This window comes from Microbacterium hatanonis (assembly GCF_008017415.1).
Taxonomy (GTDB): Bacteria; Actinomycetota; Actinomycetes; order Actinomycetales; family Microbacteriaceae; genus Microbacterium; species Microbacterium hatanonis.
On record NZ_VRSV01000002.1, the window covers coordinates 849,491 to 907,161 of the forward strand.

At 70.8% G+C, this 57,671-nt stretch carries 45 protein-coding genes (2 of these 45 running past the window's edge); 23 read left to right on the forward strand and 22 right to left on the reverse strand.

Annotation, left to right across the window (positions count from 1 at the left end; translation table 11 throughout):
• A protein-coding gene (locus tag FVP77_RS14105; protein WP_147895199.1) for a PQQ-dependent sugar dehydrogenase crosses the window boundary here: on the reverse strand, positions 1 to 2,992 show its 5' portion. It extends 521 nt beyond the left edge of the window; only the first 2,992 of its 3,513 coding nucleotides appear in the window; it begins with the start codon at positions 2,990 to 2,992; its stop codon lies off the left edge, out of view.
• Positions 2,993 to 3,423: 431 nt separating this feature from the next.
• On the opposite strand from FVP77_RS14105, the gene tatA reads away from it, so the two are divergent.
• From tatA to FVP77_RS14120, 3 genes are all read left to right on the forward strand, one after another.
• Positions 3,424 to 3,663 carry a twin-arginine translocase TatA/TatE family subunit gene (tatA, locus tag FVP77_RS14110; protein WP_147895200.1) on the forward strand — a complete coding sequence of 80 codons (240 nt, stop codon included), beginning with the start codon at positions 3,424 to 3,426 and terminating at the stop codon, positions 3,661 to 3,663.
• 67 nt (positions 3,664 to 3,730) lie between these two features.
• Positions 3,731 to 4,492, forward strand: coding sequence for a twin-arginine translocase subunit TatC (gene tatC / locus FVP77_RS14115; RefSeq protein ID WP_246134154.1), 762 nt, complete (start codon positions 3,731 to 3,733; stop codon positions 4,490 to 4,492).
• The gene (locus FVP77_RS14120; protein WP_147895202.1) at positions 4,489 to 4,851 is read left to right on the forward strand and encodes a twin-arginine translocase TatA/TatE family subunit; all 363 of its coding nucleotides are present in this window, start codon (positions 4,489 to 4,491) and stop codon (positions 4,849 to 4,851) included. Before tatC ends, FVP77_RS14120 begins: the two co-directional genes overlap by 4 nt.
• Before the next feature lie 103 nt (positions 4,852 to 4,954).
• Here FVP77_RS14120 and FVP77_RS14125 read toward each other — a convergent pair whose 3' ends face one another.
• On the reverse strand, positions 4,955 to 5,575 hold the full coding sequence (locus FVP77_RS14125) for a hypothetical protein (protein WP_147895203.1): 621 nt from the start codon (positions 5,573 to 5,575) through the stop codon (positions 4,955 to 4,957).
• Between the two features lie 537 nt (positions 5,576 to 6,112).
• On the opposite strand from FVP77_RS14125, the gene FVP77_RS14130 reads away from it, so the two are divergent.
• A complete protein-coding gene (locus FVP77_RS14130; RefSeq protein WP_246134125.1) occupies positions 6,113 to 9,382 on the forward strand; it encodes a 3-keto-alpha-glucoside-1,2-lyase-like domain-containing protein in 3,270 nt (1,089 codons plus the stop codon).
• Between the two features lie 88 nt (positions 9,383 to 9,470).
• On the forward strand, positions 9,471 to 11,675 hold the full coding sequence (locus FVP77_RS14135) for an MMPL family transporter (protein ID WP_147895205.1): 2,205 nt from the start codon (positions 9,471 to 9,473) through the stop codon (positions 11,673 to 11,675).
• Here FVP77_RS14135 and FVP77_RS14140 read toward each other — a convergent pair.
• The 3 genes from FVP77_RS14140 to FVP77_RS14150 are packed head-to-tail and all read right to left on the reverse strand — an operon-like array spanning position 11,665 to position 14,277.
• The gene (locus FVP77_RS14140; RefSeq protein ID WP_147895206.1) at positions 11,665 to 12,849 is read right to left on the reverse strand and encodes an acetyl-CoA C-acetyltransferase; all 1,185 of its coding nucleotides are present in this window, start codon (positions 12,847 to 12,849) and stop codon (positions 11,665 to 11,667) included. The two genes, FVP77_RS14135 and FVP77_RS14140, sit on opposite strands and share 11 nt — an antisense overlap.
• Complete coding sequence (locus tag FVP77_RS14145) at positions 12,846 to 13,499, reverse strand: CoA transferase subunit B (RefSeq protein WP_187266947.1); 654 nt, start codon at positions 13,497 to 13,499, stop codon at positions 12,846 to 12,848. The genes FVP77_RS14140 and FVP77_RS14145 overlap by 4 nt, the downstream gene beginning before the upstream one ends.
• A gap of 1 nt (position 13,500) precedes the next feature.
• A complete protein-coding gene (locus FVP77_RS14150; protein ID WP_147895207.1) occupies positions 13,501 to 14,277 on the reverse strand; it encodes a CoA transferase subunit A in 777 nt (258 codons plus the stop codon).
• Positions 14,278 to 14,380: 103 nt separating this feature from the next.
• On the opposite strand from FVP77_RS14150, the gene FVP77_RS14155 reads away from it, so the two are divergent.
• The 4 genes from FVP77_RS14155 to FVP77_RS14170 are packed head-to-tail and all read left to right on the forward strand — an operon-like array spanning position 14,381 to position 18,261.
• Positions 14,381 to 15,172 (forward strand): IclR family transcriptional regulator, encoded by a 792-nt coding sequence (locus FVP77_RS14155; RefSeq protein ID WP_147895208.1) that lies wholly within the window; start codon positions 14,381 to 14,383, stop codon positions 15,170 to 15,172.
• A 32-nt stretch (positions 15,173 to 15,204) separates the two neighbouring features.
• Entirely contained in the window at positions 15,205 to 16,254 is a 1,050-nt protein-coding gene (gene lplAB, locus FVP77_RS14160; RefSeq protein ID WP_147895209.1) for a lipoate-protein ligase LplAB, read from the forward strand.
• Positions 16,251 to 17,270 carry a DNA-methyltransferase gene (locus FVP77_RS14165; RefSeq protein WP_425463144.1) on the forward strand — a complete coding sequence of 340 codons (1,020 nt, stop codon included), beginning with the start codon at positions 16,251 to 16,253 and terminating at the stop codon, positions 17,268 to 17,270. The genes lplAB and FVP77_RS14165 overlap by 4 nt, the downstream gene beginning before the upstream one ends.
• A gap of 4 nt (positions 17,271 to 17,274) precedes the next feature.
• A complete protein-coding gene (locus FVP77_RS14170) occupies positions 17,275 to 18,261 on the forward strand; it encodes an LLM class F420-dependent oxidoreductase (RefSeq protein ID WP_147895210.1) in 987 nt (328 codons plus the stop codon).
• A gap of 40 nt (positions 18,262 to 18,301) precedes the next feature.
• Here FVP77_RS14170 and FVP77_RS14175 read toward each other — a convergent pair whose 3' ends face one another.
• The 5 genes from FVP77_RS14175 to galT form a co-directional block, all read right to left on the reverse strand.
• A complete protein-coding gene (locus FVP77_RS14175; RefSeq protein ID WP_147895211.1) occupies positions 18,302 to 19,147 on the reverse strand; it encodes an NAD-dependent epimerase/dehydratase family protein in 846 nt (281 codons plus the stop codon).
• Between the two features lie 131 nt (positions 19,148 to 19,278).
• The gene (locus tag FVP77_RS14180; RefSeq protein ID WP_147895212.1) at positions 19,279 to 20,784 is read right to left on the reverse strand and encodes a carboxylesterase/lipase family protein; all 1,506 of its coding nucleotides are present in this window, start codon (positions 20,782 to 20,784) and stop codon (positions 19,279 to 19,281) included.
• Complete coding sequence (locus tag FVP77_RS14185; RefSeq protein WP_147895213.1) at positions 20,781 to 21,428, reverse strand: TetR/AcrR family transcriptional regulator; 648 nt, start codon at positions 21,426 to 21,428, stop codon at positions 20,781 to 20,783. The genes FVP77_RS14180 and FVP77_RS14185 overlap by 4 nt, the downstream gene beginning before the upstream one ends.
• A 150-nt stretch (positions 21,429 to 21,578) precedes the next feature.
• Complete coding sequence (gene galK / locus FVP77_RS14190) at positions 21,579 to 22,745, reverse strand: galactokinase (protein WP_147895214.1); 1,167 nt, start codon at positions 22,743 to 22,745, stop codon at positions 21,579 to 21,581.
• The gene (gene galT, locus FVP77_RS14195) at positions 22,742 to 23,917 is read right to left on the reverse strand and encodes a galactose-1-phosphate uridylyltransferase (protein ID WP_147895215.1); all 1,176 of its coding nucleotides are present in this window, start codon (positions 23,915 to 23,917) and stop codon (positions 22,742 to 22,744) included. Before galT ends, galK begins: the two co-directional genes overlap by 4 nt.
• Before the next feature lie 54 nt (positions 23,918 to 23,971).
• On the opposite strand from galT, the gene FVP77_RS14200 reads away from it, so the two are divergent.
• Positions 23,972 to 24,943: a LacI family DNA-binding transcriptional regulator gene (locus tag FVP77_RS14200; protein ID WP_246134126.1), complete on the forward strand. Its 972-nt coding sequence runs from the start codon at positions 23,972 to 23,974 to the stop codon at positions 24,941 to 24,943.
• A gap of 94 nt (positions 24,944 to 25,037) precedes the next feature.
• On the forward strand, positions 25,038 to 25,178 hold the full coding sequence (locus tag FVP77_RS16870) for a hypothetical protein (protein ID WP_187266948.1): 141 nt from the start codon (positions 25,038 to 25,040) through the stop codon (positions 25,176 to 25,178).
• Positions 25,179 to 25,289: 111 nt separating this feature from the next.
• Here the strand turns inward: FVP77_RS16870 and FVP77_RS14205 are convergent, their stop codons facing one another.
• The 5 genes from FVP77_RS14205 to FVP77_RS14225 all read right to left on the reverse strand — a co-directional run bounded on the left by FVP77_RS14205 (position 25,290) and on the right by FVP77_RS14225 (position 31,945).
• Entirely contained in the window at positions 25,290 to 27,023 is a 1,734-nt protein-coding gene (locus FVP77_RS14205) for a glycoside hydrolase family 35 protein (protein ID WP_147895216.1), read from the reverse strand.
• The gene (gene arfA, locus FVP77_RS14210; RefSeq protein ID WP_147895217.1) at positions 27,020 to 28,582 is read right to left on the reverse strand and encodes an arabinosylfuranosidase ArfA; all 1,563 of its coding nucleotides are present in this window, start codon (positions 28,580 to 28,582) and stop codon (positions 27,020 to 27,022) included. Before arfA ends, FVP77_RS14205 begins: the two co-directional genes overlap by 4 nt.
• 73 nt (positions 28,583 to 28,655) lie before the next feature.
• Positions 28,656 to 30,005 carry an ABC transporter substrate-binding protein gene (locus FVP77_RS14215; RefSeq protein ID WP_147895218.1) on the reverse strand — a complete coding sequence of 450 codons (1,350 nt, stop codon included), beginning with the start codon at positions 30,003 to 30,005 and terminating at the stop codon, positions 28,656 to 28,658.
• Positions 30,006 to 30,092: 87 nt separating this feature from the next.
• Entirely contained in the window at positions 30,093 to 31,028 is a 936-nt protein-coding gene (locus FVP77_RS14220; RefSeq protein WP_147895219.1) for a carbohydrate ABC transporter permease, read from the reverse strand.
• Positions 31,025 to 31,945, reverse strand: coding sequence for a carbohydrate ABC transporter permease (locus FVP77_RS14225; protein WP_147895220.1), 921 nt, complete (start codon positions 31,943 to 31,945; stop codon positions 31,025 to 31,027). Before FVP77_RS14225 ends, FVP77_RS14220 begins: the two co-directional genes overlap by 4 nt.
• A 111-nt stretch (positions 31,946 to 32,056) precedes the next feature.
• Here FVP77_RS14225 and FVP77_RS14230 point away from each other — a divergent pair, with 111 nt between their 5' ends.
• The 4 genes from FVP77_RS14230 (at position 32,057) to FVP77_RS14245 (ending at position 36,275) form a co-directional block, all read left to right on the forward strand.
• Positions 32,057 to 33,097, forward strand: coding sequence for a LacI family DNA-binding transcriptional regulator (locus FVP77_RS14230; protein WP_187266949.1), 1,041 nt, complete (start codon positions 32,057 to 32,059; stop codon positions 33,095 to 33,097).
• A 62-nt stretch (positions 33,098 to 33,159) separates the two neighbouring features.
• Positions 33,160 to 34,011 carry a cadherin-like beta sandwich domain-containing protein gene (locus tag FVP77_RS14235; RefSeq protein ID WP_187266950.1) on the forward strand — a complete coding sequence of 284 codons (852 nt, stop codon included), beginning with the start codon at positions 33,160 to 33,162 and terminating at the stop codon, positions 34,009 to 34,011.
• Between the two features lie 99 nt (positions 34,012 to 34,110).
• Complete coding sequence (locus FVP77_RS14240) at positions 34,111 to 35,238, forward strand: glycerate kinase (RefSeq protein WP_147895222.1); 1,128 nt, start codon at positions 34,111 to 34,113, stop codon at positions 35,236 to 35,238.
• Entirely contained in the window at positions 35,235 to 36,275 is a 1,041-nt protein-coding gene (locus FVP77_RS14245) for an NAD(P)-dependent alcohol dehydrogenase (protein WP_147895223.1), read from the forward strand. Before FVP77_RS14240 ends, FVP77_RS14245 begins: the two co-directional genes overlap by 4 nt.
• Before the next feature lie 159 nt (positions 36,276 to 36,434).
• Here the strand turns inward: FVP77_RS14245 and pgm are convergent, their stop codons facing one another.
• The gene (pgm, locus tag FVP77_RS14250) at positions 36,435 to 38,081 is read right to left on the reverse strand and encodes a phosphoglucomutase (alpha-D-glucose-1,6-bisphosphate-dependent) (protein ID WP_147895224.1); all 1,647 of its coding nucleotides are present in this window, start codon (positions 38,079 to 38,081) and stop codon (positions 36,435 to 36,437) included.
• A 102-nt stretch (positions 38,082 to 38,183) separates the two neighbouring features.
• Between pgm and FVP77_RS14255 the strand changes: the two genes are divergently transcribed.
• Together FVP77_RS14255 and FVP77_RS16875 are read left to right on the forward strand one after the other, a co-directional pair.
• Positions 38,184 to 38,840 carry a LuxR C-terminal-related transcriptional regulator gene (locus FVP77_RS14255; protein WP_147895225.1) on the forward strand — a complete coding sequence of 219 codons (657 nt, stop codon included), beginning with the start codon at positions 38,184 to 38,186 and terminating at the stop codon, positions 38,838 to 38,840.
• Positions 38,841 to 38,847: 7 nt separating this feature from the next.
• Positions 38,848 to 40,950: a sensor histidine kinase gene (locus tag FVP77_RS16875; protein WP_187266951.1), complete on the forward strand. Its 2,103-nt coding sequence runs from the start codon at positions 38,848 to 38,850 to the stop codon at positions 40,948 to 40,950.
• On the opposite strand, the gene FVP77_RS14265 is transcribed toward FVP77_RS16875, so the two are convergent.
• Together FVP77_RS14265 and FVP77_RS14270 are read right to left on the reverse strand one after the other, a co-directional pair.
• Positions 40,951 to 42,420 (reverse strand): chitinase, encoded by a 1,470-nt coding sequence (locus FVP77_RS14265; RefSeq protein WP_147895226.1) that lies wholly within the window; start codon positions 42,418 to 42,420, stop codon positions 40,951 to 40,953.
• Between the two features lie 62 nt (positions 42,421 to 42,482).
• Entirely contained in the window at positions 42,483 to 44,735 is a 2,253-nt protein-coding gene (locus FVP77_RS14270) for a glycosyltransferase family 2 protein (RefSeq protein WP_187266952.1), read from the reverse strand.
• Positions 44,736 to 45,239: 504 nt separating this feature from the next.
• On the opposite strand from FVP77_RS14270, the gene pheA reads away from it, so the two are divergent.
• Positions 45,240 to 46,193, forward strand: a complete 954-nt coding sequence (gene pheA, locus FVP77_RS14275) for a prephenate dehydratase (RefSeq protein WP_147895698.1) — start codon at positions 45,240 to 45,242, stop codon at positions 46,191 to 46,193.
• 90 nt (positions 46,194 to 46,283) lie between these two features.
• Here pheA and FVP77_RS14280 read toward each other — a convergent pair whose 3' ends face one another.
• Both FVP77_RS14280 and FVP77_RS14285 read right to left on the reverse strand, forming a co-directional pair.
• Positions 46,284 to 47,345, reverse strand: coding sequence for an LLM class flavin-dependent oxidoreductase (locus tag FVP77_RS14280; protein WP_147895228.1), 1,062 nt, complete (start codon positions 47,343 to 47,345; stop codon positions 46,284 to 46,286).
• Between the two features lie 69 nt (positions 47,346 to 47,414).
• A complete protein-coding gene (locus tag FVP77_RS14285) occupies positions 47,415 to 48,425 on the reverse strand; it encodes a LacI family DNA-binding transcriptional regulator (RefSeq protein WP_187266953.1) in 1,011 nt (336 codons plus the stop codon).
• Positions 48,426 to 48,572: 147 nt separating this feature from the next.
• On the opposite strand from FVP77_RS14285, the gene FVP77_RS14290 reads away from it, so the two are divergent.
• From FVP77_RS14290 to FVP77_RS14310, 5 genes are all read left to right on the forward strand, one after another.
• Positions 48,573 to 50,585 carry a beta-galactosidase gene (locus tag FVP77_RS14290; protein ID WP_147895230.1) on the forward strand — a complete coding sequence of 671 codons (2,013 nt, stop codon included), beginning with the start codon at positions 48,573 to 48,575 and terminating at the stop codon, positions 50,583 to 50,585.
• On the forward strand, positions 50,582 to 51,496 hold the full coding sequence (locus tag FVP77_RS14295) for a carbohydrate ABC transporter permease (protein WP_147895231.1): 915 nt from the start codon (positions 50,582 to 50,584) through the stop codon (positions 51,494 to 51,496). Before FVP77_RS14290 ends, FVP77_RS14295 begins: the two co-directional genes overlap by 4 nt.
• Complete coding sequence (locus FVP77_RS14300; protein WP_147895232.1) at positions 51,493 to 52,398, forward strand: carbohydrate ABC transporter permease; 906 nt, start codon at positions 51,493 to 51,495, stop codon at positions 52,396 to 52,398. Before FVP77_RS14295 ends, FVP77_RS14300 begins: the two co-directional genes overlap by 4 nt.
• Before the next feature lie 76 nt (positions 52,399 to 52,474).
• On the forward strand, positions 52,475 to 53,800 hold the full coding sequence (locus FVP77_RS14305; protein ID WP_147895233.1) for an ABC transporter substrate-binding protein: 1,326 nt from the start codon (positions 52,475 to 52,477) through the stop codon (positions 53,798 to 53,800).
• A gap of 11 nt (positions 53,801 to 53,811) precedes the next feature.
• Positions 53,812 to 55,875, forward strand: a complete 2,064-nt coding sequence (locus tag FVP77_RS14310) for an alpha-galactosidase (protein WP_147895234.1) — start codon at positions 53,812 to 53,814, stop codon at positions 55,873 to 55,875.
• A 3-nt stretch (positions 55,876 to 55,878) separates the two neighbouring features.
• Here the strand turns inward: FVP77_RS14310 and FVP77_RS14315 are convergent, their stop codons facing one another.
• Positions 55,879 to 57,249: a cryptochrome/photolyase family protein gene (locus tag FVP77_RS14315; protein ID WP_147895235.1), complete on the reverse strand. Its 1,371-nt coding sequence runs from the start codon at positions 57,247 to 57,249 to the stop codon at positions 55,879 to 55,881.
• A 51-nt stretch (positions 57,250 to 57,300) separates the two neighbouring features.
• Positions 57,301 to 57,671 carry the 3' portion of a diacylglycerol/lipid kinase family protein gene (locus tag FVP77_RS14320; RefSeq protein WP_147895236.1) on the reverse strand. The gene runs 862 nt beyond the window's last position, so the window shows 371 of its 1,233 coding nt (coding positions 863-1,233); its start codon lies off the right edge, out of view — the gene reads right to left on this strand; the stop codon is at positions 57,301 to 57,303.

The following is a 57,671-nucleotide window of genomic DNA, read 5'->3' on the forward strand; positions in this document are numbered from 1 at the left end:
CGACGTCGCCAGGGGCGCCGTAGGTGGCGCGCGGCGAACCGAGCGTGACCAGCGTGCGGCTGTCGACCGTCGGCTCGTTCGGAGCGTCGAGATCGATCGTGAACGACACCGAGCCCACCTGCGACACGTTGCCGCCGGCGTCGGTCGCCCGGTAGCGGAGGTCGTAGACACCGTTCGTCGAGAACGTCGCAGCGTACTGCTGGTTCGCGGTGAGGGTGGTCCACGTCGCCCCGTTGTCGCGCGAGTACTGCACGCTCTGGAGCGCACCGTTGTCGACCGGCTGGAGCGCGAAGCGCACCGGCACGTTGTAGACGCCGCCGACGCCGGCAGGAGCTGCCGGAGCGAGGGTGTGCGTCACCGTGGGAGGTGTCACGTCGCCTACGCCATTGCCGACCATCTTGATGGAGTCGACCGCGAGCTCGTCGGCCGAGGTGACGAACAGTGCGCCCGTCCCCTCAGGAGCGTCGAACGTGATCGAGACGTCCTGCCAGCCGGAGCCGCCGGGGATGGTCGCGGTCGCGAACGGAGCCGCGTCGGCGGCGCCCCAGCGCAGCTGGACCTGTCCGCCGCCGTTGGCGCGGACGACCGCTCCGTCGATGCCCGAGAAGTTCACGGGATCGTACTTGAGGAAGTCGCCGGCACCGAGGCCACGGATGGCGTTGCCGCCCGAGGCCGCCGAATCGGCGTAGTTGACGACACCCTGGCGCTGGATGGCGTGCTCGGCCTCCTGCGTCTTCGGGTTCAGGCGGATCGTGGCTTCACCCGTCGCCGGCGGCAGGCCGTTCGCGCCCTTGTCGGTGTAGGTGATCACGACGGCGCCGTAGAGGAGCGCGCCGGGCCCGTGCTCGGGCGAGTTCGGGTCGGTGCGGAACGAGCCGGTGCAGCCGGTTCCCGAAACCTCGGGGTGGGCGTGCTCGTCGTGGCCGAGACCGTAGGTCCAGGCGACCTTGGTGCAGTCGGTGGCGGTGCCGTCCTCAGCATCCGTCGTCGTGACCTTGAACGGGACCGCCTGGCCCCAGTCGAAGAACGCACCGTTGCCGGGGAACTCGACCTGGATCTCCGGCGCCTGGTTGCCGACGGAGATCGTCTGCGACGTGAGGCTGAACTTGCCCTGCGGGTCGGAGACGCGCAGACGAGCGGTGTAGTTCGCGATGGTGGTGTAGGTGTACGACGTGGTCACGCCGGTGGCGTCGAACGTGCCGTCACCGTCGAAGTCCCACTCGTAGGTGAGCGCTCCGCCCTCGGGATCGGTGGATCCCGAAGCGTCGAACTGCACGGTCAGCGGAGCCGTCGACGAGGAACGCGGGGTCGCCGTGTACCGCGCCTGGGGCGACTTGTTGCCCGCGACGTAGTCGATGCGGTACAGGCCCGCGTCGGGGTTCGCGCGGAAGAATCCGTCGCCGTAGTCGAGCACGTACATCGAGCCGTCGGGCCCGATCTCCATGTCCATGGGGTTGTCGTGACCGGTCTGGCCGTTCGCCGCAGCGGCGGCGTTCGGGAAGAAGTCCTCGATCGCGGTGACGTCGAAGGAGTCCCAGTCGACCGTGAACGCGGCGATGTAGTCCTGCGAGAACTCGCCCATGAAGGCCTTGCCGTCCCAGTGCTGGGGGAGCTTGGTCGTCGAGGGGTTGGACTCGTCGTAGTGGTAGACCGGTCCGCCCATGGGGCCCTGGCCGGAGCCGGTGCCGAAGTTGACCAGCTCGTCCCACGGCTGGTCACCGGGGTTGTCGCCGTAGTAGAGCGTCGCTGCGCGTGCGGCGGGGAGCTCGGTCAGGCCGGTGTTCCAACGCGATTCGTTGACCAGGTTCTCGGGGTCGAAGAAGGCGCCGGGCGTCGCCGTGGCGAAGTCCCAGTCGTTGTACGCGAAGTTGTCGGCGTGCACGTAGGGCCAGCCGGCGTTGTGCGGATCGTCGAGGCTGACGACGTTCCACTCGACGAAGCCCATCGGGCCGCGACCCGCGGTGGCGGCGACGGCCTTGGTGGCGTCGGGGCCGTAGTCGCCCCAGCTGAGGGAGTTCGTCTCGGGGTCGACCTCGATGCGGAAGGGGTTGCGCACACCCATCACGAAGATCTCCGGGCGGGTGAGCTCGGTGCCGGGGGCGAAGAGGTTGCCCTCGGGGATCGTGTACGAGCCGTCCTGCTCGACGTGGATGCGCAGGATCTTGCCGCGCAGGTCGTTGGTGTTACCCGCGCCACGACGGGAGTCGAATCCCGGGTTCATGCCGGGAGCGTCGTTGTTCGGCGCGAATCCGTTGGCACCCGGGGTGCTCGCCGGTGTGTTGTCACCGGTGGAGAGGTAGAGGTTGCCGTCGGCGTCGAAGTCGATGTCCGCTCCGACGTGGCAGCACTGACCGCGCTGAACCTCGACGTCGAGGATGGTCTGCTCGCTCGCGAGGTCGAGGCTCGAGCCGTTCCAGGTGAAACGGGAGAGGCGGTTCACGCCCACCCACTGGTCCCAGTACGACTCGTCGGCGCCCGCGGGCAGGCTGTTCGGGGCGTTGCCGACCGGGGTGTCCACGGCGCCGTCGCCGTCGGCGTCGATGGGCGAGTAGACCAGGTAGACCCAGTTGTTCTCTTCGAAGTCGGGGTCGAGCGCGACCGTCTGCAGGCCGTCCTCCGAGTTCGCGTACACGGGGATCGTGTTGACGACCTTCGTCACGCCCGTGGCGGGGTCGGTCAGGCGGACGTCGCCGTTGCGCGCGGTGTGGAGGACCTTCGAGTCGGGCATCACCGCGAGGTCGATGGGTTCGCCGACGTTCTTTGTCAGCAGCACCTTCTCGTAGTTCGACCAGTCGAGGGCGGCTGCGGTGTCGCCGGGGGTGGTGACGGGGGGAGTGGTGCCCGGCTCTTCCGTGCCCGGGGGGTGGTCTACGCCGTCATGGGCGGACGCGGGCAGAGCGCCCGCGCCCAGGGCCGTCAGCGCGAGGGCGCCGATGGCGAAAGAGGCTACGGCGCGCTGGCGCCGGCCCTGCCGCCGGGAAATAAGATTCATCGTGAAACAGCTCCTGTTTTGCGAGTTCGAGTTGTTTTCACCGGGTCGTCACCAGCCGGTCCAACGGCTTCTCGTGGCGGCCCGGGCCTAAGCCCGCGCGGAGTCCTCCGCGCGCCATGTCCTCCACTCCTCGTCGAGTTGGGGCAGGCCGGATGCCGCGGTACGCAGCGAAGCGAACCGTGAGGCCTGCGGGGGGTCGAGTGCTCGGTCCGTCCATGGAGCGAGCTGCTCAGTCGTCATCATGTCGGATGTTCGGCCAGCGGTCAATCAAAAGGTGACGAATAATCGGTAACAAGACTCTCATGTACTCGTACCTTGTAAATGTCCGTCGTCGCGCATAGCATCGGCCCCGGTGTCGTCCGAGCCTCCCAACTCGCCGCCGCCGACTCGATCTCCCGGGCGATGTCGCCCGCAGCCCAAAGGAGGGCCCCATGCTTCACGGACTGACCGGATGGCACCTGCTCATCGTTCTCGCCGTCATCCTTCTTCTGTTCGGCGCGGCGAAACTGCCGGCGCTCGCGAAGAGCGTCGGGCAGTCCGCCCGCGTCTTCAAGGGTGAGATGAAGGCGATGAAGTCCGAGGAGCAGAGCGACGTCGCATCGCCCTCGCCCGTCGCGGCCGCGTCTCCGCTCGCCGCCTCGGATGTCGGCGACCCCGCGTCGACGCGCTGAGACAGAGGTGTCCGCGCCCCTCCGGGCGTCGGCCATAGAGAAGAAGGTGCATCGCCGCGACCGGCGCATGTCGCTGGGCGGCCATCTGGTCGAGCTGCGCAGGCGGCTGATGATCGCCGCGCTCGCCCTGGTGCTCGGGATGGTCGGCGCCTTCATCTTCACCGACGCCGTCATCCACCTCATCACCGAACCGATCCGCGTCGTCGCGGCGTCGCGGGGCGACGACTTCGCCGTGCTCAACTTCGACACCGTGACGAGCGGGTTCGATCTGAGGATGCGCATCGCCTTCGCGATCGGCATCCTCGCCTCGGCGCCGATCTGGCTGTGGCAGATCTGGGCATTTATCATGCCCGGCCTCAGCCGCTCAGAGGTCCGGTACACCGTCGGCTTCCTCGCCGCGGCGATCCCGCTCTTCTTCGCCGGCTGCGCCTCGGGTCTGGCGATCGTTCCGCACATCGTCGAGCTCATGGCCACTTTCGTGCCCGAGCAGGGCGCGCAGTTCTACACGGCGTCCTTCTACTACGACTTCGTGTTCAAGCTCCTGATCGTCGTCGGTGTCGCGTATGTGCTGCCGGTGTTCCTCGTCGCCCTCAACCTCGCCGGGGTGATGAGCGGACGCGAGATCCTCCGCGGGTGGCGCATCGCTATCCTCGTCGCCACGCTCTTCGCCGCCCTGGCCACGCCCGCCGCCGACGTCATCTCGATGCTGATGCTGGCGGGAGTGCTCAGTGCTCTCTTCTTCGCCGCCGTGGGGGTTTCGCTGATCCTCGATCGCCGCAAGGCCAGGGCGCTGCCCGTCGTACCCGATCGTTCGGAGCTCGACGCATGACCTTCGGCCTCACGTTCGAGAAGCTCATCCTGATTGGCTTCATCGCCGCGATGATCATCGGCCCTGCGCGGTTGCCGGTCTACGCGGCGGGCCTTCGCCGCGTCGTCGACCGTGCGAAGGTGTTCGCGCGATCCGCCGAGGGCCGCATCCGGGACGAGCTCGGACCCGAGTTCACCGATACCGACTGGCGTCAGCTCGACCCCCGTCGTTTCGACCCCCGCCGGATCGTCCGCGAAGCGCTCATCGCCGAACCGGAGACGCCGCCCGCGGCGGATCGCAGCCCCAGCGCCGCCGCACCGGCATCCGTGGAGTCGACGGCGAGTCGGCACGCGCCCGCGGAGGGCGACGCTGCGACGTGAGCCGCCGCATCCGTTCGACCGGAGCGACCAGGTCGACCCCAAACGACGGAGGGCGGAGGCGAGATCGACTCGCCTCCGCCCTGTGCCGCCGTGGCGGCGCGTCTCAGCCCTCGAACAGCGAAAGGGTGATCGTCGCGGCGTAGCTGCCCGGGGCGACGGTGCCGGGGGTGCGCAGCGTCAGCTCGGCGTTGGCGGAGTAGGCGCCGGGCGCGGCTGCGGCGGAGTTGTCGGCCAGTGCGAGCAGCTCCTGGTCATCGCCGAATCCCGACCCGAACGGTGCGCCGGGGAGCACCACATCGCCTTCGCTCACGAGCGAGGGGTCGCCCGCGGTGATTGCCGGGGCCCAGCCGAAGGCGTCGTCCGCGAGGATGTCGGGCTGGTCGGCGTCGCCGGCGAAGTCGGTGATCGAGCCGAGCACGTACCAGTACGCCGCGGGGTCGACGTCTTCGGCGAGCCGGGTGTCGGTGACGGTGACGGTCGGCAGCGTTCCGGTGAAGACCCGGTCGGTTCCGATGGAATCGGTCTCGGTGAGCGCTGCGGACTCGCCGGCGACGGTCAGGGCGAGGGCGCCCGGCTCGGCATTCGGCTCGATCTCGACGCTGACGTCGACGGAGTCCTCGGTCGCGGCGATCGCGGCACCGGAGCCGAGCGCGGTGAGGATGCCGATGCCGAGCGCGGCGACGCCGATGCGGGCGCCCAGCCCGTTGCGGGTGGAGGTCATCATGGGTTCAGCTCCGTTCTGCGGTCGTCGTGACGACGGCCCGCGAGGGCGCGACCGACGGGTCGGCCGCGATGTGTTCGATGGGCGGGGCGCCAATGCGCAGCCCGGTGAACGACGTGGACCCCGACGGTCGCGCAGCGGGCATCGATGACGAAGTCGTTTCGTGGCCGCGCTGTCACGAGGGTCGGGTTCTCGGGGTTCGATGTGACAGTAATCGCGAGACCGACACCCGTCAAGCAAAAGATGACAGCTGCGCATCAAATGTTCATTGGCCCGGAGAAGTCCCGAAAATCAAGCTTCATTCGGTATGTGAGTGAAGTATCTCGGACCACAAGATCCGGCGGAAATTGGGTTGGGCGCGCAAAACAACATTCATCCGACAGGTTTTGTAGACACGACGGCAAAAGCTGCCTACGATGACCACGCTCGCTCTCGGCGCCAGGACCTCCCGGCCGCGCCCTGGGGCGGCGATGACCCAAAGGAGCAAAGATGCCCGAACCCGCTGTCTTGTCCGGCGCTCGCCGGCGCAGCACTCGCCGAGTGGCGAGATCACTGATCGCCGTAGCGATCGGCGGCGCGCTCGTCGCCGCCGGTGCGATCGTGCCCGCCTCGGCGGCGGACCTCCCCCGGCAGGACCAGGGGGTGACGTTGAGGACGTACAACACCCCACCGCTCACCCAGCTCTGCACGCTGAAGTCCGGCCAGACCCCCAACGTCGACAAGCTGATGCAGACCATCAACTTCACCACCGATGAGCAGTTCGGCGGCACCGACAACTTCATCACGCACGTGACGGCGAACCTCACCGTCGCCACCCCCGGCGCCTACACCTTCCGTCTCACCAGCGACGACGGGTCGCGGATGACGCTCGACGGCAAGCTGCTGATCGACAACGACGGGCTGCACGGGAGCGAGTCCGTCGAAGGCACGACCACCCTCGAGGTGGGCGTCCACGACCTCTTCGTGGAGATGTTCGAGGCCACCAACGGCCAGGAGCTGAAGCTCGAGTGGAAGGTGCCCGGAACCTCGTCGTTCGTCGTGGTGCCGAACAGCGCTCTGAGCACCGAAGCGGGAGTGGTGCGGGTCACCGCCCCCGGCACCAAGTACTGCGAGGGCAGCGCCGACTCCGCCGGCGACGGTCTGCGGCTCGACGGCGTGAACCCGAACTACGAGCTGGTCGATCTGCGACCGGAGGGCTTCAACCCCAAGGTGGCCGGCCTCGACTTCACCGATGCCGGAGATCTCGCCGTCCTCACCACGGGCTCGGTCAGCGCGGGCGGATGGGTGACCGACAAGCCCGGTGAGGTGTTCCTCCTCTCCGGAGCGCAGGAAGCCGACGGCCCGGAGGACGTGACGGTGCGCAAGGTCGCCGACGGCCTGCAGAACCCGATGGGCATCGACGTCATCGGCGACAAGATCTACGTCTCGGAGCGCTACCAGCTCACCGAGCTCAGCGATCCCGACCTCGACGGCACGTTCGACGTGAAGCGCAAGGTCGCGACCTACCCCTCGGGGAACAACTTCCACGAGTTCGCCTTCGGTCTCATCCACGACGAGGAGAACTTCTACGTGAACCTCTCCGTCGCGATCGACAACGGCGGGGCGACGACCAACCCCCAGCCTGCCGTCAACCGCGGCACCACGGTGAAGATCAACCGCGCCTCCGGCGAGATCAGCTATGTCGCCGGTGGCCTCCGCACCCCGAACGGGATCGCCTTCGGCCCCGACGACGAGCTGTTCGCGATGGACAACCAGGGCGCGTGGCTGCCGAGCTCGAAGCTGGTCCACGTGAAGCAGGACCGGTTCTTCAACCACTTCACCAACCCCGCGGGTCCGTTCGATTCGAACCCCGTCACCCAGCCGGCGGTCTGGATCCCGCAGAACGAGATCGGCAACTCGCCGAGCACCCCGATCCTGCTGAAGGACGGCCCCTTCGCCGGCCAGATGCTCTTCGGCGACGTCACCTACGGCGGTCTGCAGCGTGCCTTCCTCGAAGAGGTCGAGGGTGAGTACCAGGGTGCGGTCTTCCGTCACTCGGCAGGCTTCGAGGTGGGCGTGAACCGCGTCATCGAGGGTCCTGACAAGTCGCTCTACATCGGCGGCACCGGCGAGGGCGGCAACTGGGGCGAGGCGGGCAAGCTCCCGTACGGCCTCCAGAAGCTGGTCCCGATCAACGACGACACGTTCGACATGACCTCGATGAAGGTCGTCGAGGGCGGATTCCAGATCGAGTACACCGAGCCGCTCTCCGACGAGACCGTCGCGAACATCGCGAAGGCCTACCAGGCCAAGCAGTGGCGCTACCTCCCGACCTCCACCTACGGCGGCCCCAAGCTCGACGAGGAGGTGCTGAGCGTCTCCGGCGCCCAGGTCTCCGAGGACAAGCGCACGGTGACGCTGCAGCTCGACGGTCTGAAGCAGGACCGCGTGGTCTACATCCGTTCGCCGCGACCGTTCGAGGCGGCTTCGGGCAACGACCTGTGGAGCACCGAGGCCTGGTACACGCTCAACTCCCTGCCGGGCTACATCTCGCCGGCCGACCGCGGTTGGTACGAGGCCGAGGAGGCGACGCTCACGGGCGGGGCCAAGGTCGACTGGGAGCACAGCGGCTACTCGGGCGCCGGATTCGCCGGCGGCATGTGGAACGCGGGATCGGCCTTCACGTTCACCGTGGACTCCGAGACGGCGGGCAACTTCCCCGTGAACGTGCGCTACTCGAACGGACCGAACCCGGCACCCGGGGCGAAGGACGTCGGGCTCTACGTCAACGGCGCGAAGGTCGACAACTGGACGTTCCCGTCGACCGGCGACTGGAAGACCTGGAGCACGATCACCCGCAACCTCGACCTCGTCGCGGGGGCGAACACCATCGCCCTCAAGTACGAGACGGGGAACAAGGGCAACATCAACGTCGACGTCCTGTCGATCGGCTCGGCCACCGACATCTGCGCTCCGGCACAGATCGAAGACGGCTACCGCGGCATGTTCGACGGCACGCTCGCGAGCCTCGACGACTGGCGCATGGCCGGACCCGGTGGGTTCGGACGCCAGGACGACTGCAGCATCCGAGGCGAGGGCGGCCTGGGTCTGCTGTGGAACCGCACCGAGCAGCTGACCGACTACAGCCTGAAGCTGGACTGGAAGCTCGTCGCCGACCACAACGGCGGCGTGTTCGTCGGGTTCCCGAACCCGGGCAACGACCCGTGGGTCGCGGTGAACCAGGGGTACGAGATCCAGATCGACGCGACGGATGCGGCGGACCGCACCACGGGCGCGATCTACACCTTCCAGGGGGCGAACGCGGAGGCTGTCGAGGCCTCGCTGAACCCGGTCGGGTCGTGGAACGGCTACGAGATCGTCGTGAAGGGGAAGAACATCAAGATCTACCTCAACGGCACCCTCGTGAACGACTTCACGAGCACGGATCCGAACCGCCTCCTCGCGAACGGCTTCGTCGGCGTGCAGAACCACGGCGGCGGTGAGGCGGTGTCCTACCGCAACATCCGCGTCATGGATCTGACCGCTCCGGCGCCGCTGTCGGTCAGCGCGACCAGCGAGGTCCGCTGCATCGCGGGGAAGGGATCGCTAACGGTTCGTGCCACGAACTCCGATTCGGTTCCGGTGGACGTCACGCTGACGTCCGCGTACGGCGAGAAGGTCGTCAAGGCAGTGAAGCCGGGCGCCACGGTGGCGCACTCCTTCACCACCCGTCAGACCACCGTCCCCGCGGGGTCGGCAACGGTCTCGGCCACCGGCGACAGCAGGACCGGCGAGGCGACGACCGCCTACGCCGCGAAGAGCTGCAGCTAGCGGTAACACCCCCTCGCCCTCCGGTGGCGGACCTCGTGTCCGCCACCGGAGGGTCTCCCTTTGTCCCGATGAGCCCGTGAGGAACCCCATGCTCGCCACACTCGGCCGCGCCACCGTTCGGCGCCGTTTCCTCTTCCTGGGCGCGTGGGCTCTCCTCATCGTCGTGGGGGCGGTCTTCGCCGGTGACGTCTTCGATCGGATGACATCGGTCGACGACGCACCCGCCGGCGCCGAGTCGCTGCTCGCCCAGGAGCGCCTCGACCAGCTGGACCCCGAGGGGGAGCTCGTCACGGCCGTGATCGCCGGGGAGGACTTCTTCTCTCCCGCGCTGCGCGAGAGCGCCACGGCGGTCGTGACCGGCATCCGCGGCATCCCGGGGGTGGTCGACGTCTCCGACGCCTACACCTCCGGCGGCGCGATCGGAGACGACGGCCGATCGTCGCTCGTGGTGGTCGAACTCGACCGCGCGCTCATCGGGGACGACGCCCTCGCCGTCGCCGCGGACGTCGCCGAGCGTCTCCACACGATCGCCGCCCCCGAGGTGCTCGTCGGAGGGCAGCTCCTCGCGGAGCAGGCCTTCGTCGACCGCGCGCTCACCGACGCCGCGATCGGGGAGGGGATCGCGATCGTCGTGCTGCTCGTGGTGCTCGTCGTCGTCCTGGGCGGATTCCGCGTCGGCGTCCTGCCGATCGTCGTCGCCCTGGCATCGATCGTGGTGACGCTCTTGGCGCTTGGGGCGGTGGTCGCCGTGATGCCCGTGAACGAGTTCGCGGTCAACATCGTCACGATCCTGGGGCTGGGCCTCGCCGTGGACTACAGCCTGCTCGTCATCATGCGCTTCCGCGAGGAGCGGCAGAACGACCCCGACGCGGCGCTCGACACCCTGATGAGCCGCACGGTGGCCTCCGCGGGCAGGGCCGTGCTCGTCTCGGGCCTCGCCGTGTTCATCGCCCTGGTCGGCGTGCTCCTCCTCGGCGACCCCCTGCTGTCGGGGATGGCGCTGGGCGGCGCGATCGTCGTGGTGCTGTCCACTGCAGCGGGCCTCACCCTCCTCCCGCCGGCGCTCGCCGTGGTGCACCGCCGCCTGCCGGCGAAGGGGGTCCGCACCTGGGCACGGCCGTGGTCCCGGCGCGATGCCGACGGGTCGCGGGGATGGCTCGCGCGCTCGGCCGGGCTCGCCCAGCGTCGGCCCGTCGGGGTCGCGATCGGCGCCGTTGCCGTCCTCATCGCCCTGGCCGCGCCCCTCTCCTCCCTCGCGCTCGACAGTTCCGACATCCGTTCGCTGCCGCCTGCCGCCGAGGAGCGCCGCGCCTACGAGGCGACGACGACGGGCTTCACCGGGTTCGGCGTCGAGCCGGTCACGGCCGTCGTGGACGGCTCGGTGGACGACCCCGCGGTCGTCGCTCTGCTCGAACGGCTCGCCACGTCGCCCGACGTCGCCGACGCCGACCTCGTCGCGGACCTTCCTCCGGGGATCACGGCGGCCGACCTCACCCCGGTCGGCGACAGCGCGACGAGTGCGGCCGCGCAGCGCCTGGTGCGCGAGGTGCGCGCCGTCGACTCCGACCTGACCGTGCAGGTGACGGGCCCTGCGGCGGCGCTCGTCGACACGCAGGAGCACCTGCTGCAGCGCATCCCGCTCGCCGTCGGCATCGTCGCCGTGGCCAGCTTCGCGCTGCTGTTCGCCCTGACCCGATCGGTCGTCGTGCCGGTGAAGGCTCTGCTCCTCAGCATCCTCACGATGACGGCGACGCTGGGCGTGCTCGTCATGATCTTCCAGTGGGGGTGGGGGAGTGCGCTGCTCGGATTCGAGCCGCTCGGCACGCTCGACGTCACCACACCGCTGTTCATCGGACTCCTCGCGTTCGGGCTCACGATGGACTACGAGGTCTTCCTGCTCGCGCGCATCCGCGAGCGGTGGATCGCCCGAGCCCCCGACGTCGACCCGCGCGAGGCGAACGCCGAGGCGGTGAGGTACGGGATCATGCAGACCGGACCCGTCGTCACCACCGCCGCCCTGGCGATCTGCATCGTGTTCCTGGGGTTCGCGGTCGGCGAGCTCGTCGCGATGAAGGAGATCGGCATCGGGATGCTGGTGGCCGTGCTCCTGGATGTGACGCTCATCCGCGGGCTGCTGCTGCCGGCGGCGATGACGCTCCTCGGTCGCTGGAACTGGTGGCCGTCGCTCCCACCCACGTCGAAAGCCCAGAACACCCGGAGCACGCGAGATGCGCGTCCGGGTGTTCTGGACTCTCAGGGCGAGCGGATGCGGCGGGGCTCCTCTACCGCGTGAGGATGAGGGCGTCGCCCTGCCCGCCCCCGCCGCAGAGGGCGACGGCGGCGATGCCCGAGCCGCGGCGGACGAGCTCGTGCACGGCGTGCACCACGAGGCGGTTGCCCGACGCGCCGATCGGATGACCGATCGCGATGCCGCCGCCGTGGATGTTCACGACGTCGTCGGGGAGGCCGAGCTCCGCCTGGGAGCGCGCGACGACGGCGCCGAAGGCCTCGTTGATCTCCACGACGTCGAGGTCGGCGACGGTGATGCCCTGCTTCGCGATCGCCGCTTCGATGGCACGCGCGGGCTGCTCGTGCAGGGAGTTGTCGGGGCCGGCCACCTGTCCGTGGGCGCCCACGACGGCCAGGACCGGCCAGCCGTTCTCCGCGGCGTGCGAGCGGGTCGTCAGCACGACGGCCGACGCGCCGTCGGAGATGGGGGACGAGTTTCCGGCGGTGAGCGATCCGCCGGCGGCGAACGCGGGGCGCAGGCCCGCGAGCGTCTCGACGGTCGTGCCGGGGCGGATGCCCTCGTCGCGCGACACGACGATCGGAGCGCCCTTGCGCTGCGGCACGTCGACGACGGCGATCTCCGCATCGAAGACCCCGGCCTCCTGCGCCGCCGCCGCACGCTGGTGCGAGCGCGCCGCCACGGCATCCTGAGCCTCCCGGGTGACGGCGAACCGTTCGTTCGCGCGCTCGGTGGAGGCGCCCATGCTCTCCTTGTCGGTCGCGTCGGTGAGGCCGTCGTGCGCCATGTGGTCGAGAGCCTCGACGGATCCGTACGCCCACCCCTCGCGCGATCCCATCAGGAGGTGCGGCGCGCGGCTCATCGACTCCATGCCGGCGGCGACGACGACCTTCGCGTCTCCCGCGTCGATCATGCGCTTCGCGTCGATCACGGCGGTGAGCCCCGAGAGGCACACCTTGTTGATGGTCGCGGCGTGCACGCTCCACGGGATGCCGGCCCCCAGTGCCGCCTGGCGGGCGGGATTCTGGCCGGCGCCGGCCTGGAGCACCTGGCCGGCGAGCACGGCGTCGACCGCGTCGGCGGGGACTCCGCCGCGCTCGAGCGCCGCGCGGATCGCGATCGAGCCGAGCTCGGTCGCGGTGAGCGAAGACAGCTGCCCCTTCAGGCGCCCCTGCGGGGTGCGAGCGGCGGAAACGAGAACGACGTCGTCCGTGGTCATGCGTTCACCCTAAGTGCGTCGGCGACGATGAGGGCGGGCTCCGTCGCCGCCACGACCTCGTCGACGGAGACCCCCGGCGCGGTCTCGACGAGCACGAGCCCGTCGGGGGTGACATCGATCACCGCGAGGTCGGTGATGATGCGGTCGACGACGCCCTTGCCGGTCAACGGCAGCGAGCACGATTCGACGATCTTCGGGCTGCCGTCCCGGGCGACGTGCTCCATGAGCACGATCACTCTCTCGGCGCCGTGGACGAGGTCCATCGCGCCGCCGGGGCCCTTGACCATCTTCCCGGGGATCATCCAGTTCGCCAGATCTCCGGTGCGCGAGACCTGCATCGCGCCGAGGATCGCATCGTCGATCTTGCCGCCCCGGATCATGCCGAAGCTCAGGGCCGAATCGAAGAACGACGCCCCCGGCAGGGTGGTCACCGTCTCCTTGCCCGCGTTGATGAGGTCGGGGTCGACGGCGTCCTCCGCCGGGTAGGGGCCGACGCCGAGGATGCCGTTCTCGGACTGGAGCACCACGCGGACCCCCGCGGGGACGAAGTTCGGAACCAGCGTCGGCAGGCCGATGCCGAGGTTCACGTAGGCGCCGTCGGCGAGCTCGAGCGCCGCGCGCGCCGCCATCTCGTGCCGTGTGCGTGCCATGTCAGTGCCCTCCCGTGGGAGCGACGGTGCGCTTCTCGACGCGCTTGTCGATGTCGGTGCCGACCTCGACGACCCGGTGCACGAACACACCGGGGAGATGGATGCTGTCGGGCTCGAGATCGCCCGGCTCGACGAGCTCTTCGACCTGCGCGATGCACACCCGCCCGGCCATCGCGGCCAGCGGATTGAAGTTGCGCGCGGCCTTGTTGAAGACGAGGTTGCCGTGCCGGTCGCCGCGGAGCGCGTGGACGAGCGAGAAGTCGGTGACGATCGCCTCCTCGAGCACGAACTCGCGCGGGCGACCGTGGACGTCGAAGGTGCGGACGTCCTTCGCGGGCGAGGCGACCGCGACGCCGCCGTGTCCGTCGTAGCGGCGGGGCAGCCCGCCCTCGGCGACCTGCGTGCCGACACCGGTCTGGGTGAAGAACGCCGCGATGCCCGAGCCGCCGGCGCGGAGCTTCTCGGCGAGGGTGCCCTGCGGGGTGAGCTCGAGTTCGAGCTCGCCCGAGAGGAACTGGCGTTCGAACTCCTTGTTCTCACCGACGTACGAGGAGGTCATCTTGCGGATGCGATGAGCGTGCAGCAGCACCCCGAGACCCCAGTCGTCGACGCCGCAGTTGTTCGACACGACGGAGAGGTCGGTGGTGCCCTGCGCGAGGAGCGCCTCGATCAGGGCGATGGGGTTGCCCGAGAGGCCGAAGCCTCCGACGGCGAGAGAGGCCCCGTCGGGGATGTCGCGGACGGCCTCCGCGGCGGAGGGGACGGTCTTGTCGATCACACGCGACTCCTTCGTTCGAGGTGCGTTCTCCATCCTTCGTGCGCGGCCCGTCGGCGGCAGCATCCGTTCTTGCCATGTGGAGATCGTCGGGTCTAGCGTCCATATGGTGGACACGAGGCGAACGGCGGATGCGGTGGCCGGCACTCAGGCGGTCACCAGGGCGGCGAGGCTGCTGCGGCTCGTGACCGCCGCAGGGGCCGACGGCGTCACGGGCGCGGAGCTCGTCGAGCGCTCCTCGCTCACCCGCCCGACGGTGCACCGCCTGCTCGCCGCCCTCCGCCAGGAGGGGCTCGTCGACCGCGACGACGACACCGGGCGATGGATGCCCGGCCCGGAGCTCTACCTCATGGGCACCGTCGCCGCGGCCCGGTTCGACATCACCGCGGCCGCCCGCGACATCGTGCGCTCGCTGGCGGTGCGCACCGAGGAGAGCGCCTTCCTGTCGGTGCGGCGGGGCGACGAGACGGTGTGCCTCGTGCGAGAGGAGGGAAGTTTCCCGATCCGGTCGTTCGTGCTCTCCGAGGGAGTGCGCTTCCCCCTCGGCGTGGCGTCCGCGGGGCTCGCGATCCTCGCGTTCCTGCCGCCCCACGATGTGGACGCATATCTCAGCCGGCACCCCGAGCTCGGCGAGCGGTGGGGCGCCTCCCACGGGGAGCACCGGCTGCGCTCCCGCCTGCGCGAGACGCAGGAGCGCGGATACGCGGTCAACCCCGGGCTCATCGTCGAGGGGAGCTGGGGAATGGGGGCGGCGGTGTTCACGAGACAGGGCGACCCGCAGTGGGCGCTGAGCCTGACCGGCGTCGAGTTCCGCTTCGGTGCGGAGCGACAGGCCGAGCTCGGCCGCACCCTGCTCGCGCACGCCCACCAGCTCACGACGCGGCTCGCCGCCCGCTGACACCCCCGCCTCCGGATGCGTAGGCTCTCCCTATGCACGGCGAATACAAGGTGCCCGGCGGCAAGCTCGTCGTCGTCGACCTCGACAACGTCAACGGCCGCATCTCGGGGTTCCACCTCGCGGGCGACTTCTTCCTCGAGCCCGACTCCGCGCTCGACGACATCGACGCGGCGGTGAACGGTCTCGCCGTCGAGTCCGACGTGCCCACCATCGCCGCCGCGATCCGTGCGGCGCTGCCCGAGGGTGCTCAGCTCCTCGGCTTCACGCCGGAGTCGGTCGCCACCGCCGTGCGCCGTGCGCTCATCACCGCGCCCGGGTGGAAGGACTTCGAGTGGGAGGTGCTGCACGACAAGCCCGTCTCGCCGCGCATGAACCTCGCCCTCGACGAGGTGCTCACCACTCGCGTCGGCGACGGCCGACGTCGGCCCAGCCTGCGCCTGTGGGAGTGGGACGAGAGCGCTGTCGTCATCGGATCGTTCCAGTCGTATCGCAACGAGGTCGACCCGGCGGCCGCGGCCCGCCACGGCTTCGACGTCGTGCGGCGCATCTCGGGCGGCGGGGCGATGCTGATGGCCGCGAACTCGATCGTGACGTACTCGCTCTACGTGCCGGCCTCCCTCGTCGCCGGAATGACCTTCGCCGACTCCTACGCGTTCCTCGACGACTGGGTGCTGCAGGCGCTGCAGTCGCTCGGCATCGATGCGACTTACCAACCGCTCAACGACATCGCCGGGCCCCATGGCAAGATCGGCGGCGCCGCGCAGAAGCGTCTCGCCAACGGCGGCGTGCTTCATCACGCGACCCTCAGCTACGACATGGACGGCCAGACGCTGACCGAGGTGCTGCGGATCGGCCGCGAGAAGCTCAGCGACAAGGGCACCGTCTCGGCCGCGAAGCGGGTCGATCCGCTCCGCAGTCAGACCGGGCTTCCGCGCGAGCAGATCATCGACCGCTTCATCTCGACCTTCTCCACCCTGTACGGAGCCGAACCCGGCCGCATCAGCGACGAGGAGTACGCCGAGGCCGAGGCGCTCGTGGAATCGAAGTTCTCGAGCGACGCCTGGCTGCACCGGGTGCCGTGACCTCCGGCGCCACCCTCCCCGGATCGGTGCAGATCCACTCGGGAGACAACCTCGCCGCCGCGGCGTCGATGCCCGACGGCGCGTTCACGCTGATCTATCTCGACCCGCCCTTCAACACCGGCCGCACCCGCGAACGAGCGGTGGAGACCGCCCGGACGTTGACGCCGGCAACCGCCCCTGACGAGGCTGCGCCCTCGCCTGCAGCCATAACCCAGGATGAACGCGTCGACGCCGCGGCCGGAACCGCGCCATCGCGCGCGAGCGGCGACGAGGTCGCAGCATCCGTCCTGAGTACGGGCGAGGATGCTGCGGAGACCATCGTCTGGCGCGGGTTCCACGGGCGGGAGTACGAGCGGCTGCGCGGGGATCTGCGGGCCTACGACGACCGGTTCGACGACTACTGGGGGTTCCTGGAGCCGCGACTGGCCGAGGCCTGGCGGCTGCTCGCCGACGACGGCACGCTCTACCTCCACCTCGACTACCGCGAGGCCCACTACGCGAAGGTGCTCATGGACGCCCTGTTCGGGCGGGAACGGTTCTTGAACGAGCTCATCTGGGCGTACGACTACGGGGCGAAGAGCCGGCGGCGGTGGCCGACGAAGCACGACACGATCCTCGTCTACGTGAAGAACCCGCAGCGGTACCACTTCGACTCCGAATCGGTCGACCGCGAGCCCTACATGGCGCCGGGTCTCGTCACCGCCGAGAAGGTGGCGCGGGGCAAGCTCCCCACCGACGTGTGGTGGCACACGATCGTGCCGACGACCGGGCGTGAGAAGACCGGCTACCCGACGCAGAAGCCCGAGGGCATCCTCCGCCGTATCGTGCAGGCGTCGAGCCGCGAGGGCGATCACGTGCTCGACCTCTTCGCCGGCAGCGGCACCACCGGGGCGGTCGCCGCGGCGCTCGGTCGGCACGCGGTGCTCGTCGACGACAACCCCGCCGCCGTCGCGGTCATGCGCGAGCGGATGCCGCACGCCACCGTGGTCGACGTCGCCCCCGCCCCCGTAGCCTGAGTCCATGCGATTCGGACTCTTCATTCCCCAGGGCTGGCGCTTCGACCTCGTCGACATCGCCCCTGCCGACCACTGGCGCGTCATGGCCTCTCTCGCGCAGGACGCCGACGAGGGTCCGTGGGAGTCGCTGTGGGTGTACGACCACTTCCACACGACACCCGTGCCGAGCGAGGAGGCCACGCACGAGGCCTGGACCCTCATGTCGGCGTTCGCCGCCTCGACCGACCGCATCCGCCTCGGTCAGATGTGCACGTGCATGGGCTACCGCAACCCGGCGTATCTCGCCAAGGTCGCCGCGACCGTCGACCTGATCTCGGGAGGGCGTGCCGAGATGGGCATCGGCGGCGGTTGGTACGAGCACGAATGGCGGGCGTACGGCTACGGCTTCCCGCCGATCGCAGAGCGCCTCGGGCGCCTCCGCGAGGGGGTCGAGATCATGCACCAGGCGTGGACGACCGGCTCGGCGACTCTCGACGGCACCTACTACCAGGCGGACGGGGCGATCGTCCGCCCGCTCCCGCTGCAGGAGGGCGGCATCCCGCTGTGGATCGCCGGCGGCGGCGAGAAGGTGACGCTCAAGATCGCGGCCCAGTACGCCTCGTACACGAACTTCGGCAGTTCGATCGAGGAGTTCGCCCACAAGTCCGAGGTGCTGCGCGGTCACACCGACGCGCTCGGCCGTGACTTCGACGAGATCACCCGGTCGACGAACTTCAACACGATCATCGCCGCGACCGAGGCGGAGGCCTCCGACCGGCTCGACGCGGTCATCGCCCGCCTGACGCCCCACGTCGGCGCCGAGCGGGCGGCGCAGATGGAACGCGATTACCGTGAGTCGCCCGCGTTCGGCACCCCCGAGCAGATCGTCGAGCGCCTGTCCGAGCGGGCCGCCGCGGGGCTGGGCTACGCGATCCACTACTTCCCCGAAGCGGCCTACGACCGCTCCGGCGTCGACCTCTTCGAGCGCGAGGTCGTGCCCGCGCTCCGCTGACCCCGCCCTGCGGCTGCGCGGGTCCGGGCGCAGCGCGGAGTCAGCGGGGGTCGCGCCAGGAGTGCTGCGGGTCGTAGCCGAGGAGGCGCCGGGCCTTGTCGATCGACAGCAGGGTGTCGTGATCGCCGAATTCGCCGCGCAGCTCCACCCCGGGGAAGACCTCGGCGATGAGCTCCGCGTTCGGGCGGTCCATCACCGTGTCGGCCGCGGCGATGATGAAGCGATCGAATCCGGGAGGGGCGACCTCGAGTGCGCGCTCGACGGCCTGGGCGCCGTCGCGGGCGTCGATGTAGCCCCAGAGGTTCCACTTGCGGGTCGTCGCGTCGGCGTCGAACGACGGGAACTCGTCGTAGTCGTCGGGCGCCATGACGTTCGAGAAGCGCAGCGCGGTGATCGACAACCGGGGGTTCCAGCGCACGAGCTCGATCGCGAGCTGCTCCTCGAGGTGCTTCACGAGGGAGTACACCGATTCCGGGCGCGCCGGGTAGTCCTCGTCGACGGGGATGTACGGCGGCGGCACGTCGAACGGCAGCCCGAGCACCGTCTCGCTCGAGGCGTAGACGATCCGGTCGATGCCGAGCCGGACGGCCGCCCAGAACACGTTGAAGCTCGCGGTGATGTTGTTGTGGAACGTCGCGATGTCGGAGCGGATGCCCGGCGCGGGGATCGCCCCCAGGTGCACGAGCGCGTCGACGCCGTCGTGCTGGTCGCCGACGCCGGCGAGAGCATCGATCACCTGCCCGTAGTCGGTGAGGTCGACCTGGACGAACCCCGGTCCGCGGGTGCCGACCACGTCGAGGCCGATCACCTCGTGACCGTGTGCCCGCAGTTCGCGGGCGACGACCGTGCCCAGTTTTCCCGATGATCCCGTCAGTGCGATGCGCATGGTTCCACAGTGGCACGGCGCCGTGCGGTGAGGGGCCGCTTGCGCCGGGCGCCGTGAACGGTCTATCCGGCGACGAGCGGATGCGGCGGCGCTCGCGCGTCGCGTGGCGTGGGCGGCTGCCCCGCCGCCCGTCAGAGCAGCGGGTGGACCTCGGCGTAGCCGTCGCGGATCACGTGGCCGAGGGGGCCGCCGCGTGCGCCGAACACGCGAGTCGTGCCGGGTGACGCCGACCAGGCGGGCCAGCCGGGGGCGCCGCCGGTGATGAGCGCGACCGCGGCCCCGTGCGTCGCGTCGGCGAGGTCCTGCGGCGGATGGGGGCCGGTGAGCGGTTCGACGCGATCCGCGTCGAGGCAGTCGAACCAGAACGGCACGTCGATGCAGTGCACGGCCGCGTCGTTGACGTGCCCCGGCTGCGTCGAACGGAAGGCGTAACGATAGACCCACGTCGGCGCCGTGCCGCGCGCTCGGGCGGCGCGGACGACGGTCGTGCGGAACAGGCGGTCGCTCACGTGACGGCCGAGCACGGCGGCGTGACCGCGCGAGGCGACGTCGCCGTTCGCCTCGAGATAGGCGGTGCGTCGAGCGCGAGCCAGCCCGGCCCGGCCCAGCAGCACCCCGAGCGGCACCCAGCGGAGGATCTTCGCCGAGCCCGCCACAGCCATGGCGAACTCGTCGTCGGCTGCGCCGAGGACGAGGGGCTTGTCGGCACCGACGCCGGCGGCCAGGGACGCGAGCGTCGGGCGAGCGAGGAGGTCGCCGTCGATCGACGGACCCAGCCTCAGTCCGGTGTCGAGCAGACTCGAGATGCCGCCCGGGCCCGCGATGCGCGTGGCCGCGGTCTGCGCCTCGATGATGCGCGCCTCGGGCACGCGTGCGAGGGCGTCCCGGTTTGGTGCGACCCCGGCGCGGCGGGCGATGTCGCGGCCGAGGGCTTGCGCGTCGGCGGCGGAGGCGTCGGCCGTCGCGCCCGACATCGCCCACGCCGCGTGGAACAGATGCTGGGCGGCCGGCATGCCGAGCAGGGTGAGCACGGCGCCCCCGCCCGCGGACTGCCCCGCGAGGGTGACGCGCGACGGGTCTCCGCCGAAGTTCGCGATGTTGTCCTGCACCCACTGCAGCGCGAGCAGCCAGTCGCGCACCCCTCGGTTCGAGGGGGCGTCCTCGATCCACCCGAATCCGTCGAAGCCGAGGCGGTACGAGATCGTCACGGTGACCACGCCGTCGCGGTTGAACGAGCGCCCGTCGTACCAGGGGCTCGCGGGCGAGCCGGCGAAGTAGCCGCCCCCGTGGATCCACACGAGGACGGGGAGCGCAGCATCCGATCGTCGCGGCGACGGTGTGAAGACGTTCACGTTGAGCGTCGCCTCGCCCGGGACGGACGGCTCGGGGATGAGCGTCACCCCGGGGTCTCCCCGCTGCGCGGTGGGGGCGAACTCGAGCGCATCGCGCACGCCCTCCCACGCCTCGGCGGGCTCGGGGGCGGCGAAGCGCAGCGCGCCCACCGGCGGCTTCGCGAACGGGATACCGAGGAATGCCGCGGAACCACCGGCGCCCGGCTCGCCGCGCCATACCCCCCGCACCCGGCCGGTGACGGTGTCGCCCTCGACGTGACGTGTCGGGGTCGCCGCGTCGCTCACGAGGACGCGCCCCGCGCGTGCACGGGCACGGCGAGCAGCTCGAACAGCGCGTCGACGGTGGCCGCCATATCGATGTCCGGCTCCAGCATCCACTGCACCTGCATGCCGTCGGCGACCGCCTGGATGAGGCGGGCGATGGTGGCGGGATCGACCCGGTCGTCGATCAGGCCGGCAGCCTGCTGTGCGGCGATGGCCGTCGCCGCGTAGGCCCGGAGCCCCTCGCCGCGTTCGACGAAGTAGTCGTGCGCCGGGTGCGCGGGGTCGGCGGCGTCGACCGAGAGCCGGGCGTAGAGGTCCACGAGCCCGGGAACGTCGGCGTTGTGGCGGATGACGTCGAGGAAACCCGCCCGCACGTCGATCGGCTGGTCGTCCTCGTCGCCGATGCCCGCTCGGGCGGGGTCTGCGCCGATGTCGGCGTCGATCTCATCGCGTTTGCGGAGGATCTCGGTGAAGAGCTCCTCCTTGCTGTCGAAGTAGTGGAGCAGGCCGGCTTGGCTGAGGCCGACGGCGTGCGCCAGCTCCTTCACCGAAGCGCCCCGATACCCCTCGCGGGCGATGACATCGAGGGCGCGCCGCAGGATCTCCTCCCGCTTGGCGACCCCCTTCGCGTAGGAGCCCCGTCGCCCCGAACCGGTCTCTTGCATAGAAGCAGTATCGCGCGCGGGGCATCGCCGGGCGGTCGGGGCGCCGCCGGGAACGAGGGGTCCCGGATGCTGCGGCGCCCCGCCCGCCGCGTAGCGCGGAGGGCGGATGCTGCGATGCGCATCCGCCCTCCGGCGCTTCGGGAGGGAGGATCAGGCGTCGCGCCGGGCACCCTCCGACGCGGCGACGGTGAAGATGTGCGGGGCGGTGTACCCCGCGGCGGCGAAGGCACGCTCGACGGCGGCCGCAGCATCCGCGATCTTCTCCTGCGGCAGCAGCGCGATCGCCGATCCGCCGAACCCGCCGCCGGTCATCCGCGCGCCGACGGCTCCGGCCTCGAGCGCCGTGTCGACGGCGAGGTCGAGCTCGGGGACGGAGATCTCGAAGTCGTCGCGCATCGACGCGTGCGATGCCGTCAGCAGCTCGCCGATCGCCGTCGGCCCGTCGGCGCGGAGGGCCGCCACCGTGTCGAGGACGCGCTGGTTCTCGGTCACGATGTGACGCACCCGGCGGAAGGTCTCGTCGTCGAGGGTCGCGCGTGCGCGGTCGAGGTCGGCGACGGAGACGTCGCGCAGCCAGGTGACGCCGAGTGCGGCGGCACCCGCCTCGCACGAGGCTCGGCGCTCCCGGTAACCGCCGGAGGAGTGCGCGTGCTCGACGCGGGTGTCGACGACGAGGATCGCGAGCCCCGCGGCCTCGAACCCGAGGTCTACGGAGTCCGCCTCCAGAGTGCGGCAGTCGAGGAAGGTCGCCGCGTCGGGGCGGCCGAGCATCGATGCCATCTGGTCCATGATCCCGGTGGGTGCGCCCACCGCGTCGTTCTCGGCGATCCGCCCGACGCGCGCGAGGGCGACGCGGTCGAGGCCCGCGCCCCACACGTCGTTGAGGGCCGAGGCGACCGAGCTCTCGATCGCCGCCGACGACGACAGCCCGGCACCGACGGGGACGTCGGACGAGATGGCGATGTCGACACCGCGCGCGATGCCCTCTGTCGAGGCCGCGCGCAGCGCCCACGCGACGCCCAGCGGGTAGGCGGCCCAATCGAGCCCGCCCGCCTCGATCGCGGCGTCGAGCTCGGAGAGAGCGACCTCGACGGGTTCGTCGGAGAACGTGCTGGCGACCCGGATGACGTCGTCGTCGCGCACCGCGAGGGCCGCCGCCGTGCGGTGCTCGATCGCGAACGGCAGCACGAAGCCCTCGTTGTAGTCGGTGTGCTCGCCGATGAGGTTGACGCGGCCCGGAGCCGACCACACCCCCTCGGGGGCGCGGTCGGTGAGCGTGGCCAGCAGGGCGGATGCTGCGGAGAGGGAAGCGGTCATGCGGATACCTCGGGAACGGATGCGATGGCGGCGCGGATGCGCTCGGCCTGGGACTCGGGGGTGACGTCGGCGATCCATGCGCCCATGGCCGATTCGCTGCCGGCGAGGAACTTGAGCTTGTCGGCCGCGCGCCGCGGTGACGTCAGCTGCAGGTGCAGGCGGATGCCGTCGCGGCCGACGCGCACCGGCGCCTGGTGCCAGGCGGCGATGTACGGCGTCGGGGTGTCGTACAGCGCGTCGATGCCGCGCAACAGGCGCAGGTAGAGCGGGGCGAGCTCGTCGCGTTCGGCGTCGCTGGTCGCGGCGAGGTCGGGGACGTGGCGGTGGGGGAGCAGGTGCACCTCGATGGGCCATCGCGCGGCGAACGGCACGAACGCCGTCCAGTGCTCGCCCTGTAGCACGACCCGCTCCGACTCCTGCTCCGACTCGAGGATGCGGGCGAACAGGTCGCCCCCGACCTTCTCGACGGCGTCGAGCTGACGGCGCGTGCGCGGGGTGACATAGGGGTAGGAGTAGATCTGGCCGTGCGGGTGAGCGAGGGTGACGCCGATCTGCTCGCCGCGGTTCTCGAACGGGAAGACCTGCTCGATGCCGGGGAGTGCCGACAGTGCGGCGGTGCGGTCGGCCCAGGCCTCGATCACCGTGCGGGCGCGGACGACGCCGAGCGAGCCGAACGACCCCTCGTGGGCGGGGCTGAAGCAGACGACCTCGCATCGGCCGACCGACGTGCGGCTGCGGCCGAGGCCGAGCTCGACGAGGTCGTCATCACCCGCGGGGGCGTCGTCTCCGGCGGGTGCGTCGCCGGTGGCCCGGGCGAGCGCGGGGCCGAAGGAGGGCGACTTGTTCTCGAAGACGGCGACGTCGTAGAGCGAGGGGATCTCCGACGGGTTGGTCGGTGTCTGCGGTGCCAGCGGGTCGAGGTTCGCGGGGGGAAGGAATGCGCGGTTCTGACGGGCGGAGGCGATCGAGATCCAGTCTCCGGTGAGCACGTCCTGCCGCATCGTCGCCGTCGCCGGTCGGGGGTCGAGGGTGCGCTCGTCGATCGCGCGATCAGGGCCCAGGGCCGTGCCCGGGTCGTCGAAGTAGATGAGTTCGCGACCGTCGGCGAGGCGGGTGGAGCGTTTCACGACTCCCGCGCCGAGGGGGACCGCGTCGATGCGTTGCGTGTTCACGATAACACGCTAGCCTGCGGGCGTGATATCGTCAACATGCACGAGGAGGTCGTGATGCTGCGAGTGTCGATGGCGGATGTCGCCGAGCGCGCGGGGGTGTCGGCGCAGACCGTCTCGCGGGTCGCGAACGACAGTCCGCGCGTCGATCCCGAGACCCGAGCCCGCGTCGAGCGCGCGATGAGCGATCTGGGCTACCGCATGCACCGCGCCGCTCGCGCGCTGCGCACGGGGCAGAGCCGCACGATCGGGCTCATCGTCTCGACGCTCGCGACCGTCGGCAACTCCCGGATGCTGCAGTCCATCGCCGAGGTCGCGGCCGCGGGCGACTACGCTCTCACGGTCGCCACCGCCCGAGGCGAGCGGGGCATGCTCGAGGCGTTCGCCCGCCTCCACGACGAGGGCGTCGACGGCGCCATCGTGTTGAACGAGGCGACCCCCCTCACGCGCGAGGCCGCGGTGCCGGCGGGCATGCGGCTGGTCGCGGTGGACTCGGCCCCCGACGACCGCTTCGCCCTCGTGCAGACGGACCACGCCGCCGGCGCGGCCGCCGCAACCCGGCACCTGCTCGAGCTCGGGCGCGCGACGGTGCACCACCTGGCGGGGCCCGCGGATTCCTTCGCCGCCGTCGAGCGCGAGCGCGGCTGGCGAGAGGCGCTCTCCGCCGCCGGGGCCACCCCGCGCCCGGTGGCCCGCGGTGACTGGACCTCGCGGTCGGGGCATGCCGCAGCATCCGATCTTCTCGATGCCACGGCGGTGTTCGTCGCGAACGACCAGATGGCGCTCGGCGCCCTGCGCGCATTCGCCGACGCCGGCCGACGAGTGCCCGACGACGTCGCCGTCGTGGGCTTCGACGACATCGTGGATGCGGCGGAGTTCCGTCCGCCCCTCACAACCGTCCGCCAGGACTTCGACGAGCTCGGCGCGCGTGCCGTCGCGACCCTCATCGCGCTGATAGAGGGCCGCGAGGTCGCCCCCCTGGTGTCGCTCCCGCCCACGCTCGTGGTGCGGTCGAGCTCATCGCTCTGATCGCGCTCCCGCCCGTGAGGTGCCGCAACCCGGGGTCACGCCCGGCCCTGAAACCCCGGATTGCGGCGTGTCAGCCGGTCCGTAGGCTGGCGGGATGAGCGCGCAGGCCCCCGACCCGCGGTCGTGCCCGACCTGCGGCGATCCGCTGACGTTCGAGATCCTCGACGACGAGCGGTTCCTGGTGGCATGGTCGTGCGTGAACTGCGGTCTGATCCGCACGACCGAGCCGGTCTGACCTCAGACCCGCGTGCGCACGGGAGGCGATGTGCGGTGGGGAGGACGCTGCGAGCCGCAGCGCCCTCCGGTGCGCACATCACCTCCGCAGTGCACCCAGGATGAGACGGGGCTACTCCTCGAGGTGGCCGAGCGACGCGGCCTCGACGAAGTCGGCGCGCGGGGCGGCCTGCTCGAGCTCGACGACCACGATCTCGTTCTCCCCGGCGCGGGTGGCGCCGGCGGGAACGAAGAGCGTGCGCTGCGGGCCGTTGCGCCAGTAGCGGCCGAGCAGGAAGCCGTTGACGAACGCGAAGCCCTTGCCCCACGCATCCGTGTCGAGGAAGAGATCGCACGGCGCTGCGAGGTCGAACGTGCCGCGCAAGCCGGTGCGCCCGGTGGGGACCGTTGCGCCACCCGCTGCGATCGAGGTGGCGACATCGGCCAGGTCGATCGGCACCGAGCGCCAGCCGGTCAGCTCACGGTCGCCGAGCCTCACCGGCCCGAACAGGCCCTTCGCCTCGCCCAGACGCGGGCCGTAGTCGGTGCGTCCCTGCTCCTCGACGAGCACCGTGAGGCGCTCGCCGGCGGGGATCGTCAGCGCCCGCTCGTGCAGCGAGCGCGAGAGGCGCCCGACGAACACCCCGTCGACCATCACCCAGGCCATGTCGCGCACGTCGTCGAAGGTGAGCAGCGCGTGCGAGCCGGCGACGGTATCGAGGTCGACGTCGTATCGCATCAGCGCCCCGAGGTGGGCCTCGTCTTCGAACGTGCGGAGGGTCGGATGCGGCGCACCCGCCCCGTCGGGAAGCCAGTCGCCGGTGGCGACGAGGTCGACCGAGAACGCCGGCGCAGGGCTCGCGGGTGCCGGTACTTCGTCGGGGACGTCGGCGTACTTCGCGATCACGTCGCGGAACGCGAAGAACTTCTCGGTGGGGTTCCCGGCCTCGTCCAGCGGAGCGTCGTAGTCGTACGACGTGACGATCGGCGCGTAGCGTCCCTTGTCGTTCGCTCCGTTGGTGAGGCCGAAATTCGTGCCGCCGTGGAACATGTAGATGTTCACCGATGCCCCGGCCGCCAGCAGCGCATCGAGATCGGCGGCGGAGGCCGCAGCATCCGTCGTGTGATGCACCCCACCCCACCAGTCGAACCAGCCGTCCCAGAACTCCGAGCACATGAGAGGCCCCGTGGGCTGGTGCTCGCGGAGCGTGGCGAGGCGCTCGTCCGAGCGCGAACCGAACGACCCCGTCTTGTGCAGCTCGGGGAGGCTGCCCGCGCTGAGCATCCACGGCTCGGGCTGGTCGACGGTCGTCAGCGGCACGGTGATCCCGCACTCGCGGGTCAGGTCGACGAGGGTGCGGAGGTAGTCGGCGTCGTCGCCGTAGGCGCCGTACTCGTTCTCGATCTGCACGAGCACGACGTTGCCGCCGCGGTCGATCTGACGCGGGGCGACGATGTCGTAGACGCGACGGAGGTAGGTGCTCACCTCGGTGACGTACTGCGGCTCCGATCGGCGCAGGCCTATGCCGTCGAGGCCGGTGAGCCACACCGGCAGCCCGCCGTTGTGCCACTCGGCGCAGATGTACGGGCCCGGGCGGACGATCGCGTGCATTCCCTCGGCGGCGATGAGGTCGAGGAAGCGCCCCAGGTCGTTCCAGCCCGTGGCGTCCCATTCGCCCCGGACGGGCTCGTGCGCGTTCCAGGCGACGTAGGTCTCGATCGTGTTGAGGCCCATGAGTCGCGCCGAGCGGATGCGATCGGCCCAGTGCTCGGGGTGGATCCGGAAGTAGTGCAGCGCGCCGGAGATGACCCGGTGGGGTGCGCCGTCGAGGAGGAAGTCGGTCTCGCCGATGGTGAACGTGCTCACGCGGTCTTTTCCATGATGATCGAGGGCTTTCCGGTCGGGGTCGACTCGACGCGCAGCTGGAGGCGCGCCCAGGCGAGGGGCGGGAGAACGAATCGGATGCTGTCGGCCGACGCGCGTTCGATCGTCAGCGGCTCGGGGGCGACGGGCTGTGCGTCGGCGGTGTTCGTCGCGTGGCGGTCGGCGCCCGCGGGCGCGGTGAGCACGACGGCGGTGGCGTCATCGGTCAGACCCGCGACGTCGAGGTCGACCGTCACGGGCTCGTCGAGACCGCGGTGCACGACGAAGACGGATACGACGTCGCCGTCGCGGGTGGCCACGGCGTCGACAGAGGGGACGTCGCCGTACCGGGCGGTGGGGAGCGTCGCACTGTCGATGTCGGCCGCGATGACGTCGCCGGTCGCGGCGGCTGCGGTGAGGCTGAAGGGGAAGAAGGTCGTCTGGCGCCAGGCGGGTCCGCCGGGCTCGGTGCGGATCGGGGCGATGACGTTCACGAGCTGGGCGAGGTTGGCCATCGACACGCGCTCGGCCTGACGCAGCAGTGTGATCAGCAGCGAGCCCACGACGACGGCGTCGGTCACGGTGTAGGCGTCCTCGATCAGGCGAGGAGCGACGGGCCAGTCGCCGGTGAAGACGCGCGGCTTGTCGACCTCGTTCCAGCGGGTCTGGTTCCAGACGTTCCATTCGTCGACGCTGATCCGCACGGGCGATCCGTCAGGCGCCCTCGCGCCGACCTCGTCGATGATCTCGGCGACCTCGTCGAGGTAGCGGTCGAGCGCCGCGCCCGATGCGAGGAAGCTCGCCGGGTCGTCGGGGGACTCCTCGTAATAGGCGTGCACCGAGATGTGGTCGACGAGGCCGGAGGTGTGACGCAGCACCGTGCGCTCCCACTCCCCGAACGTCGGCATCTCGTGGTTCGAGCTTCCCGCGGCGACGAGCTCGACGCGGGGGTCGACGAAACGCATGAGGCGGGCGGTCTCCGCCGCGAGACGCCCGTACTCGTCGGCGGTCTTGTGGCCGATCTGCCAGGGCCCGTCCATCTCGTTGCCGAGGCACCAGAGGCGGATGTCGAAGGGTTCGTCGCGACCGTTGGCGCGGCGTCGATCGCTGAGGGCGGTGCCGCCGGAGTGGTTGGCGTACTCGAGCAGGTCGGCGGCCTCCGCGACGCCGCGGGTGCCGAGGTTGACCGCCTCCATGAGCTCGAGGCCCACGGATGCTGCCCAGTCGGCGAACTCGTGGAGACCGACCTCATTGGTCTCGGTGCTGTGCCACGCCGCATCCAGTCGCACCGGGCGCTCGTCGCGCGGGCCGACGCCGTCTTCCCAGCGGTACCCCGAGACGAAGTTGCCGCCGGGGTAGCGCACGACGGTCGCACCCAGCTCGCGGACGAGGTCGGCGACGTCCGCGCGGAACCCGTCGGGGCCCGCGGCCGCGTGCCCGGGCTCGTAGATGCCGTCGTAGACGCACCGGCCCATGTGCTCGACGAAAGTGCCGAACAGGCGACGCGGGACGGGGGCGACGAGAACGTCGGGCGAGAGGACGATGCGGGCGCTGCGGGTCATGTCGGCTTCCGGTTCGGGAGAGGAAGGACGGGGCGGGCCGATCGCGAGGATCGACCCGCCCCGTCGAGGGTTCTTACTGGTTGACGGTGAAGCCCTGCGAGTTGCCGTACTCGACGAGCTGCTCCTGCCAGGTGGACAGACCCTCGTTCAGGTCGCCCTGCGAGGCGTAGGACTGGCCGACCGTGTCGGCGAAGATGCTGTTCGCGTACACCTGGAACGGCAGGTAGCTCCAGCCCTCGCGCACCTCGCCGGCGGCGGCGGTGAGCACCTCGTTGATCTTCTGACCGCCGAAGTAGTCCGATTCGAGGTTGACGAAGTCGTCGGACGACAGCTGAGCCGTGGTCGAGGGGAATCCGCCGCTCTCGGCGAAGATCTGCAGGCTCGCATCGTCGTTGTTGAGCCACTTGAGGAACGCCGCGGCCAGCGCCGGGTTCTTGGACTGCTTCGTGACCGCCTGGCCGCCGCCGCCGTTCTCAGCCGTGACGGGGGTGCCGTCGTAGGTCGGGATCGGGGCAACGCGCCAGTCGCCGGCACCGTCGGCGACCGACGACTCGAGCACGCCGGGCATCCACGCGCCGGTCACGAGGGTCGCGATCGATCCGTCGCCGAGGCCCTTGAACCACTCGTCGGTCCAGCTGGGCGTCTCTGCGAGCAGGTCGTTGTCGACGAGCTGGTTCCAGGTGTCGGCCCACTTCTGCGAGCCCTCGTCGGAGAGGTCGATCGTGACGTTCGTGCCGTCGACCTGGAAGGGCTGGCCGCCGGCCTGCCAGATCATGCTGGTGGCGAAGCCGCTGTCGCCGGTGTCGGCGGCGATGTGCTTGCTCGGGTCGGCGGCGGTGAGCGCCTTGCCCGCGGCGACGTACTCGTCCCAGGTGGTGGGCACGGTCAGGCCGTACTGGTCGAAGACGCTCTTGTTGTAGAACATCGCCATGGGGCCGGAGTCCTGCGGCAGGCCGTAGATCTTCCCGTCGAAGTCGACCGAGTTCCACGTCGAGGCGGTGTAGTCGCCCTCGAGGTCGCCGAAGCCGTAGGAGGAGAGGTCGAGGAGGCCGTCGGTGAGTGCGAACTGCGGGAAGGCGTAGTACTCGATCTGCACGACGTCGGGTGCACCCGAGCCGGCCTTGATCGCGTTCTGGAGCTTGGTGTACTCCTCGGTGTTGGTGCCCGCGTTCACGAGGTTCACCGTCACGTTCGGGTAGGCCTCCTCGAACGCGGCGACCTGGGCCTCGGCCGACGGGGTCCACGACCAGTAGGTGATCTCGCCGCCCTGCTCGAGGGCCGCTTCGAGGTCGTCGGCACTGCCGGCTGCGGCGCCGTCGGTGCTGCCCGACGAGCATGCCACCAGCGATCCGCCCACGAGGGCGGTCGCTGCCACGATGAACGCCGCGCGACGCAGCGCGGGGTTCTTGCGGATGGATGTCATGTGCATTTCCTTCACTTCGTTGTTGTGGATCCGGGGCAGGACGCTCCGGGGTGCGAGGGAGGGTCGGGTATCAGGCAGAGCCCCTCATCACTGCTTGACGCTTCCGGCGCTGAGCCCCGACTGCCAGTACCGCTGCAGCACGAGGAACGCGACGACGATGGGGATGATCGACAGGAGCGAGCCCGTGATCACGAGGTTGTAGATCGGCTGGGCGGCCACGCCGGTCGCCTGCGCGTTCCACTGGTTGAGGCCGACCGTCAGCGGATACCACGCGGGGTCGCTGAGCATGATGAGCGGCAGGAAGTAGTTGTTCCACGTCGCGACCACGGCGAACAGGAGCACCGTCACGATGCCCGGGGCGAGCAGACGGACCGAGATCGTGAAGAACGTGCGCAGCTCGCTCGCGCCGTCCATGCGGGCGGCTTCCAGCAGCTCGGTCGGGATCGCGTCCGTCGCGTACACCCAGACGAGGTACAGACCGAACGGGCTGATCAGCGACGGGATGATGATCGCCCAGGGCGTGTTGGTGAGACCCATCTGGCTGAACAGCAGGAAGGTCGGCACCGCCAGAGCCGTGCCGGGCACCGCGATCGCGCCGAGCACGACCGCGAAGACCGCCTTGCGTCCGCGGAAGTTGTACTTCGCGAGACCGTAGCCGGCCATCGTGGCCAGGATCGTCGCGCCGCCGGCGCCGACGACCACGTAGAGCAGGGTGTTGCCGAGCCAGCGGAGGAAGATGCCGTCGCGGTAGGTCAGCGTCTGCGCGATGTTGTCGAACAGGGCGAAGCTGTTGCCGAAACCGAGGCCGAAGGTGGTGAAGAGGTCGTCCTGGGTCTTGGTGGCGTTGAGCACCAGCCACAGCAGCGGCACGATCGTGTAGAGCAGGTACAGCCCCATGACGATCGAGAGCACCACGGAGCGCCTCGAGCGGGTGGGCGAGGTGCGGGCGAACGATCGCGGGGATCGGCCCGCGCGCCGGCCGGTGGAAGCGGACGGCCGGGCGGGGGTGGTTGCGGTGGTCATCGCACCTCCTGACGGGAGCCGCGCAGCTGCACGACATAAGCGATGACCGCCGTGATGACGCCCATGATGATCGCGATCGTGGCCGCGTAGTTGTACTGCTGGCCCGCGAACGACAGGTTGTAGGCGTACATGTTCGGCGTGTAGAACGTCGAGATCGTGTTGGGCGCCAGCGGCTTGAGGATGTTGGGCTCGTTGAAGAGCTGGAAGCTGCCGATGATCGAGAAGATCGTGGCGATCACGATCGCCCCGCGGACGGCGGGGATCTTGATCGAGAAGATCGTGCGCCAGGCGCCGGCTCCGTCGATCGAGGCGGCCTCGTACAGCTCGCCGGGGATCGTCTTGAGCGAGGAGTAGAAGATCAGCATGTTGTAGCCGACGAACTGCCACGTGACGATGTTGCCGATGGACAGCAGCATCCACTGCGGCACGAAGGGCTGCAGCACGTCCGACCCGAGGAGGTCGTTGATGTTCGCGGTCAGACCGAACTGGTCGCCGTAGATGTATCCCCACATGAGCACCGCGACGACGGCGGGGACCGCGTAGGGAAGGAAGATCACGATGCGGTAGAACGACGGGGCGTGCAGTCGCGCGCTGTCGATGGCCAGGGCCGCCGCCAGAGCGAGGATCAGCATGATCGGCACCTGGACGATGAGGAACAGCAGCACCCGCAGGAAGCCGTCCCAGAAGTTCGGATCGCTCAGCGCCGTCGCGTAGTTGTCGAGCCCGACGAACGCGTTGCCGCCGATGAGCTGGTCGCGGAAGAAGCTGAGGTACAGCGCGTACAGCAGCGGCGCGAGGAAGACGAGCGCGAAGACCACGGCGAACGGGCCGACGAACAGCCATCCTCTGTCTTCGACGCGTGTTCGCCGTCTGCGCGGCAGGCGCACAGCGGGCGGGGGAGCCGCGGTGGTCGTCATCGTCCTGGGAGCCTCTCCATCGATGCCTTATCCGATCGGGTATCTCGGATGTTGACGTAAACATAAACGGACTTCGCTAACATGTCAACGTCAACATCCCGAGGAGGATCGATGAGCGAGACAGTGGAGTCCGCGTCGCCCGAGCCCCGCACGCGACGTCGTGAGACTTCGATGGCCGACGTCGCGACGGCTGCCGGTGTGTCGGGCCAGACCGTCTCGCGGGTCGCCAACGGCCGGGCGAACGTCGACCCCGACACGCGCGCCAAAGTGCTCGCCGCGATGAGCCGCCTCGGGTACCGGCCCAACAGTGCCGCGCGCGCCCTGCGGTCGGGGAAGTTCCGCAGCATCGGCGTGATCATGTTCTCGCTCTCGTCGTACGGCAACTCCCGCACCCTCGACGCCGTGTCGTCGATCGCCGCGCAGTCGGGATACTCGATCACCCTCATCACGCTCGGTTCGGCCACCCAGTCCGACGTCTCGGGCGCCTTCCTGCGCCTCACCGAGCACGCGGTGGACGGCGTGGTCATCCTCATCGAGACGCACCGGCTGGGCGAGACCGAGCTCGCGCTCCCCACCGGTCTGCCGGTCGTCGTCGTCGACTCGAGTGCCGACTACCCGTACCCGGTCGTCGACACCGACCAGGCGCTGGGGGCGCGGCAGGCGACGGAGCACCTGCTCGACCTGGGCCACGAGACCGTCTGGCACGTCTCCGGACCCCTGGAGTCGTTCGCCGCCGAACGTCGTCGAGAGGCCTGGCGGGCCACCCTCGTCGAGCGGGGGAGGGCGGTTCCCGAGGTCGTCGTCGGCGATTGGACGGCCGATTCCGGGCATGCGATCGGCCGGCGATTGGCGAACGAGCCCGATGCGACGGCGATCTTCGCCGCGAACGACCAGATGGCGCTCGGCGTCATCCGCGCACTCCACGAGGCGGGGCGCCGCGTTCCCGCGGACGTGAGCGTGGTCGGGTTCGACGACGCCCCGGATGCGGCGAACTACTGGCCGCCGTTGACGACGGTGCGCCAGCACTTCGCCCGCGTGGGCGACCAGGCGATGCGCGCGCTTCTGGGTGAGATCGAGGGCGACGAGCCGATCGACGCGCGTGTGCTCGTGCCGACCGAGCTGGTCGTTCGCGCGAGTTCCGCGCCGCGCTGACCTCCGCACGCGCCCTGACCCCCGAGAGCCCGTCGTACGGCGTCGAGCGCACCATCAACGGGGTGACCGGTGACAAGGGGTGGTCGAACTGGCGGTCGGGCACGAAGAACACCACCGACACGCTGAGCTATGACCTCGCCGAGCGCACCCAGGTGCGTCACGCGAGCGTGCAGTTCTATCGCGACGGTGGTGCGACCTGGCCCCAGCGCCTGCGCGTCGAGCACCGTCTCACCGGCGGTGAATGGTCGACCGGCTCGTGGGTGGACGTCCCCGCCCAGGACGCCGGTGCGCCCCTGATCGACGTGCCGCTCGGCGACGTCGACGCCGATGAGGTGCGCGTGGTGATGGAGGCCCGCCCCGCGACGCACATCGTGGTGTCGGAGGTGCAGATCTTCGGGCTGCGTCCCTCGGCGTCGCCGGTCTCCGACCTGGCGCGCCTGACCGTCGACGGCGAGCCCGTCGCGGGCTTCGCGGCCGACACGACCGAGTACCGGGTCGTCGTCGAGGGGACCGGGTGGCCGCGGCTGGCCGCGATCGCGGTCGACCGTGACGCCGCCGTGCGCATCACCCAGCCCGACGCCGGGGACGGCACCGGGACGGTGACGGTGACCGCGCCCGACGGGTCGGAGCGCACCTACACCGTGACGATCGAGCGCGCGGGCACGGGGCCGCAGCCCTCTCCCGAGCCGTCCGGGCCCGGTGCTTCCCCGTCGCCGAGCCTCGTGTCGAGCACGTCGCCGAGCGCGGTGCCGAATGCGGGCGGTCCCGCCGCATCCGGCACGGGTTCCGGTGCTCTCGCCGCGACCGGGGCGGACGCGAGCATCTGGGTGGCTCCCGCCCTCCTCGGTGCGGCGGTGGCCGCCGCCGGAGTCGTGCTGCTCGTGCGCCGTCGCCCGCGCGGCACCGCCGAGTAGTCCCGCGGTGCGAGTGCGACGGGTCGGTCTCCCTTCCGGGGGCCGGCCCGTCGCCGTTCGTCACGCCCGGATCGGGTGCGGCGGGGACAGGATGGAGGCATGACCCGGATCGTGATGGCGCCCGACAGCTTCAAGGGCACGGTCACTGCTCCGGATGCGGCAGCCGCGCTCGCCGCGGGCTGGCGCGCGGTTCGTCCCCGTGACGAGATCGTCCTCTCACCCATGGCCGACGGCGGGGAGGGCACGCTCGAGGCCGTGGCGGCGGCCGTTCGGGGCGCGGTGCGCGTGCCCGTTATCGTGCCCGGTCCGGAGGGAGCGCCCGTCGAGGCAGTGTGGCTGCGCCTGCCCGCCACAGCCGACGCGCCGGCGGGGATCGGGGTGGTGGAGCTCGCGCAGACGTCGGGTATCGAGCTGCTGCACGGGGAGCTCCGACCGTGGACGGCCTCCACCCTCGGATTCGGTCGCGCCGTCGTCGCTGCTCTCGCCGCGGGGGTCTCGCAGCTCGTGCTCGCGATCGGCTCCAGCGCTTCGACCGACGGCGGGGCCGGCCTCCTCCGCGCGCTCGGTGCGAGGTTCACCGATGCGGCGGGCGACCCGATCCCCGAGGGGGCCGAAGGGCTGCAGCGCCTCGCCGCCGTCGACCTCGCCCGACTCGCGCCGCTGCCGTCCGGGGGAGTGCGCGTGCTCACCGACGTCGAGAACCCTCTCCTCGGCGCGCGCGGTGCGGCCCGCGTGTTCGGTCCGCAGAAGGGCCTGGATGCTGCGGGCGTCGCCCGCGCCGACGCCGCACTCGCCCGTCTGGCGTCGTTCGCGCCCGGGGTCGACGCGGCTGCTCCTGGGGCCGGGGCCGCGGGTGGCACGGGGTGGGCGCTCCTCGTCTGGGGTGCCGACCTGGTCGCGGGCGCGCCGGAGATCGCCGCGGTGACGGGACTGGCAGAGGCCGCAGCATCCGCCGACCTCGTCATCACGGGCGAAGGGGCCTACGACCGGCAGTCGGCCGCGGGCAAGGTGCCGGCGCTCGTCGCGGCGCTCGCTCCCGGCCGCACGGCGCTCGTCGCCGGTCGGATCTCCTCCGATGCCGACCTGTCGGCCTTCACGGCGACCGTGTCGCTGGCCGAGATCGCCGGGTCGGCCGCTGCGGCGATGATCGAGCCCGTCGTGTCAATCCGCGCGGCGGGGGCCAGGCTCGCCGATACGCTCGAACCCCACCCCCGAGGAGCCCCATGACCACCGTTCGCGCGTACGCCGCCGCATCCGCCACCTCCCCTCTCGAGCCCACGACGATCGACCGCCGCGAGGTCGGCCCCCGCGACGTGCTCATCGACATCGCCTATGCCGGCATCTGCCACTCCGACATCCACACGATCCGCGGCGAGTGGGGCGAGGTCGCCTACCCGCTCACGGTCGGGCACGAGATCGTCGGCACCGTCGCAGAAGTCGGCTCCGACGTCACCCGCCACGCCGTCGGCGACCGCGTGGGCGTCGGCTGCATGGTGAACTCGTGCCGCGAGTGCGAGAACTGCTTGGCCGGCGAGGAGCAGTACTGCCTCGAGGGCAACGTCGGAACCTACGCCAACGTCGATCGCGACGGTTCCATCACCCAGGGCGGCTACTCGCAGAAGGTCGTCGTCGACGAGGACTTCGTGCTGCGCGTGCCCGAGGCGATCCCGTACGAGAAGGCGGCGCCCCTGCTCTGCGCCGGCATCACGACCTACTCGCCGCTGCACCACTGGAACGCCGGACCCGGCAAGAAGGTCGCCGTCGTGGGCCTCGGTGGGCTCGGGCACATGGCCGTCAAGATCGCGCACGCCATGGGTGCCGAGGTCACCGTGCTCTCGCAGAGCCTGCGCAAGAAGGACGACGGCCTCGCGATGGGGGCCGACCACTACTACGCCACGAGCGACCCCGAGACGTTCCGTGCGCTGAAGAACGGCTTCGATCTCATCGTCAACACCGTCAGTGCGCCGCTCGACCTGAAGCAGTACCTCGGCCTGCTCTCGCTCGACGGAACGATGGTGAACGTCGGCGCTCCGCCCGAGCCGCTGCCGATCCAGGTGTTCACGCTGTTCTCGAACCGTCGGTCGTTCGCCGGATCCAGCATCGGCGGCATCCGCGAGACGCAGGAGATGCTCGACTTCTGCGCCGAGCACGGCATCGCGCCCGAGGTCGAGCTCATCGACGCGGCCCAGATCAACGAGGCGTACGAGCGGGTGCTCGCCAGCGACGTGCGGTACCGCTTCGTGATCGACGCGGCCACCATCTGACCCACCGCCCGCTGCGTGGTCGGCGGCGCACAACTTCGGACGTGTGCGCCGACACGCCGTCCGCCCGCCGGGTGGGGGCGGCGTGCCGTCGAGGTTGTCCGAAGTTGTGCGCGGGGGCGGGCCGGCGGAGCCGAGACCGGGCGAGTGGATGCTGCGGGGTCAGGCGCCGCCGAGGGCCTCGGCGACGACCGCGCGCGCCTGCTCCTGCACCTCGCGGAGGTGGCCTTCGCCGCGGAGCGACTCCGCGTAGAGCTTGTAGACGTCTTCGGTGCCGGAGGGGCGCGCAGCGAACCAGGCGTCCTCGGTCTGCACCTTGAGGCCGCCGATCGCGGCACCGTTGCCCGGAGCGTGCGAGAGCTTGGCGGTGATGAGCTCGCCGGCGAGCTCGGTCGCGGTGACCGCGTCGGGGGAGAGCTTCGCGAGCGCCGCCTTCTGCGCGGGGGTGGCGGGTGCGTCGACCCGCTGGTAGGCGGATGAGCCGTAGGTGTCTTCGAGCTCCGCGTAGCGCTGCGACGGCGTCTTGCCGGTCACCGCGAGGATCTCGGCGGCGAGCAGGGCGAGCAGGATGCCGTCCTTGTCGGTCGTCCAGACGGTGCCGTCGGTGCGCAGGAACGACGCTCCGGCCGATTCCTCGCCGCCGAAGGCGACCGAGCCGTCGAGGAGGCCCGGCACGAACCACTTGAAGCCCACCGGCACTTCCAGGAGGGTGCGGCCGAGCGACGCGGCGACCTTGTCGATGATCATCGACGAGACGAGCGTCTTTCCGACGGCGGCGTCGGCCGGCCAGCCCGGGCGGTGCGCGAAGAGATAGTCGATCGCGACGGCGAGGTAGTGGTTCGGGTTCATCAGGCCCGCGTCGGGGGTGACGATGCCGTGGCGGTCGGCGTCGGCGTCGTTGCCGGTGAGGATGTCGTACTCCTCGCGGCGGGCGACGAGAGCGGCCATCGCCGACGGCGACGAGGGATCCATCCGGATCTTCTCGTCCCAGTCGAGCGTCATGAAACGCCAGGTCGGGTCGACGTCGGGGTTCACGACCGTGAGGTCGAGGCCGTAATGCTCCCCGATGAGCTGCCAGTACTCCACCGATGCGCCGCCGAGCGGGTCGGCGCCGATGCGGACGCCGGCGCGCTTGATCGCCTCGATGTCGATGATCCCCTCGAGGTCGCGCACGTACGCCTCGCGGAAGTCGTACTCGCCGAGCGCGTCGCCGTCGATGTCGGCATACCGCGTGCGCTGCACGCCCTCGAGGCCGGCGGCGATGAGCTCGTTCGCGCGGTTCGCGATCCAGCTCGTCGCGTCGGTGTCGGCGGGGCCGCCGTGCGGCGGGTTGTACTTGAAGCCGCCGTCGCGGGGCGGGTTGTGGCTGGGGGTGACGACGATGCCGTCGCCGCGGGTCGGGTCGTCGAGCTCCTTGCCGCGGTTGTGGTTGAGGATCGCCAGGCTCAGCGCCGGGGTGGGCACCCACGAGTCGCGCGCGTCGATGCGCACGTCGACGCCGTTCGCGACGAGCACCTCGATCGCGCTGCGCTCGGCGGGCAGCGACAGCCCGTGCGTGTCGCGGCCGAGGAAGAGGGGCCCGCGGATCCCCTGCGCCGCACGGTAGTCGACGATGGCCTGGGTGGTGGCGAGGATGTGGTTCTCGTTGAAGCTCGTCGACAGCGACGAGCCGCGGTGGCCGCTCGTGCCGAACGCGACGCGCTGCTCCGGGATCGCCACATCGGGCTTGCGGTCGTAATAGGCCGAGATCAGTTCATCGATGTCGATGAGATCGGATGCTTCGGCGGGGCGTCCTGCGCGACTGCTCATTCCATTAGTCTGCCCGGTGAGAGCCCGTTGCGGGACGCCTTTGACACGAACTGGTGGTTTCCCGCTCCGCGCCGACGCTCGCGTTACGCCATACTCGGTCAAATGGGGCAAGGGGCGGGGCCGGCGCGCATCGCGATCGTCGACGATCATGAACTGGTGGGGCTGGCCGTTCGCAGCCTGGTCGACGCGGCGGCGGGGCTCGTCTTCGCGCGGCACGAGCGATCGGTCGCCGACATGGTGGCGCAGCCCCGCGACGCGGATCTGGTGCTGCTCGATCTCAGCCTGCGCGACGACACGACCCCCGACCGCAACGTCGGCACGCTGCGCGCGTGGGGCGCTCACGTTCTCGTGCTCACATCGGCGGAGAACCCGTTCCTCATCCGCGAGGCCTCCCGCACCGAGGCGCTCGGGATCGCGCGGAAGTCCGCGCCGGGCGACGAGCTCGTGGCCGTCATGACCGCGGCCGCCGCCGGCGAGCACGTCCCGAGCACAGAGTGGGCGTCGGCGCTGGACACCGATCCGACCCTGCACGCCGCGCCGCTGACCCGTCGCGAGCGCGAGGTGCTGTCGCTGTACGCCTCCGGGATGGGCGCGCGTGAGGTCGCCGCGGCGCTCTTCGTGAGCGAGAACACCGTGAACGACCATCTGCGCCGCATCCGGTCGGTCTACCGCCTGATCGGGCGCCCGGCCACGACGAAGGTCGATCTCTATCGACGCGGTATCGAGGACGGCTTCGTGCCCGTCCCGAGTCGCGGCTGACCGCTCGATGAACGTCGGCCGCGCGGAGTTGGCCACCCTCCGACTGCTGATGGTCGCCGTCGGACTCTCGGCGGTCGTGTCGATGCTCGTCGGCGTGCTCGTCGCCGACCCGTCGGGGCGAGCGGGGGTGCCGTCCTGGCAACCGGCGCTGACCGGCGGGGCGTACGCCGTCCTCGTCCTCGTCGCGGCGGCGGCGCCGTGGTCGTCGGCGCGGGTGGTGCGGGCGGGAGCCGGTATCGGGGTGGCCGCCTACGCGATCGGCATGTTCTCCTTCGCGCCGGCGACCGGTCTCGTCAGCGGCGGGGGAACCGTGCCGTGGTCGATGACGAGCATCGGCGTCGTCGCGCTGGCGACGGTCGTCGCCGGCGGTGAACGCCTCGGATGGGCGGTCATCGCCTCGTGGTCGGTCATGATCGCGGTGTATCGGGTGATGCTGGGCGGGTATTCGCTGAACGGTTTCGTCAACGACGCGCAGGCGATGATGTCCGCGGGCATCCTCTGCGTGATCGGTGCGAGCGTGCTGCGCGCCGCGGTGGAGTTGGATGCGGCGACCGACCGCGCCGCGGACGCCGTCAGTCGGGAGGCGACGGAGCGAGGTCGGCTGGCCGCGCGTGCGCGTGCCGCCGCGTTCGTGCACGACGAGGTGCTGGCCGCTCTGCGCGGCGCGGCGGACGCTCTGCCCCTGACCGCCGACGCCGTCCGCCGTCAGGCGCTCCGCGCCACGGGGATCGTCGATGCCGGCGACGGGGAGACGGACTGGCTCGCGGATCTTCGGGCAGCGGCCATCCGCGCCGATGCGCGGGTCGATGTGTCGGTGGCACCCGATGCGCTCACCGTCGAGGACGACGTCGCGCACGCGCTGGTGACGGCCTCGCGGCAAGCGCTGGACAACAGCATCCGCCATGCCGGCGCGAGCCGTCGGCACCTGCGGGTCGCGGTCGACGCCGAGGGCGCGCGCGTCGAGATCGGCGACGACGGGTCGGGGTTCGATCCCGCGGCGGTCGCCGCCGACCGTCTGGGCATCGCACTGAGCATCGTCGGCGTCATGCGTGCGGTGTCCGGCGGGGACGCGATGCTGCGGTCGACGCCGGGCCACGGCACATCGGTCCTGCTCACCTGGCGGCCTCCCCTCCCCGTCCCCGACTCCGGCGATCGGTCCCGGGGCGCGGTGCGAGTGCGCATGACGGCGGTGGCGGGGCTGTTCCTTATCGCCCAGACGTTCATCGCGGCGGCCGCGGCGATCGGAAGCACCTGGCCGCTCGCGTCGGCCGTCACGCTCGCGGGGCTGGTCGCCGCCGCCGAAGTCATCCGCCGAGCCCCGCGGTCGACGCTGTCCGTCGTCCGGGCCTCGGTGACGGCGGCTCTGCTGTGGGTCGTGGTCGCGGCGGCCCTCGTCGCGACCCCGGCTCCCATCACGTACGGCACGGGGTGGTTCCTCCCCGCGGCGGGATTCGTGCTCGTCTTCGTCGCGCTGCGCGGCAGGCCCATGATCGCCGTGGGCGGCGCTGCGGCGATGCTGCTGGTGCTCGCCGCCGACGCGGCGGTGCGCGGTGGAGCGCCGGTGCAGCTGATCAGCGCCGGTGTGCGCACGGCCGTCGTGGTCGGTCTCGGCGCCACGGCGGCCTTCGCGCTCGCGCGTCTGCGGCGATCCACGATCGCGGTGGCCGACAAGGCTCTGCAGGTCGCGCGACGTCGAGCGTGGGACGCCGCTGTGCAGCGCGAACTCGACATCCACGCGCACGAGGTGGACCGCTTCGCGCGCCCCCTCCTGGAGCGCGTCGCGAGAGGGGAGAGTCTCGACCACGCCGACCGGGCGCTGGCACGGGCGGTCGAGGGCAGGTTGCGCGACGGCTACCGCGCGGGGCGCCTCCTGAGCGAGGCGATGATCGACGCGGCCATGTCCGCCCGCATCCGCGGGGTCGACGTGGTGCTGCTCGACGACGCGGGCGATGCGATCCCGGGCGACACCGACCTCCCCTCGATCACCGACTGGATGTCCGTCGAGCTGGCGCGCGCCGAGCGCAAGTTCGTCGGGCGGCTCCTGCCGGCCGACCGTCCGCATCGCGCGCAGGCACTCGTGGACGGACGCCCGTCGACGTTCGGCGGGTGATCAGGGCTCGGTCAGCATCTTCCACGGCGAGTAGTCGCGGTCGAGCACCGAGCGGTCGGGCCGCTTCCCCTGCGACCACCAGCGGGCCTCGTACCCGGTGCCCTCCCACATGACACGATCGCCCTGGTCGTAGAGGGCTGCCGGATCCCAGTCGGGGTAGGTGCCGTCGGGGAGGGTCGGGAGGGTGAACGGGCGGTCGGTCGCGAGCACCGGTCCGAGATACGTCCACGCCGACGCGTCGAGATCCAGGCCCGGATCGTCGGGCGCGGGGCCGTCTTCGTTCCACCATTTGGAGATGTAGACCGATCCGTTCCAGACCACGGTGACTCCGGCGGAGTAGTAGCTCGTCGACGTCCAGAGGGGGTAAGGACTCGTCGCGGGATCATCGGCGATCGTGGGCGTGCGCGGCGCGGCGGTTGCCGTCGCCGTCGGGACGTACCCCTCGGCGAGGAGATCGGCGAACTTCTCGCCGGCCTGCTCCACTCCGCTGCACTCGTTCGACACGACTCCCGTGTAGACGTAGTTCGAGCCGCACGTGCGATCACGGTTGATCGACCACATCGACAACCGGGCCATGCCGCGCTCCGCGGCGAAGGCGTTCAGCGCGCGGGCGTCGTCGGTCGAGAACACCTCCCCGGGAACGTCATTGCGCCCGATCATGGGGGTCGCCCCGATCATGCTCCACACGCCGTCCGCCGGGAGCGCGAGGTCGCGCGCGGCCCAGGTCTCGCGCAGCTGGGCGGCGGTCGCATCGAGAGCGCCCGTGCTGAGATCGATGAGCGAGGCGGTTCCCCCGTCGCCGTAGTTCATGGTCATCGCGTTGACCCCCGCGATCTTGACGCCGGCGTCGAGCATGTCCTCGACCAGAGCGAGCCCCTCGGAGGTGAGCCCGTCGGGCGCGACGGGCAGCGTCAGCCACACCGCCAGCCCTCGGTCGTCGTCGGCGCGTTCCCGCTGCAGCGTCGCGATCGCCTCGGCCCGCCGTCTTGACGCCGCGGTGTCGGAGAGCGTGTCGCCCTCGATGTCGAGATCGATCGTGTCGACCCCGTATCGATCGACGACGTCGCGGTAGGCCCCGGTGAGAGCGGCGGTGTCGGTGCACGCCACGGCGAGCTCGGTGTTGACCGCGCCGCCGAACGAGACCGCCACCGGCCGCCCCTCGCCGATCAACCGTGCGACACGGCGGTCGAGTTCGAACCGGCCGGCGGCGTCGTCCAGCCCGTAGACCTTCCCCCACGTTGGCGTGCAGTCGTCGTCATCGGCGGCGACGACGAAGGCGAGCACGACGCCCCCGTCGCCGTCGGCGAGGTTGCTGCGAGCGAGTTTCTCGCCGTCCTCGAGGGTGACGTCGTAGTACCCGGCGAACCAGCGGTGTTCGTTCGCTCCCGCCACGTCGGCGGGGAGGAACGGAGCGACCGCGGCGCCGACGGCGACCGCCGCGGCGGCGAGGGCGGCCACGACGGTCGACACCGCCCGGATCGGCGAGAGGCGCCGACCCGCGAAGCGCGCTCGGGGGCGAGCACCGCGAACGCTCACCGGAGGGCTCCGGTCGGCTCGAGCACGCCGTCCTCGAGCACGCGGCGCCAGGGCTGGCGGGCGTGCTCGCCTTGCGGCTCGCGGGTCGGCACGGGCGCGTCCACCCAGATCCACTCCAGCCACCCGTTCCAGATGTCCGAGATCGCCGACCTCACCCCGATCAGCCGGACCACCGCCCCGCCGATGCACAGTGCCGTGAGCGCGGCGAAGGCCGCGGCCGGCCAGGCGCCCTCGGATGCCGCGCGGACGCCGACCAACGCCGAGCCGGCGCCGATCGCCAGCGGCGCGAGCACGTAGAGGGCACCCGCCGGGGTGCGGGTGTCCACCTTCGGAGTGCGGGCGAAGGCCGACGTGCCGCCGGACAGCGCCTGCGCGATGGAAGCCATCGTTCCTGCGAGGTTCACGGCGACGAGCAGGAGGTTCAACCCGTAGATCCCGATCACATCGATCCGTCGATAGCCGAGATAGCGCAGGTCGCGGGCCATCTCGATGAAGTACGGCAGCGCGATCAGGAGCAGGACGGCGCTGACCAGCTCGCCGTCGAGCGGCAGCACGGTCATCAGCACCAGCAGGCCCACCGTCACCCAGGCTATGGATCCGAGGTAGTTGGCCCGCAGCATCCGCTCGATCAGGGTGAGCGGATGGCCGGATGCGCGACGCTGGAAGGCGAGCGCGTGCAGGCGGGGCAGCACGAGCAGGCCGCCGTTGGCCCAGCGGCGGCGCTGGATGACGAGCGACCCGAAGTCGGAGGGTGTCGTGCTGTAGCTCAGCCGCTCGGGGTAGTTCCACAGACTCCAGCCGTGGTCGACGATGTCGATGCTCGACTCGGTGTCTTCGATCACGGTCACCCCCTGGATGAACCGCACGACCTCGATGCCGTCCTCGACCGTGCTGCGTCGCAGGTCTTCGAGCGCCGCGCGACGGATGATCGCGTTGGCGCCGACCCAGAACGTCGCCGAGAACGCGGTGAGTCCCTGGTGGACGATGTGCTGCAGGTCGGTCGTCGCGCCGGCCAGACGCTCGATCCGCGTCTGGGTGCCGCGGTAGGCCGAGTACGGCGTCTGGATGACGGCGACCCGCTCGTTGCCGGGCTGGTGGAGCTGGTGGATCAGCCGTAGCGCGTACTCGGGCAACAGCTGCGAATCCGCGTCGAGCGTGAGAACGAGGTCGCATTCCGGAACCTCGACGATCTCATACCGTTCCTCGGGCGAGCGGAGCGATTCGGTCGCGGCGGCGCCGGCGACGCGCAGCCGGTGGCGCCCGCCGACGAGGCCGAGGTAGGCGTTGAGGTTCATCGCCTTGGTGGCCTCGTGCGACAGGGATGCGTAGCGCTTGCGTTCGAAGACATCGGTCTCCACGGAGAAGATCGACGACACCCGACGCAGCAGTTGGAGGGCGCGCCGCTTGTCGAGCGCGTAGCCCGGGTCTTCTCCGGCCTCGCGCAGTGCCGCAGCCGATGCGTCGAGGTCGTCGGCCAGCGAGCGCAGCACGCGCTCGACGAAGAATCGCTCGACGTTCGTCGCCGCGGGTTCGGAAGCGGCCATCCGACGCAGCCAGGCGGTGGCCCGATCGTAGACATCGGCCACGCGGGCGACGTCGACGACGGCATCGGGGTGCCAGACGATGTCGTCGATCACCGCCCGCGCCGCGGTGCGGACGGGATGCAGCGCCTCGGCGATCTCGACGGCGAGCGCGCGGGTGGCATCGAGCCGTTCGGTGACAGCCGGGTCGGACGACGCCGGGGGATCGTCGAGCAGGAGCACGACGCGGAGGTGGGGAACCTCCTGCAAGGCCGCCGACCACAGGCTCATCCGGACCAGGGCGGGATCCTCGGCGTAGGAGGGCACGAGCGCGAGGACCCGCACCGGGTTCTCGGCGGAGAACGTGTCGATGTCGGCCCGGCGCGCGCGGCGGTGGTTCTCGAACCGCGGAAGGGCGCCGGCGCGGGCGAGGAGATACATGCACGCCGAGAAGGTGAGGACGGTCACCGAGGCCAGGAACAGGATCGTGCCGAGGAGATGCCAGACGGAGGTGAGGGCCTCGCCGCGTGCCAGCGTGACGGCGACGGTGGTCATGTACAGCGCCCACAGGCCCGCGCACAGCGCCACGGCGAATCGGGCGCGCACGATCACCGCTCGACCCGGGCGCGCGTGCATCGCCGGCTGGGTGCGGGCGGTGTTCGCGCGTTCGCGTCGGCGGGGGCGCTTCGCAGGGGAGGTGCGCGAGCGGCCGGAGGCTGATCGGGTCATGGCGGCGTGACCTTTCGTCCGCGCGGCTCGGGGACGCGTCGGCGCGGATCTGTCGGGCGGCTGGTCCTCGGTTAGGAGGCCGCGACACATTGTCGACCCGGATCACCCGGCCCGAGACGGCGTCGGACCACTGTTTCCGGTAGTTGTGGCCGCCGGCGCAAAACCACCCTTTTCGGTGGTCGGCGTCGCCGGACGCGGCCCGGGGGCTTCCGTAGCGTGTACCGAGTCGCACCGATGCTCGAGCCCTCACGGGCGCGACCACCTTCCCGCAGCAACCTGCTGTGCGCCCGTCGGACTCGGATGCCGGATGCGACGCATACTCCCGCGGTGCGTACGACCTCGCGCCGCGGCTCGGACGAAGCAGCATCCCGGCGCCGCAGGCGTATCCGTCGGCACCACGGACCGCCCTCGCGGACCCGCGTCGAGATGCTGCTTCTCCCGGAGCCCAGGGGGGCCTCCGGTGGGCGGGTGGGGCGGTCGGTGGGGGCTAGGCTGATCGCCGTGATGCCCGAGACCGCCCCCACCCGCCGCACATACAGCTACCTGGGGCCGGCGGGAACCTTCACGGAGGCCGCGCTCGCGCAGGTGCCCGAGGCCCGCGACCAGCACTGGCGCGCGGTGAGGAACGTCGGTGAGGCGCTCGCCGACGTCGTCGAGGGTCGATCGGATGCCGCGATGATCGCGATCGAGAACTCCGTCGACGGCGGGGTCTCGACCGCGCAGGACGCGCTGGCCACGATGGCCGGTCTTCGGATCGTCGGCGAGTACCTCGTGCCGGTGAACTTCGTGCTGGTCGGGCGACCGGGCACCCGGCTCGAAGACGTATCGCTGGTCGCGGGCCATCCGGTCGCCTACGCCCAGTGCCTCGGCTGGCTGACCGACGCGCTGCCCGCCCACGCGCACATCCCCGCGGCCAGCAACGTCGCGAGCGCCCTCGGGATCCTCGACGGCACGAGCGACGCCGACGCCGCGATCGCCGCCCCCGGCATCGTCGCCCACCACGATCTCGCCGTGCTCGCCGAGAGCATCGGCGACAACCCCAATGCCGTCACCCGGTTCGTGCTCGTCAGCCGCACGGTCGCACCGGCCCCGCCGACCGGTGCCGACAAGACGTCGCTGATCGTCGAACTGCCCGAGGATCATCCGGGTGCCCTGCTCGAACTCCTGGAGCAGTTCGCCACGCGCGGTATCAACCTCAGCCTGCTGGCGTCGCGCCCGATCGGCGATGCCCTCGGGCGCTACCGCTTCGTCATCGACGCCGACGGCCACGTGTACGACGAGCGCATGGCCGACGCCCTGCTGGGGCTGCGCCGGTTCAGCCCGAAGATGATCTTCCTCGGGTCGTACGCGCGGGCCGACCGCGCGATCGTCCGCTACCCCGACCGTTACTCCGACGACGTCTTCGTCGAGGCGCGCGACTGGTTGCGCTCGCTCATCAGCGGCGCTCCCGAGGCGTAGCGACCGCTGAGACCCTGCTATCGGCCGAGACACCGCGCCAGGCGGGGTGTCTCAGCCGGGTGAGAGGTCTCAGCGACCGGATGCGGCGCGTCAGGCGGCGACGGGAACGAGCGCGTCGGCGACCTGCGACAGCGTCTGCACGCGGCCGTCGGCCGAGTCGAGCGGCTCACCGTCGAAGGCGCCCGCGATCGGGGAGAGCATGACCTCGTCGACCCCGTGGCGGGCGGCGAACGCGGTGAGCTCGGCGGCGACGGAGTCGCCCGTGCCGACGAACCAGGTCGCGCGCGTCTGCGACATCAGCGAGTCGGCCATGGCGTCGAACGGCAGAGCGCGGGCCTGCTCGACGGTCTCGAGCGGGACGAGCGGCATGTTCGAGCGCAGGCGCGCCATCATCCGCAGCTGCGGCAGCGCGCGCGCCTCGGCCTCGTCGACGGTCGGAGCGGCGACCGCATTCACCGTGAGGAACGTGCGGGGGGCGGCGAGGGTCTCGCTCGGTTGGAAACCGGTGCGGTAGAGGTCGAGCGCCCGCTCGAGGCCGTGGCCGGAGAAGTGGTTCGCGAAGACGTACGGCAGGCCGAGCGCGGCCGCGAGCGCCGCGGAGTAGTCGCTCGAGCCGAGCAGCCAGACCTCGGGCGAGCCGGATGCGGCGGGCGTCGCGTGCACGGTGTACTCGCCGCCGGAGCTGAAGCGCACGGTCGCGCCCTCCGGGGAGGTGAGCGCGAGGATGTCGCGGATGTGCTCGGGGAATCGGTCGACGTCGCTCGTCGTGCCCGAGCGGAAGAGCAGCTGCGTGATGACGGGGTCGGAGCCGGGGGCACGACCCATGCCGAGGTCGACCCTTCCGGGGGCGACCGCCTCGAGCGCGGCGAACTGCTCGGCGACGACCAGCGGCGAATGGTTCGGCAGCATGACGCCGCCCGACCCGACGCGGATGCGGCTGGTGCGTCCGGCGGCCGCCGCGATCAGCACCGGCGGCGTCGTCGAGGCGACGGCGGGCATGTTGTGGTGCTCGGCGAACCAGTAGCGGCGGTAGCCGAGCTCCTCGGCGCGGACGACGAGGTCGAGGGAGGCGGAGACGGCCTGCGCGCTCGACTGGCCGGCTCGGACCGGGATGAGATCGAGGACGGAGAGGGCGAGCGGCGGAGTAGTCATCGCCGGATGCAACGACGCAGCATCCGCTCGCATTCCGGGTCGCGCCCCGAACCCGCGGGCGGCGCAGGCTCAGGCCGACGCGCGCCAGACCACGGGGCACTCGAGCACGATCGGCTCGGGGTCGGCGCCGGCGAGCTGGCGCAGCACCGATTCCGCCGCGGCGCGGCCGAGCTCGGTCGCCGGCTGATGGACGGTCGACAGCGGGGGATCGCAGCGCAGCGCCCACGAGCTGTCGTCGAATCCGACGACGCCGACGTCGCCCGGGATGCTGCGGCCCGACGACTGCAGTACCTCCATCGCGCCGGCGGCCACCGCGTCGCTCGACGCGAAGATCCCGTCGATGTCGGGGGCGCGCTCGAGCAGCGCCCGCATGCCCGCCTGCCCGTCGGAGTAGGAGTACAGCGGGATCCGCTGCACGAGCGAGGGGTCGAAATCTCCGCCGAGCGCGTCGACGAACCCGGCGAGGCGATCCGCACCGGAGTCGCGGTCGAGGGCCGCGGCGATCATGCCGACCCGGCGCCGGCCCGTGCCGATGAGGCGAGTCGTGATCTCTCGTGCGGCGTTGCGGTTGTCGATGGCGGCGTAGGCCGCCGATCCGAGGTCGCGGGGGTGGCCGACGAACGCCGCGGGCAGGCCGAGGTCGCGCACCGCGCGGGTGATCGGGTCGCCGACGCGCGCCGAGACGACGATGACGCCGTCGATCAGTCCGCCGCTGAGGTAGTGGGTGAGTCGGTCGACGTCGCGGGCGGAGTCGGCGATGAGACAGGCCATCTGGTAGTCGGCCTCGGAGAGCGCGGAGTTCGCTCCGAGGAGGATCGACGCGATGTTGGGGTCTTCGACGAACAGCGAGTGCGGTTCGTGCACGATGAGGCCGACCGCCTGAGAACGCTGGACGACCAGGCTGCGCGCGGCGCGGTTGGGCACGAACCCGACTTTCGCGATCGCCGCGTCGATGGCCGCCCGGGCGTCGTCGGAGACGTAGCGCTGACCGTTGAGCACCCGGCTGACGGTGCCGCGCGAGACGCCGGCCTCGATCGCCACGTCGTTCACTGTCGCGCGTCGTCGCCTCGTCCCCTCCATGGTTGCCATCGTATGTGCACGCGCACATGTCAGTCATTCCGTGTTGACAGGTCGTTTGCGATCCACTTACTCTGTTCACGTTCACAGAGCCCTCAGCGCGGAGGAACAGCGCCTCGGCCTGTGTACGTTCACACACCGAGGAGCACGATGACATCCGCCCGCCGCCCGTTCGTCCACGACGGGATCGCCTACGGCTGCGACTACAACCCGGAGCAGTGGGATCCGACCGTCTGGTCCGAGGACGTCGCCCTGATGCGCGACGCCGGCGTCGACCTGGTCGCGATCAACGTGTTCGGCTGGTCGCACGTCGAGCCGCGCAACGGCGAGTTCGACTTCGCCTCGCTCGACCGGGTGATCGACCTGCTCGACGACGCGGGCATCAAGGTGAACCTCGGCACCGGAACGGCATCGCCTCCGCCGTGGCTGACGCGGCTCCACCCCGAGATCCTCCCCGTCACCGAGGACGGCACCACCCGCTACCCGGGGGGACGTCAGGCATGGTGCCCGAGCTCGCCCGTCTTCCGCGACGCGGCGCTCGCCCTCGTCGACGCGGTCGCGCGCCGCTACGGCTCGCACCCCGCGGTCGAGCTCTGGCACGTCTCGAACGAGCTCGGCTGCCACAACGCCCTGTGCTTCTGCGAGACCAGTGCTGCGGCGTTCCGCGACTGGCTCGAAGCCCGCTACGGCACGATCGACGCGCTCAACGCGGCGTGGGGAACGGCGTTCTGGAGCCAGACCTACCGCGAGTGGGGCGAGATCCTCCCGCCGATGGCGAACCTGTCGACGCGCAATCCGGGCCAGCAGCTCGACTTCCACCGGTTCAGCTCCGACGCGTTGCTGGACTACTTCCGCGCCGAAGCCGAGATCATCCGCGCGATCAGCGACAAGCCCGTCACGACGAACTTCATGGTGACGGCGCACATCGAGAACCTCGACTACTGGTCGTGGGCCGCCGACATGGACGTGATCGCGAACGACCACTACCTCGATAACCGCCTCGCCGACCCGCGCACGGAGCTCTCGTTCGCCGCCGACCTGTCGCGGGGACTCGCGGGCGGCGCCCCCTGGCTGCTCATGGAGCACTCCACCGGCGCGGTGAACTGGCAGCCCCTGAACCGGGCCAAGGCGCCCGGCCAGCTGATCCGCAACTCTCTGACGCACGTCGCCCGAGGAGCCGACGCGGTGTGCTTCTTCCAGTGGAGGGCGTCGGTGCAGGGGAGCGAGAAGTTCCACTCCGCGATGCTTCCCCACGCCGGCACCGACACCGCGCTGTGGCGCGAGGTCGTGGAGCTCGGCGGGATCGTCGACCGACTCGGAGAGGTGGCGGGATCGCGGGTCGACTCCGACGTCGCGATCGTCTTCTCGTGGGAGTCGTGGTGGGCCGCCGGCACCGAGTCGCGCCCCAGCCACGCCCTCGGCTACCTCGACCAGGTGCACGCCGCCTACGCAGCGCTCCATTCCCAGGGGCTGACCGTCGACGTGATCGCACCGGGCGCCGACCTGTCGCCCTACCGCCTGGTCGTCGTACCGGGCCTGCACCTCGTGCGCGCCGCCGACGCGTCGGCGATCACCGACTGGATCGCCGCCGGAGGCACCGCCGTGGTCACCTTCTTCTCGGGAACCGTCGACGAGAACGACCGGGTGTACACCGGGGGCTACACCGGACCGTTCCGCGAGGCGCTCGGCGTCGCCGTCGAGGAGTTCGCGCCCGTCGCCGCCGACGAGCCGCTGCGACTGACGTCGGGGGCGACCGCGTCGCTGTGGTCGGAGCGGATGCACGTGACCACCGCGACGGAGGTCGACGCGTTCGCCGACGGTCCCTCGGCGGGCGGCCCCGCCGTCACGCGCAATGCCTGGGGCGACGGGTCGGCCTGGTACCTCGCGACCCTGCCCTCGCCCGCCGACTACCGTGCTCTGCTCGAACGCGTCGCCGCGGAGGCCGGAGTCGCGCCGTCGGTGCGGGTGAGTGCGGGCGCAGACGTCGAGACGGTGCGTCGTCGCGGTGAGGACGCCGCCTACGTGTTCGTGATCAACCACGGCCACGATGCCGCGGTCGTCGAAGCCACCGGGCACGACCTGGTGACGGATGCTGCGGTGTCGGGCGAGATCGAGATCCCGGGCGGAAGCGTCCGTATCATCCGAGAGGAGTCGCTGGTATGAGCGTCGCTGTCAGGGCGAAGAGCCGCCCCCCGAAGGAACGCCGACGACGGGTCGCCCACAAGGGCGCCATCGGCATGTTCCTCACACCGTTCGGCGTGCTGTTCGGTCTGTTCTACCTGCTGCCCATCGGATACGCGATCTGGCAGTCGCTGCTCGTCGTCGAGCGCGATGGGACGTACGGCGCACCCCGTCAGGTGTTCGGCTGGTTCACCCAGTACGCCCTCGTGCTGCAGAACGGCCCGTTCTGGGAGTCGGTCGGACGCGTGCTGCTCTTCGGCGTCGTGCAGGTGCCGGTGATGCTCGGTCTCGCGCTGCTGTTCGCGCTGCTGCTCGACTCGCCCGCGTTGAAGGGCAAGCGCTTCTTCCGGCTGGCGTTCTTCGTGCCCTACGCGGTGCCGGGCGTGATCGCCGCGATCATGTGGGGGTTCCTTTTCTCGCCGAACCTCTCTCCCTTCACCGGGGTGACCCAGTCGATCGACTTCCTCTCGCCGGAGCTCGTGCTGTGGGCGATCGCGAACGTCGTGACGTGGGTCTACGTCGGTTACAACATGCTGATCATCTACTCCGCACTGCTGGCGATCCCGCAGGAGATCTACGAGGCCGCCCGTCTCGACGGCGCAGGGCAGATCCGCATCGCCTGGTCGATCAAGATCCCGATGGTCGCCCCGGCGATCGTGCTGACGGCGATCTTCTCGATCATCGGCACCCTCCAGCTGCTCGCCGAGCCGCAGGTCTTCCGTTCGTTCAGCTCGGCCGTCTCGAGCACGTTCACCCCGAACATGACCGTGTACGCGACGAACTCGATCCCCAACATCAATCTGGCGGCGGCCTTCTCCGTCGTTCTGGCGCTCGCGACGTTCGTGCTGTCGTTCGCCTTCTTGAAGCTCACCCAGCGGAAGGCGGACCGATGAGTCTCCTCACGCGCACCGCAGGTGCGACGGCCGACGATGCGACCGCGAGCGGACGGAAGGGCCCCCGCGAGAGCCTGCTGTCGCGCTCGGCCGCGCTCATCGTCATGGGCGTGTTCACGCTCTACTTCCTGCTTCCCATCTGGTGGCTGTTCATCGCCTCGACGAAGGACCGCGGGCAGCTGCTGACGACCCCGTCGCTGTGGTTCGCCGACTTCAACCTCTTCGAGAACATCGGCGCCCTGGCGTCGTACGGCGACGGCATCTACTTCCGGTGGCTGCTCAACAGCCTCGGCTACGCCGGTCTCGGCGCGCTGCTGGCGACGGTCGTGGCCAGCATGGCCGGGTACGCGCTGGCGAAGTACCGCTTCCCGGGGCGCGAGCTGTTCTTCAACGTGGTCCTCGGCGGGGTGCTCGTGCCGGCGACCGCGCTCGCCCTGCCGCTGTTCCTGCTCTTCAGCCAGGTGAACCTCACGAACACGTACTGGGCGGTGCTGCTCCCCAGCATCGTCAGCCCGTTCGGCGTCTACCTCAGCCGCATCTACGCGGCCGCGAGCGTACCCGACGAGCTCATCGAGGCGAGCCGACTCGACGGCGCGGGGGAGGTGCGTACCTTCTTCACGGTGTCGGTGCGCCTGATGACGCCGGCGCTGATCACGGTGTTCCTCTTCCAGTTCGTCGCGATCTGGAACAACTTCTTCCTGCCGCTGATCATGCTGCGCAGCGAGGAGTTCTTCCCCGTGACCTACGGCCTCTACGCCTGGAACACCCAGCTGAACCAGATCCCGGAGCTGCGCACCTACGTGCTCGTCGGATCGCTCCTGAGCATCATCCCGCTCATCATCACGTTCCTTCTGCTCCAGCGGTTCTGGCGCAACGGACTCGGCAGCGGGTCCGTGAAGTAGACCGCCGCACGACCCCGTCCCGACGGCTCCGCCCGAGGGCCTCCCCACCCCGCACCACCCAACAGTGAGGAAGAACATGCAGCACACCAAGAGGGCAGTCGCCATGGGCGTCGCACTGCTCAGCGCGATCGCGCTGGCCGGATGCTCGACCGGTTCCACCGGCACCAGCGGCGAAGCAGCCGCCTGCGCGCCGTCCGAGGGCGACGTCACGCTCGAATTCACGTCGTGGATCCCCGGCATCGAAGACGCCGCGGCGATCTGGAACGCCGAGAACCCCGGCATCCAGGTGCAGGTGCAGACCGGCCCGAACGGCAACTCCGGCACCTACCAGAACTTCTTCAGCCAGCTCGAGGCGGGCAACGCCCCCGACCTCGGTCAGATCGAGTACGACGCGCTGTCGAGCTTCCGCGTGCAGGACGGCCTGGAAGACCTCTCCAACTGCGAGGACGTCGTGGCCGCCGAGGCCGACTTCATCCCGTGGACCTGGAACCAGGTCACCCTGGGCGGCGACGGCGTCTACGGCATCCCGCAGGACTCCGGCCCCATGGCGCTGTTCTACCGCTCCGACCTGTTCGAGCAGAACGGCATCGCCGTCCCCACGACGTGGGACGAGTACAAGGATGCGGCGAAGAAGATCCGCGCGCTCGGCGGCTACATCACCAACTTCTCCACCGCCGACATCAACCAGTTCGCGGGCTTCGTGTGGCAGGCCAACGGCGACTGGTTCACCAACGACGGGGACGCCTGGTCGGTCGACCTGTCCGGCGACGCGTCGAAGACCGTCGCGGACTACTGGCAGGAGCTGCTGGACGAGGACCTCGTCGCGACCTACCCGGCCTGGACCGAGGAGTGGAACAACGCCTACAACTCCAGCGAGGTCTGGAGCTGGACGTCGGCCGTCTGGGGTGCCAACTCGATCTCCAGCGGCGCTCCCGACACCGCCGGCAAATGGTCGGTCGCTCCCGCCCCGCAGTGGAAGGCCGGCGAGAGCGCGGCCGGTAACTGGGGCGGCTCGTCCGTCGCCGTCTTCAAGGGCAGCGAGCACGTCTACGAAGCGGCGAAGTTCGCGCTGTGGCTGAACACGTCGGAGGAGGCGCTCACCGCTCTGAACGAGTCGGCGAACATCTACCCCGCGACCACCGCGGGCCTGGAGCTCCCCTCGCTGCAGGAGGGCGTGGAGTTCTACGGCGGGCAGGCGATCTACGACGTGTTCGCCGAGGCGGCCGCCGAGGTCAACCCCGACTTCGTGTGGGGTCCCACCATGACGCAGACCTACGCCGACGTGTCGGACGGCTTCCAGAAGGCCGTCACCGGGCAGGGGACGCTCCTCGAGGCGCTCGAATCGGCGCAGTCGTCGACGATCTCCACCCTCAAGGCGCAGTCGATCCCCGTCGCAGAATAGGAAGCATCGCCGTGATCCATCACCTCCGTGCCGCGGGCGTCAGCCTCATCGTCGACGCCCGCGGTACGGGGGTGCCCGCTCTCCTTCATTGGGGAGCGGATCTCGGAGACCTCTCGCACGACGACCTCTCCACCCTCGCCGACACGCTCGTGCCGGCGATCCCGCCGAGCTCCATCGACGAGCCGCTGCGGCTCACCCTGCTCCCCGACCTCGCCGACGGCTGGTCGGGGCGACCGGCCCTCGGCCTCCCGCGGGGGAACGGTCGCGCGCTCCTCGATGCGGTCGAGCGCGACGGCTCACGGCTGACGATCTCGTCGCGCATCGGCGACGTCGCGGTCGTCACCACCCTCGTCCTCACCCCCGAGGGGGTGCTCCTCGCCCGGCACGAGGTGCGCAACGACGGCGCCGCACCCGCCGCGCTCGTCTCGGCCGGCGTCGTCCTCCCCCTTCCCGACCGCGCGGTCGAGCTCCTCGACTTCACCGGCCGGTGGGCACGGGAGCGCTCGCCCCAGCGCATCCGCCCCGGACACGGGACGTGGATGCGCGAGTCGCGTCACGGTCGCGGCGGGCACGACGACGCCTTCCTCCTCGCCGCGGGCATGCCCGGCTTCGGATTCCGCTCGGGCGAGGTGTGGGCGACCCATGTCGCGTGGAGCGGCGACACCGCGGCGTGGTTCGAACGCACGGCCCTCGGCCGCACGGTCGTCGGCGGGGGCGAGCGCATCGGGCTCGTCGAACTGGCGCCGGGCGAGGGCTACACGACGCCGACCCTGGTGGGCGCCTGGTCGGATCACGGACTCGACGGTGTGAGCGACCGCCTCCACCCGTGGGTGCGCTCGTGGTCGACGATCCGCACGCCTCGGCCGCTCACGCTCAACACGTGGGAGGCCGTCTACTTCGATCAATCGCTCGAGCGGCTGCAACCCCTCATCGATTGCGCCGCCGAGGTCGGGGTCGAACGGTTCGTGCTCGACGACGGCTGGTTCCTCGGCCGCCGTGACGACCGCCGTGCGTTGGGCGACTGGACCGTCGACCCGGGCACCTGGCCCCAGGGCCTCGCCCCCCTCATCCAGAGCGTCCAGTCGGCCGGCATGGAGTTCGGCCTCTGGGTCGAGCCCGAGATGGTCAGCCTCGACTCCGACCTCGCACGGGCCCACCCCGACTGGCTCCTCAGCCCCGCCGACGGCGTGACCTGGCGATGGCAGCACGTGCTCGACCTGTCGCAGGAGCCGGTGCGCGCACACCTCTTCGAGCGGCTCGACGCGCTGCTGTCGCAGCATCCGATCGCCTTCCTCAAGTGGGACCACAACCGCGACCTCCTCGTCGACGACGCGCATGACCAGGTCGTCGCCCTGTACGGCCTGCTCGACGACCTGCGCGCCGCGCACCCGGGCGTCGAGATCGAGTCGTGCGCCTCGGGCGGGGCGCGCATCGACCTCGAGATGCTGCGCCGCACCGACCGGGTGTGGGCGAGCGACACCAACGACCCCCTCGAGCGGCAGGCCGTGCAGCGGTGGACCGGGGTGCTCGTTCCCCCCGAGTACGTCGGATCGCACCTCGGCGACGCCCACGCGCACACGACCGGTCGCGCGTCGTCGCTGTCGTTCCGCCTCGCCACGGCCCTGTTCGCGAGCGCCGGCATCGAGTGGGACCTCACGCGTGCGTCGGAGGAGGAGCTCTCGGCCGTGCGCACCTGGGCCGACGCCTACCGCCTCTACCGGGGGCTGCTGCACACCGGTCGTACCGTGCGCGCCGACCTCCCCGAGCCGGGCGTGCTCGTGCACGGCGTCGTCTCGCCCGACGGTCGGGAGGCGCTGGCGGCCTACGTCACCACCGACGGGGTGGAGGCCGCCCTGCCGCCGCGGTTCGCGCTGCCGGGGCTCGACCCCGTTCGTCGCTACCGGGTCGAACCCGTCGACCTCGGCGCATCTCCGCTCACCCTGCAGGACGCGCCGCCCCCGTGGCTGGCCGACGGCGTGACGCTCTCGGGGAGCGCGCTGTCGGCGGTGGGCCTGCCCATGCCCCTGCTGCTTCCGGGCAACGCGCTGGTGCTCTCGCTCACCGCCGTCGACTGAGGCTCAGCGCGCGCGCTTGACGTCCTCGTACGCAGCGAGGGCCTGGCGACGCGTGTCGCCGAGGTCGACGAGCGGTTCCGGTGCGTCGCCGTCCAGGTGGTCGGGCGCCCATCGGCGGATGTACTCGTCGTGCGCGTCGAACTTCTTGCGCTGCAGCTCGGGGTTGAAGATGCGGAAGTACGGGGCGGCGTCCGCCCCGGAACCGGCGACCCACTGCCAGTTGAACGGATTGCTCGCCCCGTCTGCGTCGACCAGCGTGTCCCAGAACCACTGCTCGCCGAGGCGCCAGTCGATCATCAGGTTCTTGATGAGGTACGACGCCGTCACCATGCGCACGCGATTGTGCATCGCGCCCGAGTGCCAGAGCTCGCGCATGCCGGCATCGACGAGGGCGACCCCGGTGCGCCCCTGCTGCCACGCCTCGAGGTGCGCGCGGTTCAGCCGCGGCCACGGGAAGGCGTCGAAGCCGCTGCGCCAGTTCTTCGTCGCCAGATCGGGGAAGTGGTAGAGCGTGTGGCAGGCGAATTCGCGCCAGCCGATCTCGGAGAGGAATCGCGAGGCGGATGCCGCGTGGGCACCGGTGCCGCGGTTCTTCACCGTCTCGTGCCACACCTGGTAGGGGCTGACCTCGCCCCATCGCAGGTAGGGGGAGAGGTGGGACGTCGCCTCGCCCGCCGGTTCGTCGCGGGAGCGGTCGTAGTCGCCGAGGTCGTCGTAGAGGAAGCCCTTCAGTCGTCGGAGGGCCGCGGGCTCCCCGGGCTCCCATGCCTCCCGCAACCCGCCGGCCCAGTCGGGCTTCGTGGGCAGCAGCCCCCACGCGTCGAGATCGTCGGAGTCGGGCGCGCCCGACGGGGCGTGGACCTCGCGGGGCGCGGGAAGCGGTGCTCGCGGGGCCGGCAGGTCTTGGCAGGCTCGCCAGAACGGGGTGAACACGGAGTAGGGGGTGCCGGACCCGGTCTGCACGGTCCACGGCTCGAAGAGGACGGATGCGGCGAAGGAAGCCACCTCGACCCCGTCGTCGCGCAGGGCGGTCTTGATACCGGCGTCGATCTCGCGCTCGGCCCCGCCGTAGCGGCGGTTCCAGAAGACAGCCCCCGCGGAGGCGTCCGCCACCACCGCCGGAACGATGTCGGCCGCCCGGCCGCGCCGCAGCACGAGAGCGCCGCCGCGTTCGCGTAGGCGCTCGCCGAGGGAGTCGAGGCTGTGGTGCAGCCACCACTTCGCCGCTCCGCCGAGCTCGCGCATCCCGTCGGCGTCACCCTCGAGGACGTAGAGGCAGATGATCGGCTCGCCTCGGTCGACGGCGGCTCGCAGCGCGGGGTTGTCGGCGATCCGCAGATCGTCGCGGAACCAGACGACGGAGGGGCTCACCATCCTGCCACGCTATCGGCGGCGCCCCGCCCCGCCGTCGGGCTTGACACCCGCCTAGAGCTTGGAGGTGTCGTGGCCCTTCGGGACCACGAGCCGCAGCCCGCCCGCCACGATGCGGCAGTGGATGCGGGTGGCCTCGCCGAACTCGTCACCGTCGAGCTCGACGGGCTGGGCGGGGGAGGTGGCGGTCTCGATCTCGTGGCCGCGGAGGTAGCGCACGGAGGAATCGCGCCGACGCTCGAGCACCCGTCGACCGGCGCGGAAGCGTCGGAGCACCGAGTTGTCCCAGGCGACCTTGCGCCAGACGCCGAGCCAGCCGAACGGCCCGGTGGGCTGGATGATCGCCACGTCCATGAGGCCGTCGCCGATCGAGGCGCCCGGGATGAGCGAGATGCCGGCCGGCAGGGTGCCGCAGTTCGCGAACA

What these genes read in the sequence shown, in the direction of transcription:
- FVP77_RS14285 (WP_187266953.1), bottom strand. Translation starts at nt 48,425, where the DNA reads ATGGAGGGGACGAGGCGACGACGCGCGACAGTGAACGACGTGGCGATC.
- FVP77_RS14270 (WP_187266952.1), bottom strand. Translation starts at nt 44,735, where the DNA reads ATGACCCGATCAGCCTCCGGCCGCTCGCGCACCTCCCCTGCGAAGCGC.
- pgm (WP_147895224.1), bottom strand. Translation starts at nt 38,081, where the DNA reads ATGAGCAGTCGCGCAGGACGCCCCGCCGAAGCATCCGATCTCATCGAC.
- lplAB (WP_147895209.1), top strand. Translation starts at nt 15,205, where the DNA reads ATGCACGGCGAATACAAGGTGCCCGGCGGCAAGCTCGTCGTCGTCGAC.
- FVP77_RS14240 (WP_147895222.1), top strand. Translation starts at nt 34,111, where the DNA reads ATGACCCGGATCGTGATGGCGCCCGACAGCTTCAAGGGCACGGTCACT.
- FVP77_RS16875 (WP_187266951.1), top strand. Translation starts at nt 38,848, where the DNA reads ATGAACGTCGGCCGCGCGGAGTTGGCCACCCTCCGACTGCTGATGGTC.
- FVP77_RS14175 (WP_147895211.1), bottom strand. Translation starts at nt 19,147, where the DNA reads ATGCGCATCGCACTGACGGGATCATCGGGAAAACTGGGCACGGTCGTC.
- FVP77_RS14280 (WP_147895228.1), bottom strand. Translation starts at nt 47,345, where the DNA reads ATGACTACTCCGCCGCTCGCCCTCTCCGTCCTCGATCTCATCCCGGTC.
- FVP77_RS14120 (WP_147895202.1), top strand. Translation starts at nt 4,489, where the DNA reads ATGACCTTCGGCCTCACGTTCGAGAAGCTCATCCTGATTGGCTTCATC.
- FVP77_RS14295 (WP_147895231.1), top strand. Translation starts at nt 50,582, where the DNA reads ATGAGCGTCGCTGTCAGGGCGAAGAGCCGCCCCCCGAAGGAACGCCGA.
- tatC (WP_246134154.1), top strand. Translation starts at nt 3,731, where the DNA reads ATGTCGCTGGGCGGCCATCTGGTCGAGCTGCGCAGGCGGCTGATGATC.
- galK (WP_147895214.1), bottom strand. Translation starts at nt 22,745, where the DNA reads ATGACCGCTTCCCTCTCCGCAGCATCCGCCCTGCTGGCCACGCTCACC.
- FVP77_RS14300 (WP_147895232.1), top strand. Translation starts at nt 51,493, where the DNA reads ATGAGTCTCCTCACGCGCACCGCAGGTGCGACGGCCGACGATGCGACC.
- FVP77_RS14220 (WP_147895219.1), bottom strand. Translation starts at nt 31,028, where the DNA reads ATGACCACCGCAACCACCCCCGCCCGGCCGTCCGCTTCCACCGGCCGG.
- arfA (WP_147895217.1), bottom strand. Translation starts at nt 28,582, where the DNA reads ATGACCCGCAGCGCCCGCATCGTCCTCTCGCCCGACGTTCTCGTCGCC.
- FVP77_RS14225 (WP_147895220.1), bottom strand. Translation starts at nt 31,945, where the DNA reads ATGACGACCACCGCGGCTCCCCCGCCCGCTGTGCGCCTGCCGCGCAGA.
- FVP77_RS14140 (WP_147895206.1), bottom strand. Translation starts at nt 12,849, where the DNA reads ATGACCACGGACGACGTCGTTCTCGTTTCCGCCGCTCGCACCCCGCAG.
- FVP77_RS14170 (WP_147895210.1), top strand. Translation starts at nt 17,275, where the DNA reads ATGCGATTCGGACTCTTCATTCCCCAGGGCTGGCGCTTCGACCTCGTC.
- pheA (WP_147895698.1), top strand. Translation starts at nt 45,240, where the DNA reads ATGCCCGAGACCGCCCCCACCCGCCGCACATACAGCTACCTGGGGCCG.
- FVP77_RS14125 (WP_147895203.1), bottom strand. Translation starts at nt 5,575, where the DNA reads ATGATGACCTCCACCCGCAACGGGCTGGGCGCCCGCATCGGCGTCGCC.
- FVP77_RS14155 (WP_147895208.1), top strand. Translation starts at nt 14,381, where the DNA reads ATGGTGGACACGAGGCGAACGGCGGATGCGGTGGCCGGCACTCAGGCG.
- FVP77_RS14230 (WP_187266949.1), top strand. Translation starts at nt 32,057, where the DNA reads ATGAGCGAGACAGTGGAGTCCGCGTCGCCCGAGCCCCGCACGCGACGT.
- tatA (WP_147895200.1), top strand. Translation starts at nt 3,424, where the DNA reads ATGCTTCACGGACTGACCGGATGGCACCTGCTCATCGTTCTCGCCGTC.
- FVP77_RS14200 (WP_246134126.1), top strand. Translation starts at nt 23,972, where the DNA reads ATGCTGCGAGTGTCGATGGCGGATGTCGCCGAGCGCGCGGGGGTGTCG.
- FVP77_RS14245 (WP_147895223.1), top strand. Translation starts at nt 35,235, where the DNA reads ATGACCACCGTTCGCGCGTACGCCGCCGCATCCGCCACCTCCCCTCTC.
- FVP77_RS14305 (WP_147895233.1), top strand. Translation starts at nt 52,475, where the DNA reads ATGCAGCACACCAAGAGGGCAGTCGCCATGGGCGTCGCACTGCTCAGC.
- FVP77_RS14215 (WP_147895218.1), bottom strand. Translation starts at nt 30,005, where the DNA reads ATGACATCCATCCGCAAGAACCCCGCGCTGCGTCGCGCGGCGTTCATC.
- FVP77_RS14315 (WP_147895235.1), bottom strand. Translation starts at nt 57,249, where the DNA reads ATGGTGAGCCCCTCCGTCGTCTGGTTCCGCGACGATCTGCGGATCGCC.
- FVP77_RS16870 (WP_187266948.1), top strand. Translation starts at nt 25,038, where the DNA reads ATGAGCGCGCAGGCCCCCGACCCGCGGTCGTGCCCGACCTGCGGCGAT.
- FVP77_RS14135 (WP_147895205.1), top strand. Translation starts at nt 9,471, where the DNA reads ATGCTCGCCACACTCGGCCGCGCCACCGTTCGGCGCCGTTTCCTCTTC.
- FVP77_RS14185 (WP_147895213.1), bottom strand. Translation starts at nt 21,428, where the DNA reads ATGCAAGAGACCGGTTCGGGGCGACGGGGCTCCTACGCGAAGGGGGTC.
- FVP77_RS14290 (WP_147895230.1), top strand. Translation starts at nt 48,573, where the DNA reads ATGACATCCGCCCGCCGCCCGTTCGTCCACGACGGGATCGCCTACGGC.
- FVP77_RS14255 (WP_147895225.1), top strand. Translation starts at nt 38,184, where the DNA reads ATGGGGCAAGGGGCGGGGCCGGCGCGCATCGCGATCGTCGACGATCAT.
- FVP77_RS14145 (WP_187266947.1), bottom strand. Translation starts at nt 13,499, where the DNA reads ATGGCACGCACACGGCACGAGATGGCGGCGCGCGCGGCGCTCGAGCTC.